Source organism: Williamsia sterculiae (assembly GCF_900156495.1).
Classification (GTDB): domain Bacteria; phylum Actinomycetota; class Actinomycetes; order Mycobacteriales; family Mycobacteriaceae; genus Williamsia_B; species Williamsia_B sterculiae.
In genome coordinates, this window is record NZ_FTNT01000009.1 from 1 (window position 1) to 57,671 (window position 57,671).

General features: G+C 67.9%; 52 protein-coding genes and 1 pseudogene (1 of these 53 running past the window's edge). 39 read left to right on the forward strand and 14 right to left on the reverse strand.

Annotated elements, in window-relative coordinates; all coding sequences use genetic code 11:
* From BW971_RS21525 to BW971_RS14440, 6 genes and pseudogenes are all read left to right on the forward strand, one after another.
* Nucleotides 1–779, forward strand: a pseudogene (locus tag BW971_RS21525) (mammalian cell entry protein); the annotation flags it as partial.
* A gap of 112 nt (nucleotides 780–891) precedes the next feature.
* The gene (locus BW971_RS14420; RefSeq protein WP_143690392.1) at nucleotides 892–1,842 is read left to right on the forward strand and encodes a hypothetical protein; all 951 of its coding nucleotides are present in this window, start codon (nucleotides 892–894) and stop codon (nucleotides 1,840–1,842) included.
* A gap of 284 nt (nucleotides 1,843–2,126) precedes the next feature.
* Nucleotides 2,127–2,951 carry a hypothetical protein gene (locus BW971_RS14425; RefSeq protein ID WP_076480802.1) on the forward strand — a complete coding sequence of 275 codons (825 nt, stop codon included), beginning with the start codon at nucleotides 2,127–2,129 and terminating at the stop codon, nucleotides 2,949–2,951.
* A gap of 424 nt (nucleotides 2,952–3,375) precedes the next feature.
* Complete coding sequence (gene rpoB / locus BW971_RS14430; protein WP_076481156.1) at nucleotides 3,376–6,864, forward strand: DNA-directed RNA polymerase subunit beta; 3,489 nt, start codon at nucleotides 3,376–3,378, stop codon at nucleotides 6,862–6,864.
* 79 nt (nucleotides 6,865–6,943) lie between these two features.
* A complete protein-coding gene (locus tag BW971_RS14435; RefSeq protein ID WP_076480804.1) occupies nucleotides 6,944–10,900 on the forward strand; it encodes a DNA-directed RNA polymerase subunit beta' in 3,957 nt (1,318 codons plus the stop codon).
* A gap of 196 nt (nucleotides 10,901–11,096) precedes the next feature.
* Nucleotides 11,097–12,095 carry an AurF N-oxygenase family protein gene (locus BW971_RS14440; RefSeq protein WP_076480807.1) on the forward strand — a complete coding sequence of 333 codons (999 nt, stop codon included), beginning with the start codon at nucleotides 11,097–11,099 and terminating at the stop codon, nucleotides 12,093–12,095.
* 77 nt (nucleotides 12,096–12,172) lie between these two features.
* On the opposite strand, the gene BW971_RS14445 is transcribed toward BW971_RS14440, so the two are convergent.
* Nucleotides 12,173–13,162 carry an alpha/beta hydrolase gene (locus BW971_RS14445; protein WP_076480809.1) on the reverse strand — a complete coding sequence of 330 codons (990 nt, stop codon included), beginning with the start codon at nucleotides 13,160–13,162 and terminating at the stop codon, nucleotides 12,173–12,175.
* 113 nt (nucleotides 13,163–13,275) lie between these two features.
* On the opposite strand from BW971_RS14445, the gene BW971_RS14450 reads away from it, so the two are divergent.
* Nucleotides 13,276–14,562, forward strand: a complete 1,287-nt coding sequence (locus BW971_RS14450) for an MFS transporter (protein ID WP_083710058.1) — start codon at nucleotides 13,276–13,278, stop codon at nucleotides 14,560–14,562.
* A 3-nt stretch (nucleotides 14,563–14,565) separates the two neighbouring features.
* On the opposite strand, the gene BW971_RS14455 is transcribed toward BW971_RS14450, so the two are convergent.
* Nucleotides 14,566–15,075 (reverse strand): phosphoribosyltransferase, encoded by a 510-nt coding sequence (locus BW971_RS14455; RefSeq protein ID WP_076481161.1) that lies wholly within the window; start codon nucleotides 15,073–15,075, stop codon nucleotides 14,566–14,568.
* Between the two features lie 120 nt (nucleotides 15,076–15,195).
* Between BW971_RS14455 and BW971_RS14460 the strand changes: the two genes are divergently transcribed.
* Nucleotides 15,196–16,437 carry an NAD(P)/FAD-dependent oxidoreductase gene (locus BW971_RS14460; RefSeq protein WP_234974412.1) on the forward strand — a complete coding sequence of 414 codons (1,242 nt, stop codon included), beginning with the start codon at nucleotides 15,196–15,198 and terminating at the stop codon, nucleotides 16,435–16,437.
* Nucleotides 16,438–16,535: 98 nt separating this feature from the next.
* Here the strand turns inward: BW971_RS14460 and BW971_RS14465 are convergent, their stop codons facing one another.
* Nucleotides 16,536–16,910, reverse strand: a complete 375-nt coding sequence (locus BW971_RS14465) for a VOC family protein (protein WP_076480813.1) — start codon at nucleotides 16,908–16,910, stop codon at nucleotides 16,536–16,538.
* 197 nt (nucleotides 16,911–17,107) lie between these two features.
* Here BW971_RS14465 and BW971_RS14470 point away from each other — a divergent pair, with 197 nt between their 5' ends.
* The gene (locus BW971_RS14470) at nucleotides 17,108–18,184 is read left to right on the forward strand and encodes a DNA polymerase IV (protein ID WP_076481163.1); all 1,077 of its coding nucleotides are present in this window, start codon (nucleotides 17,108–17,110) and stop codon (nucleotides 18,182–18,184) included.
* Between the two features lie 10 nt (nucleotides 18,185–18,194).
* On the opposite strand, the gene BW971_RS14475 is transcribed toward BW971_RS14470, so the two are convergent.
* Nucleotides 18,195–18,890 carry a type 1 glutamine amidotransferase gene (locus tag BW971_RS14475; protein WP_076480815.1) on the reverse strand — a complete coding sequence of 232 codons (696 nt, stop codon included), beginning with the start codon at nucleotides 18,888–18,890 and terminating at the stop codon, nucleotides 18,195–18,197.
* 74 nt (nucleotides 18,891–18,964) lie between these two features.
* Between BW971_RS14475 and BW971_RS14480 the strand changes: the two genes are divergently transcribed.
* Nucleotides 18,965–20,590 (forward strand): acyl-CoA dehydrogenase family protein, encoded by a 1,626-nt coding sequence (locus tag BW971_RS14480; RefSeq protein WP_076480818.1) that lies wholly within the window; start codon nucleotides 18,965–18,967, stop codon nucleotides 20,588–20,590.
* Between the two features lie 14 nt (nucleotides 20,591–20,604).
* Here BW971_RS14480 and BW971_RS14485 read toward each other — a convergent pair whose 3' ends face one another.
* Both BW971_RS14485 and BW971_RS14490 read right to left on the reverse strand, forming a co-directional pair.
* Nucleotides 20,605–21,099 carry a SixA phosphatase family protein gene (locus tag BW971_RS14485; RefSeq protein WP_076480820.1) on the reverse strand — a complete coding sequence of 165 codons (495 nt, stop codon included), beginning with the start codon at nucleotides 21,097–21,099 and terminating at the stop codon, nucleotides 20,605–20,607.
* A 3-nt stretch (nucleotides 21,100–21,102) separates the two neighbouring features.
* A complete protein-coding gene (locus BW971_RS14490; protein WP_143690393.1) occupies nucleotides 21,103–21,390 on the reverse strand; it encodes a hypothetical protein in 288 nt (95 codons plus the stop codon).
* Nucleotides 21,391–21,547: 157 nt separating this feature from the next.
* Here BW971_RS14490 and BW971_RS14495 point away from each other — a divergent pair, with 157 nt between their 5' ends.
* Nucleotides 21,548–22,411 (forward strand): DMT family transporter, encoded by an 864-nt coding sequence (locus tag BW971_RS14495; RefSeq protein ID WP_076480824.1) that lies wholly within the window; start codon nucleotides 21,548–21,550, stop codon nucleotides 22,409–22,411.
* A 6-nt stretch (nucleotides 22,412–22,417) separates the two neighbouring features.
* Complete coding sequence (locus BW971_RS14500; protein ID WP_076480827.1) at nucleotides 22,418–23,263, forward strand: DMT family transporter; 846 nt, start codon at nucleotides 22,418–22,420, stop codon at nucleotides 23,261–23,263.
* A 26-nt stretch (nucleotides 23,264–23,289) separates the two neighbouring features.
* Here BW971_RS14500 and BW971_RS14505 read toward each other — a convergent pair whose 3' ends face one another.
* From BW971_RS14505 to BW971_RS14515, 3 genes are read right to left on the reverse strand one after another with little or no spacing between them, the layout of a single operon-like run.
* Nucleotides 23,290–24,249, reverse strand: coding sequence for a DUF389 domain-containing protein (locus tag BW971_RS14505; RefSeq protein ID WP_076480830.1), 960 nt, complete (start codon nucleotides 24,247–24,249; stop codon nucleotides 23,290–23,292).
* 22 nt (nucleotides 24,250–24,271) lie between these two features.
* The gene (locus BW971_RS14510; RefSeq protein WP_076480833.1) at nucleotides 24,272–25,651 is read right to left on the reverse strand and encodes an FAD-binding oxidoreductase; all 1,380 of its coding nucleotides are present in this window, start codon (nucleotides 25,649–25,651) and stop codon (nucleotides 24,272–24,274) included.
* Between the two features lie 4 nt (nucleotides 25,652–25,655).
* Complete coding sequence (locus BW971_RS14515; RefSeq protein WP_076480835.1) at nucleotides 25,656–26,153, reverse strand: flavodoxin domain-containing protein; 498 nt, start codon at nucleotides 26,151–26,153, stop codon at nucleotides 25,656–25,658.
* A 157-nt stretch (nucleotides 26,154–26,310) separates the two neighbouring features.
* Here BW971_RS14515 and BW971_RS14520 point away from each other — a divergent pair, with 157 nt between their 5' ends.
* From BW971_RS14520 to mmsB, 3 genes are read left to right on the forward strand one after another with little or no spacing between them, the layout of a single operon-like run.
* Nucleotides 26,311–27,873, forward strand: coding sequence for a CoA-acylating methylmalonate-semialdehyde dehydrogenase (locus BW971_RS14520; RefSeq protein WP_076481165.1), 1,563 nt, complete (start codon nucleotides 26,311–26,313; stop codon nucleotides 27,871–27,873).
* 4 nt (nucleotides 27,874–27,877) lie between these two features.
* The gene (locus BW971_RS14525) at nucleotides 27,878–29,041 is read left to right on the forward strand and encodes an acyl-CoA dehydrogenase family protein (protein WP_234974413.1); all 1,164 of its coding nucleotides are present in this window, start codon (nucleotides 27,878–27,880) and stop codon (nucleotides 29,039–29,041) included.
* A 7-nt stretch (nucleotides 29,042–29,048) separates the two neighbouring features.
* The gene (gene mmsB / locus BW971_RS14530; protein ID WP_076480839.1) at nucleotides 29,049–29,918 is read left to right on the forward strand and encodes a 3-hydroxyisobutyrate dehydrogenase; all 870 of its coding nucleotides are present in this window, start codon (nucleotides 29,049–29,051) and stop codon (nucleotides 29,916–29,918) included.
* A gap of 36 nt (nucleotides 29,919–29,954) precedes the next feature.
* Here the strand turns inward: mmsB and BW971_RS14535 are convergent, their stop codons facing one another.
* From BW971_RS14535 to BW971_RS14545, 3 genes are read right to left on the reverse strand one after another with little or no spacing between them, the layout of a single operon-like run.
* Nucleotides 29,955–30,449 carry a MarR family winged helix-turn-helix transcriptional regulator gene (locus tag BW971_RS14535; protein ID WP_076480841.1) on the reverse strand — a complete coding sequence of 165 codons (495 nt, stop codon included), beginning with the start codon at nucleotides 30,447–30,449 and terminating at the stop codon, nucleotides 29,955–29,957.
* Nucleotides 30,446–31,165, reverse strand: coding sequence for a uracil-DNA glycosylase (locus BW971_RS14540; RefSeq protein WP_076480844.1), 720 nt, complete (start codon nucleotides 31,163–31,165; stop codon nucleotides 30,446–30,448). Before BW971_RS14540 ends, BW971_RS14535 begins: the two co-directional genes overlap by 4 nt.
* Nucleotides 31,166–31,192: 27 nt before the next feature.
* Nucleotides 31,193–32,359, reverse strand: coding sequence for an FAD-dependent oxidoreductase (locus BW971_RS14545; protein WP_076480846.1), 1,167 nt, complete (start codon nucleotides 32,357–32,359; stop codon nucleotides 31,193–31,195).
* A 124-nt stretch (nucleotides 32,360–32,483) separates the two neighbouring features.
* On the opposite strand from BW971_RS14545, the gene BW971_RS14550 reads away from it, so the two are divergent.
* The 5 genes from BW971_RS14550 (at nucleotide 32,484) to BW971_RS14570 (ending at nucleotide 34,979) form a co-directional block, all read left to right on the forward strand.
* The gene (locus BW971_RS14550) at nucleotides 32,484–33,143 is read left to right on the forward strand and encodes a TetR/AcrR family transcriptional regulator (RefSeq protein WP_076480849.1); all 660 of its coding nucleotides are present in this window, start codon (nucleotides 32,484–32,486) and stop codon (nucleotides 33,141–33,143) included.
* Between the two features lie 106 nt (nucleotides 33,144–33,249).
* Nucleotides 33,250–33,447 (forward strand): hypothetical protein, encoded by a 198-nt coding sequence (locus BW971_RS14555; RefSeq protein WP_076480852.1) that lies wholly within the window; start codon nucleotides 33,250–33,252, stop codon nucleotides 33,445–33,447.
* Nucleotides 33,448–33,457: 10 nt separating this feature from the next.
* Nucleotides 33,458–33,823, forward strand: coding sequence for an RNA-binding S4 domain-containing protein (locus tag BW971_RS22155; protein ID WP_076480855.1), 366 nt, complete (start codon nucleotides 33,458–33,460; stop codon nucleotides 33,821–33,823).
* A gap of 35 nt (nucleotides 33,824–33,858) precedes the next feature.
* Complete coding sequence (locus BW971_RS22160) at nucleotides 33,859–34,425, forward strand: DUF3558 domain-containing protein (RefSeq protein WP_159441869.1); 567 nt, start codon at nucleotides 33,859–33,861, stop codon at nucleotides 34,423–34,425.
* Nucleotides 34,422–34,979, forward strand: coding sequence for a DUF3558 domain-containing protein (locus BW971_RS14570; protein WP_076480857.1), 558 nt, complete (start codon nucleotides 34,422–34,424; stop codon nucleotides 34,977–34,979). The genes BW971_RS22160 and BW971_RS14570 overlap by 4 nt, the downstream gene beginning before the upstream one ends.
* Here the strand turns inward: BW971_RS14570 and BW971_RS14575 are convergent.
* Nucleotides 34,948–35,760: an acyl-[acyl-carrier-protein] thioesterase gene (locus BW971_RS14575; RefSeq protein WP_143690407.1), complete on the reverse strand. Its 813-nt coding sequence runs from the start codon at nucleotides 35,758–35,760 to the stop codon at nucleotides 34,948–34,950. The two genes, BW971_RS14570 and BW971_RS14575, sit on opposite strands and share 32 nt — an antisense overlap.
* A 219-nt stretch (nucleotides 35,761–35,979) precedes the next feature.
* Here BW971_RS14575 and BW971_RS14580 point away from each other — a divergent pair, with 219 nt between their 5' ends.
* The 3 genes from BW971_RS14580 to BW971_RS14590 are packed head-to-tail and all read left to right on the forward strand — an operon-like array spanning nucleotide 35,980 to nucleotide 39,015.
* A complete protein-coding gene (locus BW971_RS14580; RefSeq protein WP_076480860.1) occupies nucleotides 35,980–37,236 on the forward strand; it encodes a glycosyltransferase family 4 protein in 1,257 nt (418 codons plus the stop codon).
* Nucleotides 37,230–37,940 carry a class I SAM-dependent methyltransferase gene (locus tag BW971_RS14585; protein WP_076480862.1) on the forward strand — a complete coding sequence of 237 codons (711 nt, stop codon included), beginning with the start codon at nucleotides 37,230–37,232 and terminating at the stop codon, nucleotides 37,938–37,940. Before BW971_RS14580 ends, BW971_RS14585 begins: the two co-directional genes overlap by 7 nt.
* 4 nt (nucleotides 37,941–37,944) lie before the next feature.
* Nucleotides 37,945–39,015 (forward strand): prenyltransferase, encoded by a 1,071-nt coding sequence (locus tag BW971_RS14590; protein ID WP_076480863.1) that lies wholly within the window; start codon nucleotides 37,945–37,947, stop codon nucleotides 39,013–39,015.
* Here BW971_RS14590 and BW971_RS14595 read toward each other — a convergent pair.
* A complete protein-coding gene (locus BW971_RS14595) occupies nucleotides 38,987–39,694 on the reverse strand; it encodes a class I SAM-dependent methyltransferase (protein ID WP_076480865.1) in 708 nt (235 codons plus the stop codon). The genes BW971_RS14590 and BW971_RS14595 overlap by 29 nt on opposite strands.
* Before the next feature lie 41 nt (nucleotides 39,695–39,735).
* Here BW971_RS14595 and BW971_RS14600 point away from each other — a divergent pair, with 41 nt between their 5' ends.
* The 16 genes from BW971_RS14600 to BW971_RS14675 form a co-directional block, all read left to right on the forward strand.
* On the forward strand, nucleotides 39,736–40,704 hold the full coding sequence (locus BW971_RS14600) for an NADPH:quinone oxidoreductase family protein (protein WP_076480868.1): 969 nt from the start codon (nucleotides 39,736–39,738) through the stop codon (nucleotides 40,702–40,704).
* 23 nt (nucleotides 40,705–40,727) lie between these two features.
* Entirely contained in the window at nucleotides 40,728–41,000 is a 273-nt protein-coding gene (locus BW971_RS14605; protein WP_076480870.1) for a DUF2277 domain-containing protein, read from the forward strand.
* A gap of 51 nt (nucleotides 41,001–41,051) precedes the next feature.
* Nucleotides 41,052–42,632: a fatty-acid--CoA ligase FadD1 gene (fadD1, locus tag BW971_RS14610; RefSeq protein ID WP_076481171.1), complete on the forward strand. Its 1,581-nt coding sequence runs from the start codon at nucleotides 41,052–41,054 to the stop codon at nucleotides 42,630–42,632.
* Between the two features lie 59 nt (nucleotides 42,633–42,691).
* A complete protein-coding gene (locus tag BW971_RS14615) occupies nucleotides 42,692–43,495 on the forward strand; it encodes a TIGR03084 family metal-binding protein (protein WP_076480872.1) in 804 nt (267 codons plus the stop codon).
* Entirely contained in the window at nucleotides 43,492–45,207 is a 1,716-nt protein-coding gene (locus BW971_RS14620) for an acyclic terpene utilization AtuA family protein (protein ID WP_076480874.1), read from the forward strand. The genes BW971_RS14615 and BW971_RS14620 overlap by 4 nt, the downstream gene beginning before the upstream one ends.
* Nucleotides 45,207–46,358, forward strand: a complete 1,152-nt coding sequence (locus tag BW971_RS14625) for an acyl-CoA dehydrogenase family protein (protein ID WP_076480876.1) — start codon at nucleotides 45,207–45,209, stop codon at nucleotides 46,356–46,358. Before BW971_RS14620 ends, BW971_RS14625 begins: the two co-directional genes overlap by 1 nt.
* Nucleotides 46,355–47,953, forward strand: a complete 1,599-nt coding sequence (locus BW971_RS14630) for an acyl-CoA carboxylase subunit beta (RefSeq protein ID WP_076480878.1) — start codon at nucleotides 46,355–46,357, stop codon at nucleotides 47,951–47,953. Before BW971_RS14625 ends, BW971_RS14630 begins: the two co-directional genes overlap by 4 nt.
* A gap of 7 nt (nucleotides 47,954–47,960) precedes the next feature.
* Nucleotides 47,961–49,952: an ATP-binding protein gene (locus tag BW971_RS14635; RefSeq protein ID WP_076480880.1), complete on the forward strand. Its 1,992-nt coding sequence runs from the start codon at nucleotides 47,961–47,963 to the stop codon at nucleotides 49,950–49,952.
* Entirely contained in the window at nucleotides 49,949–51,127 is a 1,179-nt protein-coding gene (locus BW971_RS14640; RefSeq protein WP_076480882.1) for an acyl-CoA dehydrogenase family protein, read from the forward strand. Before BW971_RS14635 ends, BW971_RS14640 begins: the two co-directional genes overlap by 4 nt.
* 15 nt (nucleotides 51,128–51,142) lie before the next feature.
* Entirely contained in the window at nucleotides 51,143–51,928 is a 786-nt protein-coding gene (locus BW971_RS14645; protein ID WP_143690395.1) for an enoyl-CoA hydratase family protein, read from the forward strand.
* Nucleotides 51,913–52,521: a TetR/AcrR family transcriptional regulator gene (locus BW971_RS14650; protein ID WP_234974414.1), complete on the forward strand. Its 609-nt coding sequence runs from the start codon at nucleotides 51,913–51,915 to the stop codon at nucleotides 52,519–52,521. The genes BW971_RS14645 and BW971_RS14650 overlap by 16 nt, the downstream gene beginning before the upstream one ends.
* A gap of 413 nt (nucleotides 52,522–52,934) precedes the next feature.
* On the forward strand, nucleotides 52,935–53,309 hold the full coding sequence (rpsL, locus tag BW971_RS14655; protein ID WP_076480886.1) for a 30S ribosomal protein S12: 375 nt from the start codon (nucleotides 52,935–52,937) through the stop codon (nucleotides 53,307–53,309).
* Nucleotides 53,309–53,779: a 30S ribosomal protein S7 gene (gene rpsG, locus BW971_RS14660; RefSeq protein ID WP_076480888.1), complete on the forward strand. Its 471-nt coding sequence runs from the start codon at nucleotides 53,309–53,311 to the stop codon at nucleotides 53,777–53,779. The genes rpsL and rpsG overlap by 1 nt, the downstream gene beginning before the upstream one ends.
* A 139-nt stretch (nucleotides 53,780–53,918) precedes the next feature.
* The gene (fusA, locus tag BW971_RS14665; protein ID WP_407701227.1) at nucleotides 53,919–55,973 is read left to right on the forward strand and encodes an elongation factor G; all 2,055 of its coding nucleotides are present in this window, start codon (nucleotides 53,919–53,921) and stop codon (nucleotides 55,971–55,973) included.
* Between the two features lie 84 nt (nucleotides 55,974–56,057).
* A complete protein-coding gene (gene tuf / locus BW971_RS14670) occupies nucleotides 56,058–57,248 on the forward strand; it encodes an elongation factor Tu (RefSeq protein WP_076480892.1) in 1,191 nt (396 codons plus the stop codon).
* Nucleotides 57,249–57,329: 81 nt separating this feature from the next.
* Nucleotides 57,330–57,671, forward strand: the 5' portion of a protein-coding gene (locus BW971_RS14675) for a carboxylesterase/lipase family protein (protein WP_076480894.1). 1,128 nt of this gene lie beyond the right edge of the window; 342 of the gene's 1,470 nt are visible here — the first part of the coding sequence; the start codon lies at nucleotides 57,330–57,332; its stop codon lies off the right edge, out of view.

The following is a 57,671-nucleotide window of genomic DNA, read 5'->3' on the forward strand; positions in this document are numbered from 1 at the left end:
TGTCCACGGTGGTGACCGAGTTGGGCAAGGCGTTGAACGGTCAGGGGGAGAATCTTCGGAAGTTGTTGGATTCGTTGAGTGATTTGTCGAAGGCCGGGTTGGACAGTTTGCCGCAGACGGTGTCGTTGATCCAGAACAGTGATGTGGTGTTGGGGACGCAGGCGGATCAGTCCGATGAGATCCTGAGTTGGTCGAAGAACATCGACCTGGTGACGGCGCAGTTGCAGAGCAGTGATCCTGATATTCGGCGTTTGTTGACCACGGGGACGATGACGGCGACGCAGTTGTCGGCGTTGTTGCAGCGTTCGGGTGGGGATCTGACCACGGCGATCCGCAACGCGGCCTCCGACGTCCGGGAAATCGCCCCGACGTTCCCGGTCATCTCGCCGGCGCTCGCCATCCTCTCTGGTATGTCAGCCGGTGGTTACACGGTCGCTCCGGGTGACAGCAACGTCCACTTCGGTCTGGTGTTGGAGACCAACAACCCGCCGTCGTGTACCTACGGTTACGAGAGCACGCAGGCGATCATCGACAACGAGAAGAAGAAGAACCCCAACTTCGACATCAACTACGATGACTTCCCGTTCAACACCAACGCCAATTGCAACGTGGCGCAGGGCAATCCGACGGATGTCCGCGGCGCGAGTCGTGTGACGCTGTCCGATCCGAACATTCCGCAACCGTGGGACAACACGCCGAAGAAGGATCCGGACAAACTCAACCTGAACCCGATCGCGACCCAGCTCGCAGCACTGCTGGGAGTGCGACCGGTCAAGTGATCGGTCCGCGGACCGGCGGGATCGAGTCCCGCCGGTCCGCGGTTCTGTCATGTGCCGGGTTCATACCGAACGATGAAGGTTTTCACAGACTTGATGGATACAGTGGCGCGCGATGTCTGATGCGCGCGAAAATGTGACCCCGCCCACGGGTGACCTCGATGAGTTCACCCCGGTCGACCCCGACCACGACCCCACGCCGGGTACCGAGCCGGTCTCCAGCCCGCCCGCGAACGGTGATGACAGACCCGGGTCGGATGCGGCAGGTTCCTCGACGACGCCCAAGCGCCGCGTTTTTCGCCGCCGCCGTGCTGACGCCACCAGCGGTGCTGAGGCCACTGCGCCGACGCCGGGTCGCGAGCACTCGTCGGCCAAGGACATACAGCCCCAGGCGGCGAAGCGGGGTCGACGCCCGTCGGCGAAGGTGGCGGGGATCGTCGCAGCCGTGGCCATGGTGGCCGCGCTGGTCGTGGCGGGGTGGTTCCTGACCACCTACGTGATCGCTCTGATGGACGACCACGACGACAACAACACCGCCCAGATCCGCGACGACGCCCTGTCGGGTGCCGATCAGGCGATGCTCAACGTCACCAATGTCGATCCCGCCGACCTCAACGGGTTCAAGAAGCGCGCCGCGTCGACCTTCTACGGCAACGTGGAGCAGCAGTTGTCCGAGGGCGGTTTCGATGCGCTCGCGAAGGCCGGACCGAATGCGGGCAAGCTCACGTCGACGATCGCGCGCTCGTCGCTGGTGGAGTTGAACACGCAGGAGAGCACCGGCAAGGCACTGGTCTACGTCACCGTGACCGCCAAACGGCCGCAGCAGGCGTCGTCCAGTCAAACCCTCGGATTCCAGGTCGACATCCGCAAGGACGGGGACATCTGGAAAGCGCAGAACATCCAGGCTCTGGACGGCATCCAATCCGACGACACGGCCGCTGCGGCCACGACGGCTCCGGCCGCGCCCGCAACCACGACTCCGGCCGCTCCGGCGCCCGCCACGCCGGCGCCCGCCGCTCCGGCCGCGACAGCTCCGGCCGCCGCACCGACGACAGGGGGTAACTGATGGCAACGCCGCCGCGTAAACGTCCCGGCCCGCCGACTCGACGCACTCCCAAGGTGGCTGGGGCGTCGCGGTCGTCTACCGCGCGCGACACCGCCAGTCCCCAAGCCCCGAACCCACAGGCCCCGAACCCCCAGGCCCCGAACCCGAAGACCCGGACCCCCAGGAGTCAGAGGGCCCCGCAGGAGCCGTCGACCACGAAGGGCCGCGCCACGAGCGCCCCGGTCGATGACGGCACCGCCCGCGAGCAGACCCCGACGACGTCGCCGGGCGCTCCTGAGGGCTCGATGGCCACCGATGAGGCGACCCGAGCCGTCCCACCATCGGGGAGCGACGCACCGACCACCTCGGAGACGACGACCGATACGACCACCGCCCCCGACGGAGAGCGGACAGACGCGCTGACGCCGGAAGCACGGTCCGCACCGGACCGGGCCACGCAGGACGAGAGCGCAGACGACGACACCACCGCCGACTCGTCAGGCCGGTCGGGCGGCAGGCCCGCCGGCAAGCGGCGCCCGCCGGCCGCTCGGGTGTCGACCATCAAACCGGCTCCGCCCAGCACCACCACGGCGTCGCGACGTCCTGCCCGCACCAGGTCCAGGGCCCCGTTCTGGACCTGGCGCAAGGCAGCCGTCCTGGCACTGCTCGCCGCGGTGTTCGCGGTGGTCGCCGTGGTGTCGGCGTTCCAACCGGGTACCTCCGCGCCCGCCAACGTCGCTTTCGTCAACCTGCCGCTGACCAGTCAGATCAAGGCGCAGGCGTCGACGAGGATCTGTCAGGTCTTCAACATCGACTACACCAACCTCGACGGATGGCAGAAGGCGGGCGCCTCGGCGACCACCGGCAAGGCCTCGCAGAACTTCCAGAAATACGTCGACGGCGTCAAGCAGGCCCTGCAGCAGTCCAACGTGACCAGCGGCAGCTCCGACTGCAAGGTCGACGTGGTGGGGGTGAAGTCCGCCGACGACCAGAATGCCGTGTTGCTGACCAACCTCATCTTCAGCGACAACCGTAATGGCGTCATCCAGGGCAGCAACACGGTGCGCTATCAGGTGGACATGCACAACGTGAACGGCAACTGGTTGGTCGCGGATTTCAACGGGTTCTGATGCGGCCGGACTGGACACGACCCGCGTCGATACGACCCCGGTGGGCAAAATCTGTCAAAGTCGCGCGTTCCTCTTGACTACCGGGCCCCGCGGTTGCACGCTATTGACCAGCGACGGAACCGCAGGCAGCCACTTGCGCCGATCGTGAGGGATACCGCGGGTGATGGACGATCGCCCGCCTGACGCCCGGCCCGTCGAGGGTCGGCGGTCCGGGTGTTGTCCACCCCGTCATCTCTGTGCTACTGTAGGACGTTGCGCTGGCTGCCTCCTGTCCATTCCACGATCACCCACCTGGCCACGGCTCTGTGTTCTCACAGTTGTGTCCGATGTGTTGATCGCTGAACGATCCAGGTCGTAAGCAGCGAACCGGCACATCACGCCACACACCGCTAGGTAGACAAAGTTCGTGTTGGAAGGACGTCCCTTGGCAGTCACCCGCCAGTCCACCTCAACCATTCCGGGCGCGCCTCGTCGCGCCTCGTTCGCGAAGATCAGCGAGCCGCTCGAAGTTCCCAACCTCCTCGACCTCCAGCTGGAGTCGTTCGAGTGGTTGGTCGGAACCCCCGAGTGGCGCGAGCGCGCGCTCGCCCGCGGCGAGGAGAGCCCCCGCGGAGGACTCGAGGAGATCCTCGCTGAGTTGTCCCCGATCGAGGACTTCTCCGGCTCCATGTCGCTGTCGTTCTCGGACCCGCGCTTCGACGAGGTCAAGGCCTCGGTGGAGGAGTGCAAGGACAAGGACATGACGTACGCGGCGCCGCTGTTCGTCACCGCGGAGTTCATCAACAACAACACCGGCGAGATCAAGTCGCAGACCGTCTTCATGGGCGACTTCCCGATCATGACCGACAAGGGCAGCTTCATCATCAACGGCACCGAGCGTGTCGTGGTGAGCCAGCTGATCCGCAGCCCGGGTGTCTACTTCGATTCCACCATCGACAAGGCCACCGAGAAGACCCTGCACAGTGTGAAGGTCATCCCGGGTCGTGGTGCCTGGTTGGAGTTCGACATCGACAAGCGCGACACCGTGGGTGTGCGTATCGATCGCAAGCGTCGTCAGCCGGTCACCGTGCTGCTCAAGGCGCTGGGGATGACCAACGAGGAGATCGCCGACCGGTTCGGTTTCTCCGAGATCATGATGTCGACCCTGGAGAAGGACAACACCGCCGGGCAGGACGAGGCGCTGTTGGAGGTCTACCGGAAGCTGCGCCCGGGTGAGCCGCCGACCAAGGAGTCGGCGGAGAACCTGCTGGAGAACCTGTTCTTCAAGGAGAAGCGTTACGACCTCGCCCGGGTGGGTCGCTACAAGATCAACAAGAAGCTCGGTCTGACCGACAACCCGATGACCGGTGCGTCGGTGCTGACCCGTGAGGACATCATCGCCACGGTCGAGTACCTGGTGCGTCTGCACGAGGCCGATCCGCACACCACCACCGTCATGACGGTGCCGGAGGGTGTGGAGGTGCCGGTGGAGGTCGACGACATCGACCACTTCGGCAACCGCCGGTTGCGCACCGTGGGTGAGCTGATCCAGAACCAGATCCGGGTCGGCCTCTCCCGTATGGAGCGGGTGGTCCGTGAGCGGATGACCACACAGGACGTCGAGGCGATCACGCCGCAGACCCTGATCAACATCCGCCCCGTGGTCGCCGCGATCAAGGAGTTCTTCGGAACCTCCCAGCTGTCGCAGTTCATGGACCAGAACAACCCCCTCTCGGGTCTGACCCACAAGCGTCGTCTGTCGGCGCTGGGACCGGGTGGTCTGTCCCGTGAGCGTGCGGGCCTCGAGGTTCGTGACGTGCACCCGTCGCACTACGGCCGGATGTGCCCGATCGAGACGCCGGAGGGCCCGAACATCGGCCTGATCGGTTCGCTGTCGGTGTACGCCCGGGTCAACCCGTTCGGGTTCATCGAGACCCCGTACCGCCGGGTGGTCGACGGCACGGTCACCGACGACGTGCACTACCTGACCGCCGACGAGGAGGACCGGCACGTCATCGCGCAGGCCAACTCGCCGATGGACGCCAGCCACCAGCTCACCGAGGATCGGGTCCTGGTCCGCAAGAAGGGCGGCGAGGTCGAGTTCGTGAACTCCGACCAGGTCGACTACGTGGACGTGTCGCCGCGCCAGATGGTGTCGGTCGCGACGGCGATGATCCCGTTCCTCGAGCACGACGACGCGAACCGCGCCCTGATGGGTGCCAACATGCAGCGTCAGGCCGTACCGCTGGTGCGCAACGAGTCGCCGCTGGTGGGCACCGGCATGGAGTTGCGTGCCGCGGTCGACGCCGGCGACGTGATCGTCACCGACAAGGCGGGGGTCGTCGAGGAGGTGTCCGCCGACTACGTCACCGTGATGGCCGACGACGGCACCCGCGACACCTTCCGGATGCGCAAGTTCGCCCGCTCGAACCACGGCACCTGCGCCAACCAGCGTCCGATCGTGGACGAGGGGCAGCGCGTGGAGGTCGGCCAGGTGCTGGCCGACGGTCCGTGCACCGAGGACGGTGAGATGGCGCTCGGCAAGAACCTGCTGGTCGCGATCATGCCGTGGGAGGGCCACAACTACGAGGACGCGATCATCCTCAGCCAGCGGCTGGTCGAGGAGGACACCCTCACCTCCATCCACATCGAGGAGCACGAGATCGATGCCCGCGACACCAAGCTCGGTGCCGAGGAGATCACCCGTGACATCCCCAACGTCTCCGACGAGGTGCTCGCCGATCTCGACGAACGCGGCATCGTGCGTATCGGTGCCGAGGTCCGCGACGGCGATGTGCTGGTCGGCAAGGTCACCCCGAAGGGCGAGACCGAGCTGACCCCCGAGGAGCGGCTGCTGCGCGCGATCTTCGGTGAGAAGGCCCGCGAGGTACGCGACACCTCACTGAAGGTGCCGCACGGGGAGACCGGCAAGGTGATCGGCGTGCGCGTGTTCTCACGCGACGACGACGACGACCTGCCCCCGGGTGTCAACGAGTTGGTGCGCGTGTACGTGGCGCAGAAGCGCAAGATCCAGGACGGCGACAAGCTCGCCGGCCGGCACGGCAACAAGGGCGTCATCGGCAAGATCCTCCCGCAGGAGGACATGCCGTTCCTGCCCGACGGCACCCCCGTCGACATCATCCTCAACACCCACGGTGTCCCGCGTCGTATGAACATCGGCCAGATCCTGGAGACCCACCTCGGGTGGATCGCCAAGACCGGCTGGAACATCGACGTCGCCACCGGTGTGCCGGACTGGGCGTCGCAGCTGCCGGAGGACATGTACTCCGCCGGACCGGACACCCGGACCGCGACCCCCGTGTTCGACGGTGCGCGCGAGGAGGAGTTGACCGGTCTGCTCGGTTCGACCCTGCCCAACCGCGACGGTGAGGTGATGGTCAACGCCGACGGTAAGGCGGTGCTGTTCGACGGTCGTTCCGGCGAGCCGTTCCCGTACCCCGTGTCGGTCGGCTACATGTACATCATCAAGCTGCACCACCTGGTGGACGACAAGATCCACGCCCGGTCGACGGGTCCGTACTCGATGATCACCCAGCAGCCGCTCGGCGGTAAGGCCCAGTTCGGTGGCCAGCGCTTCGGTGAGATGGAGTGCTGGGCCATGCAGGCCTACGGCGCGGCGTACACGCTGCAGGAGTTGCTGACCATCAAGTCCGACGACGTGGTCGGTCGTGTGAAGGTCTACGAAGCCATCGTCAAGGGCGAGAACATCCCGGAACCGGGCATCCCCGAGTCGTTCAAGGTGCTGCTGAAGGAACTGCAGTCGCTGTGCCTGAACGTCGAGGTGCTCAGCTCCGACGGTGCCGCCATCGAGATGCGCGACGGTGACGACGAGGACCTCGAGCGCGCGGCAGCCAACCTGGGCATCAACCTCTCGCGGAACGAATCCGCGACGGTCGACGACCTGGCGAACTGATGCGGGACGCAAGCGCCCGCAGGGCGAACTGACACAGACCAGACCCTTTACTGACAATTGAGCTACTGAAAGGCCACTAGTGCTCGACGTCAACTTTTTCGATGAACTCAAGATCGGTCTGGCAACAGCCGACGACATTCACAACTGGAGCTTCGGCGAGGTCAAGAAGCCGGAGACCATCAACTACCGCACGCTGAAGCCGGAGAAGGACGGCCTGTTCTGCGAGAAGATCTTCGGACCGACTCGCGACTGGGAGTGCTACTGCGGCAAGTACAAGCGCGTGCGCTTCAAGGGCATCATCTGCGAGCGGTGCGGCGTCGAGGTGACCCGCGCCAAGGTGCGTCGTGAGCGGATGGGTCACATCGAGCTGGCCGCACCGGTCACCCACATCTGGTACTTCAAGGGTGTGCCGAGCCGGCTGGGCTACCTGCTCGACCTGGCGCCGAAGGATCTCGAGAAGATCATCTACTTCGCCGCGTATGTCATCACCTCGGTGGACGAGGAGCTCCGGCACAACGAGCTCTCGACCCTCGAGGCCGAGATGGCCGTGGAGAAGAAGGCCGTCGCCGATCAGCGCGACATCGACCTCGCCGAGCGTCAGCAGAAGCTCGAGGAGGACCTCGCGGCCCTGGAGGCCGAGGGCGCCAAGTCCGACGCCAAGCGCAAGGTCAAGGACGGTGCCGACCGGGAGATGCGTCGCATGCGCGACGCCGCGCAGCGTGAGCTCGACGATCTCGAGGAGATCTGGGACAAGTTCACCAAGCTGGCTCCCAAGGACATGATCATCGACGAGAAGCTCTACCGGGAGCTGCAGGATCGCTACGGTGAGTACTTCACCGGTGCCATGGGTGCCGAGGCGATCAAGAAGCTGCTGGGGACCTTCGACATCGACGCCGAGGCGGAGTCGCTGCGCGACACCATCCGCAACGGCAAGGGGCAGAAGAAGCTGCGCGCGCTCAAGCGGCTCAAGGTCGTCGCGGCGTTCCAGCAGTCCGGCAACTCGCCGCTGGGCATGATACTCGACGCCGTCCCGGTGATCCCGCCGGAGCTGCGTCCGATGGTGCAGCTCGACGGTGGCCGCTTCGCCACCTCGGACCTCAACGACCTGTACCGACGGGTGATCAACCGCAACAACCGCCTCAAGCGACTGATCGACCTCGGCGCGCCCGAGATCATCGTCAACAACGAGAAGCGGATGCTGCAGGAGTCGGTGGACGCGTTGTTCGACAACGGTCGTCGTGGTCGCCCGGTCACCGGTCCGGGTAACCGCCCGCTGAAGTCGTTGAGCGATCTGCTCAAGGGCAAGCAGGGTCGTTTCCGTCAGAACCTGCTCGGCAAGCGCGTCGACTACTCGGGCCGTTCGGTGATCGTGGTCGGCCCGCAGCTCAAACTGCACCAGTGCGGTCTTCCCAAGCTGATGGCGCTGGAGCTGTTCAAGCCGTTCGTGATGAAGCGACTCGTCGACCTGAACCAGGCGCAGAACATCAAGTCCGCCAAGCGGATGGTCGAGCGTCAGCGCCCGGCCGTGTGGGACGTCCTCGAAGAGGTCATCGCCGAGCACCCGGTGCTGCTGAACCGTGCTCCGACGCTGCACCGGTTGGGCATCCAGGCCTTCGAGCCGCAGCTGGTGGAGGGTAAGGCCATCCAGCTGCACCCGTTGGTGTGTGAGGCGTTCAACGCCGACTTCGACGGTGACCAGATGGCCGTGCACCTGCCGCTGAGCGCGGAGGCGCAGGCCGAGGCGCGCATCCTGATGCTGTCGTCCAACAACATCCTGTCCCCGGCGTCGGGTCGCCCGTTGGCGATGCCGCGTCTGGACATGGTGACCGGTCTGTACTTCCTCACCGCGTCGAAGGACGGCGCGTTGGGTTCGTACCAGGCGGCCACCGACGACGACGTGGAGCGCGGTGTCTACTCGACCCCGGCCGAGGCCATCATGGCCGTCGACCGCGGGGTCCTGAGTGTGCAGGCGCCGATCAAGGTGCGGCTGACCGATCAGCGTCCGCCCGCCGACATCGAGGCCGAACACTTCCCGGACGGGTGGACCTACGGTCAGCCGTGGGACATCCACTCGACCCTGGGTCGCGTGCTGTTCAACGAGCTGCTGCCCGCGGACTACCCGTTCGTCGACGAGCAGATGCCCAAGAAGCGGCAGGCGGTGATCATCAACGATCTCGCCGAGCGGTACCCGATGATCGTGGTCGCGCAGACCGTGGACAAGCTCAAGGACGCCGGTTTCCACTGGGCCACCCGCTCGGGTGTCACCGTGGCGATGTCCGACGTGCTGGTCCCGCCGGCCAAGGCGGAGATCCTCGACAAGTACGAGGCTCGCGCCGACGGGCTGGAGCGCAAGTTCCAGCGCGGTGCCCTGACCCCGGACGAGCGGCGCGACGCGTTGGTCGAGATCTGGAAGCAGGCCACCGAAGAGGTCGGTAAGGCCATGGAGGAGTACTACCCCGAGGACAACCCGATCACGATGATCCCGAAGTCGGGTGCGACGGGCAACATGACCCAGGTCCGCAACCTGTCGGGCATGAAGGGTCTGGTGACCAACCCGAAGGGTGAGTTCATCCCGCGTCCGATCAAGTCCTCGTTCCGCGAGGGCCTGACGGTGGCGGAGTACTTCATCAACACCCACGGTGCCCGTAAGGGTCTGGCCGACACCGCGCTGCGCACCGCCGACTCGGGTTACCTGACCCGTCGTCTGGTGGACGTCAGCCAGGACGTCATCGTCCGGGAGACCGACTGCGGTACCGAACGCGGCATCATCACCACGCTGGCCGAGAAGCTGCCCGACGGCACGCTGATCCGCGACCCGCACGTGGAGACGTCGTCGTACGCCCGCACGCTGGCCGCCGACGCGGTCGACACCGACGGCAACGTCGTGGTCGAGCGCGGTCACGACCTGGGCGACCCGGCGATCGAGGCCCTGTTGGCCGCGGGTATCACCGAGGTCAAGGTCCGTTCGGTGCTGACCTGCACCACCGGCACCGGCGTCTGCGCCACCTGCTACGGCCGCTCGATGGCGACCGGGCAGCTGGTGGACATCGGCGAGGCCGTCGGCATCATCGCGGCCCAGTCGATCGGTGAGCCCGGCACCCAGCTGACCATGCGTACGTTCCACCAGGGTGGCGTCGGTGACGACATCACCGGTGGTCTGCCGCGTGTGCAGGAGCTGTTCGAGGCCCGCGTGCCCAAGGGCAAGGCGCCGATCGCCGAGGTGTCCGGACGGATTCGCCTGGAGGACGACGACCGCTTCTACAAGATCACGATCATCCCCGATGACGGATCCGAAGAGGTGGTCTACGACAAGATCTCCAAGCGTCAGCGTCTGCGCGTGTTCAAGCACGACGACGGCAGCGAGCGTCTGCTCGCCGACGGCGACCACGTGGAGGTCGGTCAGCAGCTGATGGAAGGTGCTGCCGATCCGCACGAGGTGCTGCGCGTGATGGGTCCCCGTCAGGTACAGGTGCACCTGGTCAACGAGGTCCAGGAGGTCTACCGCAGCCAGGGTGTGTCGATCCACGACAAGCACATCGAGACGATCGTCCGTCAGATGCTGCGTCGGGTGACGATCATCGACTCCGGTGCCACCGAGTTCCTGCCCGGTTCGCTCACCGAGCGTGCCGAGTTCGAGGCGGCCAACCGTCGGGTCGTGGGCGAGGGCGGCGAACCCGCCGCCGGACGTCCGGTGCTCATGGGTATCACCAAGGCGTCGCTGGCCACCGAGTCGTGGCTGTCGGCGGCCTCCTTCCAGGAGACCACCCGCGTGCTGACCGATGCGGCCATCAACAGCCGTAGCGACAAGCTGGTGGGCCTGAAGGAGAACGTGATCATCGGCAAGTTGATCCCGGCTGGTACCGGCATCAACCGGTACCGCAACATCCAGGTGGAGCCCACCGAGGAGGCGCGCGCCGCCGCCTATGCCATGCCGTCCTACGACGACACCTACTACACCCCGGACGGCACCTTCGGTGCCCCCGCCGGTGCCGCGGTGCCGCTGGACGACTACGGATTCAGCTCCGACTACCGATAAGCGGTGACGGACCGACGAACCCCCGACCGGATGGTCGGGGGTTCGTCGTCGTTCGGGGGATCCGGATCGCAGGTGACACCGCATTCACCGTGACAACGCGCGTTGACGTGACAATGAGCATTGACGTATCGACTTGGTGTTACGTACGGTTACGTGATCTGGCGCACTTTCCCGCGCTGTCGAAAGGTGGTTTGTCATGACGAACTCGATCACATACGCACCGGGAGCCGCGGTCACGGAACAGCAGGACTACGGTCGGATCCTCGATGATCTGTCGGCTGCATCCGTGCATCGCAGCTACGACCCGTACATCGACATCGCGTGGGACGATCCGCACATGGCCGTCGTCGCCGACGACGACCGTTGGGTGTTGTCGGGGGAGGTCGATCCGATCGGTCGGCACCCCTGGTACCAGCAGCGGCCACGGCATGAACAGATTCGCATCGGGATGTGGCGTCAGGCCAACATCGCCAAGGTCGGCTTGCAGTTCGAGTCGATCCTGATCCGCGGATTGATGCAGTACAGCTTCAAGCTCCCCAACGGCGCCAGGGAATTCCGATACGGCACGCACGAGGCGAAAGAGGAGTGCAACCACACCCTGATGTTCCAGGAGCTGGTCAACCGGATCGGCGTGGACGTACCGGGAGCTCGTCGCTCATTCAAACGGTTGTCGCCCGTGGTGCCGTTGGCATCGACGGTGTTCCCGATGATCTTCTTCTTCGGAGTGCTGGCCGGTGAGGAACCCATCGACCACCTGCAGAAGGACTTGCTGCGGGACGGGACCACCGCTCATCCGACGATGTCGGCGGTGTTCCAGCTCCACGTCGCGGAGGAGGCGCGGCACATCTCGTTCGCGCACACCCTCCTGCGCGAGAAGATCCCGGCGATGGGGCGCCTACACCGGTTCCTGCTGTCGCTCATGTTCCCGATCGCGATGCGATGGTTGTGCGGCGTGATCATGGTGCCACCGCGGGAGTTCCGCCGTGAGTTCGATGTGCCACGATCGGTGATGCGTGACATGTTCTGGCGGTCCCCGGAGTCGGCCGCCTTCCTGCGTGATGTGTTCGGTGACGTGCGGATGCTCGGGGATCAGTGCGGGTTGATGAACCCGGTCTCCCGTCGTGTGTGGCGCGTCCTTCGCATCGATGGCCGCTCATCTCGATACCGCAGCGAACCCACGTACTCGGCCGCCTGAACGGGGCACGAGCCTGAACAACACCGCAGCCGCGACGAAAACCGGTCGCGGCTGCGGTGTTGTTCAGCTGTGGAGGATCAGCCGTTGAAGAACCAACCGCTGTTGGAGATGTTCCAGATCTCGTCCTGCCAGTAGCCCCAGGAGTGGATGCCCACCGCGGGGAAGTCGGCGCGGACCTTGGCGCCCGCGATCTGAGCGGCGAGGGCGAAGGTTCGCGACTGCTCCATCGACAGCACCTCGATCGCCGAGCCGTCGAGGCCGGTGCCGATGTTGTCGACCCAGGTGCGCCCGACCGGGTTGCGACCACCCCAGGCGCCGGTACCCGCGTACAGCAGGAAGTGCTTGCCGGCCATCCGCGGCAGATTCAGCGTGGGGTCGCGGGTGAAGGCGCTGATGTTCGGGAAGATCCCGTACATGTTGTTCAGGTCGAATCGGCCCGCGTCGAAGGCCGCCGCGCGCAGCATGGTCTGCATACCCGGCGCGGTCAGGTGCATGAAGCCCGACATCGACACGGCGCGCTTGTAGAGCTGGGGGTAGTCGGTGGCCATCATGACCGCCGAACTCGCGGCCATCGACAAGCCGACCAGGGTGCGGTTACCGGAGAACCCGATCGAGTTCAGGTAGGCGGGGAGGCTCTTGGTGAGCACGCTGCGCCAACGGTACGGAGCCCGCTGACCGGCGGTGGGGCTCGCCGCGTTCCAATCCTCGTAGAACGACGACTGGCCACCCACCGGCATCACCACGTTGTAACCGTGGCGGCTCAGGTACGCGACGTTGGTCTCCTTCTCCCACCCGTTGACGTCATTGGTGGCCCGCAGTCCGTCGAGGAAGATCACGGTCGGAGCGGTCTTGGGGTTGCTGGTCTGCGAGGCCCAGGTGCGAACCCGGGTCTTGACGTCCATCCCGTAGCCGTTGATGGTCGCGTCCCTGAACCCCTTGGTCCCGGGTGGTCCCCAGGCCGATGCTGTGCCCGCACCGACGGTCAGCAGCGACAAGGAGACGAGCAGGGCGACGGCGAGGGCCGACAGAGCGGTGACGCTCCGCAGCGAGCGCTGTACCAATGGCATGTGTGCACCGGATTCATGTGAAGGATTCGGGGTCGGGATGACGATACCCAATTCGTTATCGTTTGGTGACATCAGTGGCGTTACTCATACCGTGGTGCGGCAGAATCCCGGCTGTGCGGGTGTGGACGGTCTGGGCGGTCGGCGTCTGCGCATACATCGCCGGCGTGCTGCAGCGCACCACCTTCGGTGTGGTCGGAGTGGATGCGGCGCACCGATTCGGTGTGAACCCCGGCGTGCTCGCCACCTTCGTCGTGCTGCAGGTCCTGGTGTACGCCGCGATGCAACTCCCGGCCGGAGTACTGCTCGACCGGTTCGGATCCCGGGCGATGATCGCCACCGGGGCGGTGCTGATGGGGTGCGGGCAGTTCCTGATGGCCACCACCGACGTGCTGGTCCCGGCGCTGATCGCGCGCGTGGTCCTGGGCGTGGGGGACGGGCTGACGTTCATCGCGGTACTGCGGTTGGTGCCGCGGTGGTTCCCGGTCCGACGAGTGCCGATGATGACCCAGCTCACCGGCATCCTCGGCCAGGGCGGTCAGGTGCTCTCGGCGGTGCCGTTCCTGGCCATCATGAATGCGGCGGGCTGGTCCACCGCGTTCACCTCGGCCGGAGCGCTCGGCCTGCTGATGGCCGTGCTGGTGATCGCTGTGGTCCGTGACCATCCTCCCGGCACCCCCGACGCGACGCACATCAGCACTTTCCGCGACACCATCGCCCAGGTGCCCACCGTCTGGCGACGCACCGGCACCAAGCTGGGGTTCTTCACCCACATGGGCACCCCGTTCCCGATCACCGTGTTCGCACTGCTCTGGGGTGTGCCGTATCTGACCACCGCGCAGGGGATGTCCCGCGCCGCGGCCGGGTCGATGCTCACCATCTCGGTGGCGGCGATCATCGCGGCCGGACTGGTGATCGGTGCGCTGACCGGCCGGTACCCGCTGCGACGGTCGGTGCTGGTGCTGGGCATCATCGGCGGGATCGCAACGGCGTGGACGGTGTTGCTGCTGGTTCCCGGACGTGCGCCGATCTGGTTGCTGGTGCTGGTGGTGGTGATCAGTTCGGTGGGTGCGCCCGGGTCGACCATCGGGTTCGACTACGCCCGTACCCACAATCCGCGGGCGAACCTGGGCACCGCGCAGGGGATCGTCAACGTGGGCGGCTTCCTGGCCGCGTTGCTGGTGATGCTCGGGATGGGGCTGGTGCTCACCGCGGCGGGCGGGTTCACCGCGACCGGCTTCCGGATCGCGTGGTCGCTGCAGTACGTCATCTGGTTGATCGCGGTGGTGGGGATCCTGCGTATGCGCGGTCGCGCGCGGCGCGAACTGGTCGCCGAGGGCGGCGTGCTGCCCCGACCGCTGATCGGAAGGGTCGCCGAGATCAGCGGGTTGCGACCGCGGTGATCCTCACGAGTCGACGACACCCCCGCCGACCAGCGGCGGTTCCGTCGACCACGGGAAGTTGATCCACTTGTCGGTCCGCCGCCACACATAGCTGGCGTGGATGGTCGACTGGGGCTTCTGGTAGAGCACCGCGTGACGGACCTCGGCCACCTTGCCCTGATCCCGACAGAAGGCGTCGATGAGCGTGAGAGTCTTGCCGGAATCGGCCACGTCGTCGACCACCAGTACCCGCGCGTCGTGCAGATCCCCGGCGTCGAGCAACGACGGCAGCATCACCGGCTCGGCCAGGGTCTCCCCGACGCCGGTGTAGAACTCCACGTTGATCGACAGCAGGTTCTTGCAGTTCAGCGCGTACGCCAACGACCCGGCCGGGATGAGCCCGCCGCGGGCGATACCGAGCACCACGTCGGGCCGGAAACCGCTGTCGGCTACCTGGCGCGCGAGTTCGCGGCCTGCCTGCCCGTACAACTCCCAGGTCAGGACCTCGCGCTCGTCCGCGGGCTGCTCGCTCATCGTGACAGCCTCGCACACCTCGACGTCCACGCGGCGTCACGACGACCGTCCGCGGGCCCGGTCGTCGGGCGGTTACGTTGGAGAGCAGACGCCGGAAACCCGGCGTGGAGGCAACCGGAGGTGACTGTGGCACAGGAGAGCAGGGCACAGGAGAGCAGGGCACAGGAGAGCAGGGCACAGGGGAACGGAACCCGGACGGTAGGGCCGGACGCCGGGTTGGTGGTCGTGGGCAGCGGGCCGGGCGGACTGGGCGCGGCGACCACCTACCGTGACCTCCGACCGTCCTCACCGGTCACCATCCTCACCGCCGACGACCGGCTGCCCTACGATCGGCCGCCGCTGAGCAAGGACTTCCTCCGTCGGGAGACATCGGCCGACGACATCGCACTGCAGGATGAGGGCTGGTACGGCGAACACCGCATCACGGTGCGCACCGGTGTCGATGTCGAATCCATCGACCCGCGGGCGCACACGGTGACGCTGGCCGGCGGTGAGACCGTCGGGTACGCCTCGCTGGTCCTGGCCACCGGTGCCGAGCCCGTGGTCCCACCGATCACCGGGGTGGGCGATCACGCATTCTTCCTGCGCAACCTCGACGATGCGACCGACCTGCGCGACAAAGCCGCCGACGCCGACTCCGCCGTGGTCATCGGGTCGGGATTCATCGGTTGCGAAGTTGCCGCGTCGCTGGCGTCGATCGGTGTCGCGACCACCATCGTCGCGCCCGAGGAGGTGCCGCAGCAGGCGCGCCTGGGCCGAGAGGCCGGGGAACGCATCCTGGGTTTTCTACAGCAGGCGGGCGTCAGCTACACCGGCGGCGTGACGGTCGAGGCCGTCGAGTCCGGCGTGGTGAGGTTGGGCGGCGGGGTCGCCATCGATACCGACCTGGTGGTCGCGGCCACCGGGATACGGTCGTCGAGCGGGTTGGCCAAGGCGGCGGGCATCACCCTCGCCGACGGTCGGGTGGCCGTGGACGAGTTCATGCGTACGGATGTCGCCGATGTGTACGCCGCCGGTGACGTGGCATCCCCGGTCAACGCCACCGCCGGTCGTCGCATCCCCACCGAGCACTGGGACGACTCGTCGGCGCAGGGCGAGATCGCGGGTGCTGCCGCGGCCGGACAACAGCGGGCGTGGGACGCGGTCCCGACGTTCTGGAGCGACATCGGTTCCGCGTCGATCCAGTACGGCGGGTGGGGTGACGGATACGACGACGACCACCTCGTCGACCGCGGTGACGGTGCCCTCGCCGTCTGGTACCGCACCGGTGACGTGACCGTCGGGGCGCTCACCGTCTCCGACGACGAGGACTACCAGATCGCGCTCAAGCTGATCGCGGAGAAGCGGCCGCCGGCGGGCTGAGTGCGCGTTGTTCGCACCAGTTTCCGTGATCTGCGCCGACTGCAGTGGATGCGCATCGCGGAAACTGGTGCGAACGTCGCAGCACCCACGCCCCGGTGTCAGTCGTTCGTGTGTCGGTGAGGCAGATACTGCACGTTCCACCGGTTGCCGTCGGGATCGCTGAAGTAGACGAAGTGTCCCCACGGCTGCACGTCGACCTCGCTCACGTCGAAGCCGGCGTCGAGCAGGTGCTGCCGTGCCGCGGTGATGTCGTCCGCGCAGAGCATCAGATGGGCTCCGCCGGGCACGACTTCGGTGATGCCCTCACCGAATGCGATGGAACAGCCCGATCCCGGTGGGGTCATCTGCACGAACCGCAGGCCCTCGTGGACGACGCTGTCGTGGTCCGGATTGAACCCGGCGCGGGTGTAGAAGTCCTTGGACACGTCGACGTCGCTGACGCCGAGGAAGGCGACTTCGAGGGTCTGGTTCATGGGATGCCTCCGGTGGATCGTCGGTGGATGTTGTCGCTCGTGAGTCTGCATCCGATTGCGGACAGTTTTGGTCCTCAATCGGGAGACGGCCTCGCCGAACCGACCAGATCCGCACCAGTTTCCGCAAGCCGCGGCGCGGGCATCGGGTGCGAAGGTCGGAAACTGGTGCGGAAACGGCGAACAATGGCAAGGTGCCCATCACCCCGACCACCGAGACGCGGCCGCGGTGGATCCTGCACGTCGACCTCGACCAGTTCCAGGTATCGGTGGAACGGTTGCGTAGCCCGGAACTGGCCGCCGTGCCGGTGATCGTCGGCGGCAACGGTGACCCCACCGAGGCGCGCAAGGTGGTGACCTGCGCGTCGTACGAGGCGCGCGACGTCGGCGTGCGGGCGGGGATGCCGTTACGCGCGGCCTACCGCAAGCTGCCCGACGCGGTGTACCTGCCCACCGACCACGTCACCTACGACGTCGCCTCCGAGGAGGTGATGGACACGTTGCGCAGCTTCGGGCATCCGGTGGAGGTGTGGGGCTGGGACGAGGCCTACGTGGGCGCCGACGTCGACGACCCGGAGGCCCTGGCCGCGCAGATCCGCGGGCGGGTGGCCGAGCGCACCGGGTTGGCGTCGTCCATCGGGATCAGCGACAACAAGCAGCGCGCGAAGATGGCGACCGGCTTCGCCAAACAGGGCACCCCGGGTGGTGACGACCGGGTGTTCACCCTCACCGGGGACAACTGGATGGCGCTGATGGGCCACCGGCCGACCCGCGACCTGTGGAGCGTCGGACCCAAGACCGCGGACAAGCTGACGGCACTCGGCGTCGACACCGTCGCCGACCTGGTGGGCACCGATCGCGACGCCCTGATCGAGCGGTTCGGGCCGCATCAGGGCAACTGGCTCTACGTCCTCAGCCGCGGCGGCGGTGACGCGACCATCGCGGTCGAACCGTATGTGGCGCGGTCGCATTCGAAGGTCGAGACGTTCCCGCGGGACCTGACCAGCCGCGACGAGATGGCCGCCGCGCTGTCGCGGTTGACGCGGGATCTGCTCGACCAGGTGGTCGCCGAGGGTCGCGTCGTGTTCCGGGTCGCGTTGACCGTGCGCACCACCACGTTCTTCACCAGGACCAAGTCGAAGAAGCTGCCGCACCCGACCACCGAGTTCACCGAGCTCGAAGCGGCGCTGCTCACCCTGTTGGACCGCTTCGAACTCGACCGCCCGGTGCGGCTGCTCGGCCCGCGCCTGGATCTGGTGCTGCCGCCGGACGCCTGAGGCGTACGTCTCAGACGTGCTCGCGCAGCCCGACGAACGCGTCGAACAACCGACCGCACCGGGCGGCGTTCTCGTCGGCGGTGTCGACGATCTGCCGTCGCAGCGCCGCGATGTCCACACCCAGGTCGGACTCCAGTGAGGCCGCCTTCGCGTCGGACCAGTCCGCCGTCCACGAATCGAACACGGCGGGCGAGATCTCCGGGTGGAACTGCACCCCCAAGTGTGGCCCGTGGACAAAGGCTTGGGCGGCGGCCGGGTTGCGGGCCACGGTCGTCGCACCGGGTGGGGTGGTGAACCGGTCCCAGTGCATCTGCATCCACGGCCCGCTGTCGACGAGGTCGGCGCGGTCGGACCGTACGGTGACGAATCCGACCTCCGGTGCGGGCGCCGGGCCGACGGTGCCACCGAGTACGCGGCTCAACTGCTGGCCGCCGAAGCAGATCCCGAGGATCGGGGTGTCGGCGGCCAAGGCCGATCGCAGGTAGGCCACCTCGGCGCCCGACCACGACACCGACTCGTCATAGGCCGCCAACGCCGACCCGAGCACGATCACCGAGTGCAGGCTCCCGACGTCGGGCAGGTCGTCGGACGGGTGGGCGATGACCACCTCATGACCCGACGCGGCCACGTGGTCGGCCAACGACCCGGCGTTCGCGCGGCCGCGATCTCGGTCGTCCTCGTGGGCCAGGAACAGCACGGTCGACATACAGCCCAGGGTAGGCCCGCGATCGTGGCAACGACCGGGTGCTGACACCGCCCCCACGGTGAGACACTGGACACATGGTCGACACCCACGAGGTCCTCAATCAGGTTCCGCCGCTGCGCGGGTACAACGCTGCCGACAACCCGTCGCTGGCCGAGGCGGTGGTCGCCGAGGGCGGCGGGTGGGGACTCGACGAGATCACCGAACTGGGTGCCGTCGCCGCGACCGATCGCGCGCAACGCTGGGGTGAGCTCGCCGACCGGCATGAACCGGTGCTACGCACCCACGACCGATATGGCCACCGGGTGGACGAGGTGGAGTACGACCCCGCCTATCACGAGCTGATGCGCACCGCCGTGGAGCACGGACTGCACGGCGCCCCGTGGGCCGACACCCGGCCCGGGTCGCACGTGGTGCGCGCGGCCAAACTGAGCGTCTGGACCGTCGAACCCGGCCACGTCTGTCCGATCTCGATGACCTACGCGGTGGTGCCCGCGCTACGCCACGCGCCCGACCTCGCGGCGGTCTACGAGCCTCTGCTGACCAGCCGGGTCTACGACCCCACCCTCGCGGCCCCGACAGGCAAGGCCGGGATCATCGCCGGGATGTCGATGACCGAGAAGCAGGGCGGCTCGGACGTCCGCGCCAACCGCACGCGAGCGACCCCCACCGGCGACGGCAGCTACCGGATCGTCGGGCACAAGTGGTTCACCTCGGCGCCGATGTCGGACTTCTTCCTGGTACTCGCGCAGGCGCCGGGTGGGTTGAGCTGCTTCTTCCTGCCGCGGGTCCTGCCCGACGGCACACGTAACCGGATGCGTCTGCAACGGCTGAAGGACAAGCTCGGCAACCGCGGCAACGCGTCGTCGGAGGTGGAGTACGACGACGCGACCGCCTGGTTGGTCGGCGAGGAGGGCCGCGGTGTCCGCACCATCATCGAGATGGTCAACCTGACGCGGCTGGACTGTGCGCTGGCCAGCGCGACCAACATGCGCCACGGGCTGACCCAGGCGGTGCATCACGCCACCCATCGGATGGTCTTCGGTGCGCACCTCATCGACCAGCCGCTGATGCGCAACGTGCTCGCCGACCTGGCGATCGAGGCCGAGGCGGCCACCGCGGTCGCCTTCCGGATGGCCGGGGCCACCGACGCCGCCGAACGCGGCGACGAACGCGAAGGACTCATCCGCCGGTTGGCGTTGCCCGCGGTGAAGTACTGGACCTGCAAACGCGCGCCCGCTCATGTCGGCGAGGCGATGGAGTGTTTCGGCGGCAACGGCTACGTCGAGGAGTCGGGGATGCCGCGGCTGTACCGCGAGGCGCCGCTGTACGGCATCTGGGAGGGCAGCGGCAACGTCTCGGCGCTGGACATGCTCCGCGCCATGCTCACCGCCCCGAAGTCGGTGGACGCGGTCTTCGACGAGTTGGAGGCCGCGACCGGTCTCGACGACCGCTACGACGCCAAGCTCGGCGAGTTGAAGCGGCTCCTCGCGGACCACGAGCAGTTGCAGGTGAACGCCCGAATGGTCGCCGAGACGTTGTGCATCACGTTGCAGGGGTCGTCACTGCTGCGCCGCGGTGACCCGGCGGTCGCCGAGGGGTTCGCCGCCTCCCGGCTCGCGGGTCGGCACGGCGGCGCCTACGGCACCCTCCCGCAGGGTCTGGACGTCGGGAAGATACTCGACCGCGTAGCGGTCGGCTGAGGTCTGACCGACAGTCAGGACTCGTCGGGGCGCGGCACCCGCATGCCGATCAGCGTCGACGTGTCGTCGGGCGACAGACCCAGCCGTTCCCACGGCGCCTGCACCCGCAGCACCGCGTACGCGGACGTGGGGAAGTGGTCGATATCGGCAGACGGGTCCAACTCCTGCGCCGTCTGCGGCATCCCCGGTTCGTGTCCCACCACCAGCACGGTCTCGGCGTCGTCGGGGGCGTGTCGCCGGATCGCGGCGAGCACCTCGTCTGCCGTTCCGCCGTAGATGGCGTCGAGGTACTCGGTGGGTGCGTCGACACCGGTACGCTCCAGGGTCTGCCGGGTACGGGTCGCGGTGGAGCACAGCGCGGCGTCCACCTCGAGACCCTCCTCGGCGAACCACTCACCCGCGATCGTCGCCTCGCGACGACCCCGCTGCGCCAACGGGCGGTCGTGGTCGGTGACCCCGGCCGGATAACCGGATTTGCCGTGCCGCATCAGGATGAGCGTGCGGTTCATCGCTCAGGCCACGCCGGAGGTGCGGTCGCTCACACCGTGACGCAGCGCGAGGTGCAGGGTCAGCAGCCGCGCCGTCTCGCGCCAGGCCGCCGCCTCCTGCTCGTGGTGCCGAGCGGTCTCCTCGTCGTCCCGGTCGGCGGCGAGGTCGGCGAGTTCGCAGAGTTCGATCTGCTCGTCACGGCTGTGTTCCACGAGGGCGATGACGTCGGCATCCGGGCCGTCGATCGCGCGGAGTTGCGCGCGGGTCAGCGTCATCAGCCGTTCCAGGTCGGCGACAACGGTCTGGGGCATGAGTCCACGGTAGGCCACCGCGCGCGAGTAGCGGTGTCGTCGGTCGAGCGTGTCGACACCGGTGGGCGTCCGGCAGTTCGGCCGATCGAATCGACCCCGGAGGAACGGGCACAGAGGAAATGGGCACACGTGGCGACCGGCCGGTAGCCTCTGCCTGGTGCATGTCCTTCTCCCCATAGTGCTGGCCTTGGTGTCGGCTCTGTTGGTGGCGATCGGCACGCTCGTCCGGCAACGCTCCTCCACGTCGTCGGGTGGGATCACCAAGCGTTGGTGGATCGGCGTCGGCATCGCCGCGCTGGGCTTCGTCGTGCAGGCGGTCGCACTGGGTCTCGGCACCCTGCTGCTGGTGCAGCCGCTGATCGTCCTGTCGGTGTTGTTCGCGCTACCGATGGAGGCATATCTCGACCATCGGCGTCTGAGCTTCCACGAGTGGAAGTGGGGAATCATCCTCACCGTCTGCGTGGCGGCGTTCGTCGCGCTGGCCTTGCCCACCGGCAACAAGAACCTGGCTTCCGGACCCACCGTGGCGTACAGCACCGTCGTGGTGATCGCCATCCTGGTCGCGCTGGTGGTCGGTGCGAAGTTCGCGTCCCCGCACTACCGGGCCCTGCTGTTCGGATCGGCGTCCGGTCTGCTCACGGGGGTGCAGTCGTTCCTGGTGAAGATCGTCACCGGGCAGTTCTCCGACGGCATGGCGACACCGTTCCTGCACCCTGAGCTGTACCTGATCATCGTGGTGGCGCTGGGGTCGGTGGTGACCCAGCAGTTGGCGTTCGCCGCCCACGACCTGCAGACGTCGTTCCCGGCGATGACGGTCATCGAACCGGTCAGCGCGATGGCGTTGGGGGTCGCCCTGCTCGGCGAACGCACCCAGACCGGTCTGATCGGTGCGCTGGCCGCGTCCGTGGTGTTCCTGGTGATGCTGTGGGCGGTGGTGGTGCTGGCCAAACACGCCGCCGAACGCGAAGGGGAGTACGAGACCCCACATGTCGCGGTCGAACACGATCGACACGCGGCCTGACGCGCCATGCACACCTGGCTCCCCGCGTTGCTGGCTGTCTGCTCGGCCTTCGTCATCGCCCTCGGTACGGTGCTGCGGCAGCGCTGCTCCACCCGCGAGGGGGCGCCCACCGCCGGCTGGTGGTTCGGCGCCGGGATCGCGGTGGCGGGGTTCGGCCTGATGGTGGCGGCTCTGGCCCTCGGGTCGGTGCTGCTGGTGCAGCCCCTCGTGGTGCTTGCGGTGCTGTTCGCCATGCCAATGGAGGCCTGGCTCGACCACCGTCGCCCCCGCCGGATCGAGTGGATCTGGGGTGGTGTGCTGGTGGCCGCCGTCGCGGTGTTCCTGGTCATCGCCGACCCCGAGTCGTCGGATCGTCGACCCGACCACGTCGTGATAGGCGGCTCGATCGGTGGGGTGTTCCTGCTGGTGGTGTTGTTGGTCATCGCGGCCGAGCGGTCGTCCACGCACTATCGGGCCCTCTGTTACGGGCTGGGTGCAGGCGTGCTGTTCGGGGCGTCGGCGATCGTGGTCAAGGCAGCTGCGTACCAGGTGTTGCACCGTGGCATCGGCGTCTTCGCGCATCCGGAGATCTACCTGTTCGCCGTGGCCGCGACCGGTGCGGTGGTGGCGCAGCAACGCGCGTTCGGCGCGGGGGAGTTGCAGACGTCGTTCCCCGCGATGTCGGTCACCGAACCCGCGACCGCGATGCTGCTCGGCGTCTTGCTGCTCGGTGAGGTGGTCGACGCCGGTTGGTGGCGCGCGATCATCATGGTCGTCATGCTTCTGCTGATCATGCGGTCGGTGGTGCAGTTGGCCAAGGCGTCCGCGATGCGCGAGACGGGTCAGGACAACGACGACCCGGTCCGGGTCTGACCTGGGCGGGGTCGACGGCGCCGCGGTCAGTCGTGCCGGATCCGCCCCAGCAGACGCACCCGGTACGCCGCGACGCGAACCCACACCTGACGCTGCACGGCGAGGGTCGCCGCCCCGGCGAGCGCCATCCCCACCAGGTTGAGCAACAGCTGCGCGGTGCTGCCGACGATCGCTTCACGCACCCCGAAGACGATGCCGAGCGCGATGTTGCCCGCGGCGGGGATGGTGGTCACCGAGATGAACACACCGGACAGGCCACCGAGACGCGCCGAGGTCAGCGACAACACCCCGGCCGCCCCGGCGATCACCGCGACCAGGAACGACCACTTGTCGGGGGTGTAGATGAAGTGCGTACCCGGGCGCGGTCCGGTCACGTCGTCGACGACCACCCACCCCAGCGTCCGGGCGATCAGTGCACACACGATGCAGAACACTATGGCGACGGTGAATCCGCCGATCAGCGCGGTGATGGCCCGCCGCAGCAGGGTCCACCGCTTGCGGACCAGTGCGACACCCAGGGCGGCCACCGCCCCGAATTCCGGACCGAGCACCATCGCCCCGATCAACAGGATCGTCGAATCCAACACGATGGCGATGGTGGTCAGCACGGTGGCGAGACACATGAAGGTGGCGAAGATCCAGTTGAACTCGGAGTCGTCGTACGCCTGCTGGGTGACCTGACTCCACACCACCGCGTCGGCACCCGCGCCCGGAGTCCGCTCGTCGGCCTGGAAACCACGACTCGAGATCCAGGTGGGGATGGTGGTGACGTGGATGCTGCCCTCGTGTTGGATCCCCCAGTCGCGGAGACGATCGATCACCGCGTCGGCACCTTCGCGCGACACGTCGGCCTCGACCACGTCACCGGGCGGGTCGACAGCGGCACCACGCACCATCGTGACCGTGCTGACCGCGGGATCGGTGGTGAGCAGTTCGACGAGGTCGCCGCTGCGGCACGCGGGTGCGACGATCCGCAGGTGCAGCATCAGCGCAGGATACGACGACTCGTCAGAGCATCACGCCGGGATTGAACAGCCCGTCCGGGTCGAGGGCGTTCTTGATGACCGCGGTCAGCTCCATCACGTCCGGCCCCACCTGGTCTGGCAGCCACGCCTTCTTGAGTCGACCCACCCCGTGCTCGCCGGTGATGGTGCCGCCGAGCCCGATGGCCAGGTCCATCACCGCACCGAAGGCCACCTCGGCGCGTTGGTGCTCGTCCGCGTCCTCGGGGTCGAAGACGATCAGCGGGTGGGTGTTGCCGTCACCGGCGTGCGCGATGACGGAGATCGTGACCCGTTGCCGATCGGCGATGGCCGCGATCCCGTCGATGAGGGTCGGCAGCGCGGGCAACGGCACGCCCACGTCCTCGAGCAGCAGCGACCCGGTGCGCTCGAGAGCCGGGATGGCCATCCGGCGGGCCGCGGTGAAGGCTTCCCCCTCGGCGGCGTCGTCGGTGGCGAACACCTCGGCAGCCCCGTGCGCGGTGAAGGCGCGGGTGATGATCTCCACCTCGGCGGCCGCCGCGGGCCCCACGGCATCGGACTGGGCGACGAGCATGGCGCCCGCGGTACGGTCGAGCCCCATCCGCAGGTGGTCCTCGACGGCGTTGATGGCCACGCCGTCCATGAACTCCAGCATGGCCGGGCGCATCTCGGCGGTGACGGCCAGCACCGCGGCACATGCGGCGTCCACGTCGGCGAAGCCGGCGACCACCGTGGCGGCGGGCGGTTGCGGGGGCAACAGCCGCAGGGTGACCTCGGTGATGATGCCCAGTACCCCTTCGCTACCCACGAACAGTTTGGTCAGCGACAGTCCTGCGGAGTCCTTGAGCCGGTTGCCGCCGAGCGCCACGGCGCGGCCGTCGGCCAGCACCACCTCCAGGGCGAGCACGTAGTCGGTGGTCACGCCGTACTTGACACAGCACAGGCCGCCGGCGTTGGTGGCCACGTTGCCGCCGATCGAGCAGATCTCGAACGACGACGGGTCGGGCGGATACCAGAGCCCGGCCGCCGCGGCCGCGGCCTTGACCTCGGAGTTGAACAACCCGGGCTGCACCACCGCGGTTCTGGTCGCGGTGTCGATGCGGAGCTCACGCATCTTCTCGGTGCAGATCATCACGGCGCCGTCGACGGCGGTCGACCCGCCGGACAGGCTGGTCCCCGCGCCGCGGGTGATCACCGGGACCCGGTGGGTCGCACACCACCGGACCACCGTCTGCACCTGGTCGGTGGTGTGCGGGCGGATGAGGGCCAGCGGGGTACCCGCCTGCGGGTCGAAGGCCCGGTCCTGCCGGTACCCGCCGACGATGTCGGGGTCGGTGACCACCATGCCGGGTGGGAGCGACGACGCCAGCGCCGTGACGGTGGGTGTGGCTGTGACGTGGGTCATGTCGTCAGCGTAACGGCGTGACGACGGGGACGGATCGGCCCGCGGTCACCGAATGCCGGGTGATCAGTGGGGAGATCGTCGCGGCCCACTCCGCGCCCTGACGGGCCGGCCGTATCGCCGAGGAGTTGTCGTGACGGGCGTGTTCACCCACCTGGGTCGCGCCGAGATCGCCGAGTGTCTCGGCGATCAGTTCGCCACCGCGGTTGAAGGTGTCCTCGTAGATGATGTCGCCGAGTCCGAACACCGCAAAGGTCAGATGCGTCAGGTCGGGTCGTTCGTCGGTGAGCGCCTCGATGAACGGCTCGGCGCCGCTGGGCACCTCCCCTTCGCCGTAGGTCGAGCAGACGGTGACGAGGAACCCCACGTCCTCGAGGTCGCCGATGTCGAAGTCGGACATGTCGTAGACCGACGGCGCGTGGTCGCGGGACAAGACGTCGGCGATGGCGTCGGCGACGAGTTCGGCGGTACCGGTCTCGGTGCCGTAGAGGACGAGTAGGGACATCGGAGCTCCCGTCGGTACGAAGCGGTGGGTCTGGCCGAGAATAGAGGAAAGGCTTGCCTAACAGAAATGTCCGCAGATATTTACTAGGATATGCAAGTATACTGTGGTGTGGAACACGCAGCCCGAGACGGACCCACAACAACCCCCGGAGGTGACGATGACCGTGCAGATCCCCCACCTGGTCAACGGTGAACGGACCATGAGCCCGGCAGGTGACACGACGCCGCGCACCGCTGAGGTGCTCAATCCCAGTACCGGGGCGGTGCGGGGGCAGGTGGCGATGGCGACCGCCGCCGATGTCGACGCGGCGGTCGCCTCCGCGGCGGTTGCGCAGCGCGCCTGGGCGGCCTGGAATCCGCAGCGTCGGGCGCGGGTGATGATGCGGTTCGTCGACCTGGTCAACCAGAACGCCGACGAGTTGGCCGAGTTGCTCTCCGTCGAACACGGCAAGACCGTGGCCGATGCCCGCGGCGACATCCAGCGCGGCGTCGAGGTGATCGAATTCGCCATCGGCGCACCGCACCTGCTCAAGGGCGAGTACACCGTGGGGGCGGGTGCGGGAATCGACGTCTACTCGGTGCGCCAACCGCTGGGCGTGGTCGCGGGCATCACCCCGTTCAACTTCCCGGCGATGATCCCGCTGTGGAAGGCGGGCCCGGCGCTGGCGTGTGGCAACGCGTTCATCCTGAAACCCAGCGAGCGGGATCCGTCGGTGCCGCTGCGGTTGGCGGAACTGTTCGTCGAGGCGGGTCTGCCCGCCGGGGCGTTCCAGGTGATCCAGGGCGACAAGGAGGCCGTCGACGCGTTGCTGGCCAACCCGGACGTCGCGGCCATCGGCTTCGTCGGCAGCTCCGACATCGCGCAGTACATCTACGCCACCGCGACGGCGAACGGCAAACGTGCCCAGTGTTTCGGTGGCGCGAAGAACCACATGATCGTGATGCCCGACGCCGATCTCGACCAGGCCGTGGATGCGTTGATCGGCGCCGGGTACGGCAGCGCGGGTGAGCGGTGCATGGCCATCAGTGTGGCGGTACCGGTGGGTGAGGAGACCGCGGACCGGTTGCGGGAGCGGCTGGTCGACAAGATCGCCGGGTTACGGGTGGGGCACAGTCTCGATCCCAAGGCCGATTACGGCCCGCTGATCACGCCTGCGGCGCTGGAGCGGGTGCGCGGTTACCTCGCCGCCGGTGTCGAGGCCGGGGCCGAGATGGTGGTCGACGGACGCGAACGGGCCAGCGACGACCTGCAGTTCGGTGACGACAGCCTCGCCGGCGGCAACTTCATCGGGCCCACCCTGTTCGACCACGTCACCCCCGACATGTCGATCTACACCGATGAGATCTTCGGCCCGGTGCTGTGCATCGTGCGCGCGGCCGACTACGAGGAGGCGTTGGCGCTACCGTCGGAACACGAATACGGAAACGGCGTGGCGATCTTCACCCGCGACGGCGACGCCGCCCGCGACTTCACCGAACGGGTGCAGGTGGGCATGGTCGGGGTGAACGTGCCGATCCCGGTCCCGGTGGCGTACCACACCTTCGGCGGCTGGAAACGGTCCGGCTTCGGCGATCTCAACCAGCACGGACCGGCGTCGTTCCAGTTCTACACCAAGGTCAAGACCATCACCTCACGCTGGCCGTCGGGCATCAAGGACGGGGCGAGCGGAGCGACGGGGTATGACGGCAGCGCTGAGTTCTCCATCCCGACGATGGAGTGACGGGGTGTTCGAACTCGATGACGACGAACGGGTGATCACCGAGACCGCGGCGGCGTTCGCGGCGAAACGGTGGGCGCCGTTCGCCCTCGACTGGGACGCCGCCGCGCATTTCCCGGTGCGGGAGTTGCGCGAGGCGGCCGACTTGGGCATGGGGGCGATCTACTGTCGCGAGGACGCCGGGGGCAGCGGGTTGCGCCGACTCGACGGGGTGCGGATCTTCACCGAGTTGGCCGCGGCCGATCCGGCGGTCGCGGCCTTCCTGTCGATCCACAACATGTGCGCCTGGATGATCGACAGCTACGGGACCGGCGAACAACGCACGACCTGGGTGCCGCGTCTCGCCTCGATGGACACCATCGCCAGCTACTGCCTGACCGAACCGTCGGCGGGGTCGGATGCCGCGGCGCTGCGTACCCGGGCGGTCCGCGACGGTGACCACTATGTGCTCGACGGGGTCAAGCAGTTCATCTCCGGTGCCGGGGTGTCGGACGTGTACGTGGTGATGGCCCGCACCGGGGGCGACGGATCCAGGGGCATCTCCGCCTTCGTCGTCGACAAGGACACCCCCGGAATGAGTTTCGGTGCGCAGGAACGCAAGATGGGCTGGCATGCGCAACCCACCGCCCAGGTGGTCCTCGAGGGCGTGCGGGTGCGCGCGGACCGGTTGCTCGGTGGGGTGGAGGGCGCCGGTTTCGGTATCGCGATGAACGGTCTCAACGGCGGGCGGATCAACATCGCCGCCTGTTCGCTGGGTGGTGCACGCACCGCCTACGAGAAGGCCGCGGCCTACCTGGCCGACCGGGAGGCGTTCGGCGGCAGCCTCATCGACGAGCCGACCATCCGGTTCACGTTGGCCGACATGGCCACCGCCCTGGAGAGCTCACGACTGCTGCTGTGGCGGGCCGCCTCCGCCCTCGACGCGGGCGATCCCGACGCGGTGATGCTCTGCGCGATGGCCAAGCGACACGTCACCGACAGCTGTTTCACCGTCGCCGATCAGGCACTGCAACTGCACGGCGGTTACGGCTATCTCGAGGAGTACGGCATCGAGAAAATCGTCCGGGATCTGCGGGTTCATCGCATCCTGGAGGGGACCAACGAGATCATGCGGGTGGTGATCGGACGCGCCGAGGCGAGTCGGGTCAGACGCGCAGCCGGAAGGAACTGACAACGCCATGAGCACCATCGCATTTCTCGGACTCGGCAACATGGGCGGCCCGATGGCCGCGAACCTGGTGGCTGCCGGACACACCGTGCACGGGTACGACCCGGTCCCCGCCGCCGCGGAGCGCGCCGCGGCGACCGGGGTCACCGTGTTCCCGGCCGGGCTGGAGGCGGTGATGGACGCCGCGGTGGTGATCACCATGCTGCCCAGCGGTGAACTGGTCCGCCGGTGCTACGACGAGATCCTGCCCGGGGCGCAGACGGGCGCGCTGTTCATCGACAGTTCCACCATCTCCGTCGACGACGCCCGCACGGTTCACCAGATCGCAGGCGATGCGGGCCACGCCCAGCTCGACGCACCGGTCTCGGGTGGGGTCAAGGGGGCCACCGCGGGCACCCTGGCGTTCATGGTCGGCGGCACCGAGGCGGCGGTCACCGCCGCCCGCCCGATCCTGGAACCGATGGCGGGCAAGGTGATCCACTGCGGCGCGACCGGGAGCGGGCAGGCGGCCAAGGTGTGCAACAACATGGTGCTGGCCGTGCAGCAGATCGTGGTCGGCGAGGCCTTCGTCCTCGCCGACAAACTGGGCTTGTCCGCCCAGTCGCTGTTCGACGTCATCACCGGGGCCACCGGGAACTGTTGGGCGGTGCACACCAACTGCCCGGTGCCCGGTCCGGTGCCCACCTCACCGGCCAACCACGACTTCCGGCCCGGTTTCGCCACCGCGCTGATGCACAAGGACCTCGGTCTGGCCATGGATGCGGTGCGATCGACCGCATCGGTGGCGCCACTGGGTACCCACGCGGCGGAGATCTACGCGGCGTTCGTCGTCGACCACGGTGGGGAGGACTTCAGCGCGATCATCGAGACCCTGCGCTGAGCACTGCGGCGCGGTCGGTTCGGACGAGGTGAGGGTTCAGAAGTCGCCTTCGTCGCGACGTAACGTCTCGATCGCCGACGCCAGCGCCCGTGACTCCTCGGGGGAGAGTCCGGTGTCGGCGAACACCTCGTCGTTGAGGGTGATCGTCGCCTCCTCCACGGTGGACCGCCCGATCGGGGTGATGCGGACCAGGGTGGTACGACCGTCGGTGGGGTGGGGGATGCGCTCCACGAGACCGTTGGCCTCCAGCCGCCGGATGGCGTGGGTGACGCTGGTGACGTGCACCTGCAGTCGGTCGGATGCCTTGGTGATCGGAAGTGCCCCGGTGCGGGTGAAGGCCAGCAACCGCAGCAGCTCGAAGCGGGAGAAGCTGAGGTCGTACGGGCGTAATGCGTTCTCCACCCGTGCCAACAGGATCTGGTGGGCACGCATCACCGAGGTCACCGACACCATGCCATCGGCCACCGCACCCCAGCCGGCGCGTTCCCAGTTCTGCCGGGCCAGCGCGATGGGGTCGACCTCGCTGCTCATCGCCGACCACCCCCGGTGATGCCCGCCGCGGTCTTCGCCTGCGCCAGCACCTCTTCGAGCATGGACGGGGTCAGCCGTCCGGTGAACGTGTTCTGTTGGCTCACGTGGTAGCTGCCGATGAGGGTGACCGGCGGTACGTGATCGCCGTACAGCACCACCTGCGCTCCGTGGCCGAACCTCGGTTGCGGGCGCGGGATCCGCCAACCGTGATCGCGGAGCACCCGCAACGCCGCCGCCCAGCCGAAACCGCCCAGGGTCATCACCACCCGCATCGTCGGGGCCAGTAGGTCCAGCTCGGCGTGCAGCCAATCCGCGCAGGTGTCGCGCTCCTCGACGGTCGGCTTGTTGTCCGGCGGCGCGCAGTGCACCGGCGCGGTGATGCGGGTGTGGTAGAGCTGCAGGCCGTCGTCGTGCGCGGTGGACGTGGGCTGGTTGGTCAGGCCGACCGCGTACAGCGCGGCGAACAGGACGTCGCCGCTGCGGTCACCGGTGAACATCCGGCCGGTGCGGTTACCGCCGTGTGCCGCAGGGGCTAGGCCGAGGATGAGGAGTTCGGCGTCGGCCGGACCGATACCGGGAACCGGTAGCCCCCAATATGTCTCGTCCCGATACGCCGCACGCTTGGTGTTCGCGACCTCCTCGCGCCAGGCCACCAGGCGAGTGCAGGCCCGGCACTGCACCAGAGCGGAATCCATGGCGGCGAGGTCGGTGTACATCGTCCGGCCAGTCTAGCGATCACCGCGTCAGCCGATCGGCGCCGCGTCCACCGGGTCGGGTCCGATGAGCTCCATCAGACCGTACGGCGCGGTCTCGCCCAGGCACAGGTCGAGCACGTGCCGGGCCTGCACCGCGAACGAGGCGCTGCGGGCGAACATCGTCTCCTCGTAGGCGGCGAGGGCGGCGTCCGTGTCATCGGGGTGCTCGACGATGGCCATGGCCAGTTCGGCGCCGTCGAGCATGGCCAGGTTGGCACCGTCTCCCGACGGTGGCATCAGGTGGGCGGCGTCGCCGAGCAGGGTCACACCCGGTACCCGAGCCCACCGGTGGTCGTCGGGCAACGAGTAGATCTTGCGGGGGACCGGCGCGGTGTCGGTTGCGGTGACCAGTGCGGTGAGCTCGGGCGCCCATCCGTCGAACTCGGCCGCGACGCGGGCGGTGGCGGCCGCGGGATCGGTGAAGTCGATGCCGTCGACCCAGTCGGAAGGGCGCTGCAACTGGGCGTAGGCGTGCAGTATGTCGCCGCTCTCGCGGTGGGCGGTGATGCCCTGTCCGGGGGTCAGTGCGAACATGCCGCCCTCGCCGACCATCGTCGCGATGGCCGGATGACTGTGCTCCACGTCGTGCAGGTAGGTCTCGATGAACACCGCTCCGGCGTAATCCGGGGTGGCGTCGGACAGCAGCGGACGCACCCTCGACCACGCGCCGTCGGCACCGACCAGCAATTCGGCGACCGCGGTCGACCCGTCGGCGAACGTCAGCTCGTGACCTGCATCGGGCAGGGGACGGATGGCCGTCACCTTGTGACCCCAGCGGACGGTGCCGTCGGGAAGCGAGTCGAGCAGGATGCGGCGCAGGTCGCCCCGCAGCACCTCCGGACGTCGGCCCGAACCGTCGTCCGGCTCGTCGAGCAGCAGGGTGGCGTTCGCGTCGACGAAGCGGGTGGCCTCCGCGCCCTCGTCGATGATGGCCCGGAACTCGGCGGTGAGTTCGGCGGCCGCCAACGCGGCCTGACCGTCCTCGATGTGGATGTCCAACCGTCCGCCCTGGGTACGGGACTCGGGTGACGGGTCGGCCTCGTAGACGGTGACGGGGATGCCGTGCACGTGCAGCACGCGGGCTGCGACGAGTCCGCCGAGTCCGGCGCCCACGATGGCGATGGATGGTGTGGGGGTTGCGTCTCCGACAGTCATGGTCGTTCCTCTCTTCACATTCACGAGTCGTTCTCAGGGAGTCGAGCGTCGGGACCGAACACCTCTGGAACGACGTTCCAGGAGAGAGTTTGGAACGGCGTTCCAGAAATGTCAAGATGGAGTGATGAGTACCGGTCGACGCACGGAGTCGCTGTCCAAGGACCGCATCGTGGCCGCGGCCATCGAGATCCTCGATGCCGAGGGCGAACGGGCGCTGACCTTCCGCGCCCTGACGGCGCGGTTGCGGACGGGGGCGGGCGCGCTCTACTGGCACGTCGCCGACAAGGGGGATCTGCTCGCCGCCGCGGCCGACGAGATGGTCGCGCGGGTGACGGACGCCGCGCCGGGAGCGGCGGCACCGGACGAGGCGATCCGGGTGCTGGCGCTGGGGATCTTCGACGCCATCGATGACCACCCGTGGGTGGGTACCCAGTTGTCGAGCGCACCGCGTCAGCCCGGCATGCTGAGGATCTTCGAGGCCGTCGGCAGCCGGGTGCAGGCACTCGGTGTGCCCTCAGCCGCACAGTTCGACTGCGCCTCGGCGTTGGTGAACTACGTGCTGGGTGTCGCCGGTCAGAACGCGGCGAACAGTCGTGCCGCGACGGCCCGCGAACTCGGACGGACGGCATTCCTGCAGACGATCGCCGACGACTGGGCCGGTCTCGACCCGCAGGAGTACCCGTTCGTCACCCAGGTGGCCGACCGGGTCCGCGACCACGACGACCGTGAACAGTTCCTCGCGGGCATCGACCTCATCCTCGCGGGCATCGCCGCCTCCCACTGACCCGTCGAGCGGGCCGACATCCCCGCCGAGCGGGCCGACAGCCCCGCCGAGCGGGCCGAGAGTCCGGGTCGCACCCGGTGCCGCGCCGCATCCGTACCCTGGACCCATGGCACGTGAGATCGATCCCGCGCGACGTCGAGCGAACCGCGACGTGGTCCGTCAGAACCCCGGCATGGTGGCGTTCGCCGTATCGCCGGCAATTCTGGTGTTCGCGGGCGTCTGGTGGGCGCTGGGCTTCTGGATCGCGGTGATCGCGGCAGTGGCGGTGGGCGGCGCGACCGCCTACTACTTCCTGCGCAGATGAGTGCGGTCGGATGAGCACGGTCCGGGTCGACAGCTGGATCTGGGCGGTCCGTCTGACCAAGACGCGGTCCCAGGCCGCGAGCGCCTGCCGAGCCGGACATGTACGGATCAACGGCGTCACAGCGAAGCCCGCCGCGCAGGTCGCCATCGGTGACGAGATCCGGTTGCGGGCGGCAGGACGGGAGCGGATCGTCGAGGTCACCCGGCTGATCGGCAAGCGCGTCGGTGCGCCGGTGGCCGCCGAATGCCTCATCGACCGCAGCCCGCCACCGCCACCGCCCGAGATCCGGGCGACCCTCCCCGTGCGCGACCGCGGGGCCGGACGACCGACCAAACGCGAACGGCGCGATACCGACCGCCTCCGTGGTCGAGTCTGACCGTGCCCCCGTCGGTGCGCACTACACTTGCGCAGGTGTTCGGCTGGACTCGAGGCAATCCCCGACGATCGGTGGCGCTGCTGGCGCTGGCCGTCGCGCTGACGACACCGCTGGCCGCCTGTTCGGACGACTCGGGCGACTCCGCACCCGCGACCGCCGCGAGCCCGACCGCCCAGGCTGGATCGGGGCCGTTCTTCGGTCATTGCGGCAACATCACCTCTCAGGAGGTGACCACCATCTCCGGGCTGCCCGGACTCACCAACACCGTCAACAACTCGTCCGGGTGCGAGTGGACCTCCGGCGATGTCACCGGCCCGCATCTGTCGTTCAACTGGTACCGCGGCAGCCCCATCGGACGCGAACGCTCCACCGAACAGCTCTCCCGCCCGACGGTCAAGGACATCTCCGTCGGCGGCGCACCCGGATTCCTCGCCTCCGACCTGGGCATCTGCGAGATCGGGATCGACTTCGGCGCCGACTTCGTCGAATGGTCGCTGTCGACCGGTACCACCAGCGGGCAACAGCCCTTGCGGACCACCGACCAACTCTGTGACTCGGCGACCCAGCTGTCCACGCTGACCGTGCAACGAGGTCAGAGATGAGGCGCCGTACCGTCGCGACCGCGCTCACGCTGCTGGCGTTGTTGGCCCTCGCGCTGACGGGCTGCACGCGCACCGTCGACGGTGACCCGGTCGCGGTCGGCGGTTCCGGCGGCGGACAGGCCCAGGGCAACGTCGACACCGACCAGTTCGACCGCTTGTTGCTCGAGTGTTCGCTGGTCAAACCCGAGCAGATCGCGCAGATCGTCGGCGGCAGCGGTGCCGAGTCCACCTTCAACGGTGCCATCTGCCGCTGGCTGGTCGCCGGTGCTGTCACCGCCGACGTCACGTTCAACTGGTTCGAGAACGGCACCATGCAGGTGGAGAAGGACACCGCCAAGCGGCTCGGCTACACCACCGAGAACGTCCGGGTGGCCAGCCAGGCCGCGTTCACCCAGCGCGACCCGAACCGCCCGGCCGCCTGTGCGGTCACCGCCAAGTCGCCGGACCGCGGGATCTACACGTGGTGGGTCGAACCGCGCACCACCGCGGCCACCGGTGACCCGTGTGAGGCGCCGACCAAGCTCATGGAGTTGGTGCTGCGCGGAGGTCAGTGATACTGACCGTCGCGGCCACCTGCTGGCCGCCCTCGTTGTCGCCGATGAGCATCCAGATCAGCAGTCGGTGGGCTTCCCGACGCCTGCGCAGGATGATCCGCACCCCCGGCACGATCGGCCGTAGGTACTCGATGACCGCACGGTGTGGACCGGCGACGAGATCGGCGTGGCTCTGCAGTTCGTCTTCCACCGCCGCCCAGTAGGCGGCGTTGTTCAGATGTTTGAACGCGTCGAAATCCGTACTGCGCAGGATGTGTTCGCGATCCTCGGGTGCCAGGTCGGACAGTTCACCCGCTTCCGGCAGCGGATCCGGGTGCATCGTCTTCCACTTCAGACGATGTTCGTGGGTCATCTCCGCGAGTAGGTCGAAACCCTCGTCACTCAGCCGGGTGGGCATACCCTTCTCGTTGACCAGGATCCAGAAGGCCTCGGTCTCGATGCGACCCGCAGGCCGTGGTTCGGGATTGAACCGATTCGTCTCGTGGTCCGCGCGGATGGACACCCGCATGTTCGTCCACCGGGTCGACAGTCCACCGCACCATCGCTGCAGGGTGACGTTCCCCGGCCAACCGATCGGCTCGATCACGTCGATCACGGTTCGCCGGACGATCCAGAACGGGTCGGTGTCGTGGAACGGCGTCGCCTCGAGGTTGTCGTTCGCGATGTCCTGCAGGTAGCGGGCCACCGTGTCCAGGCGTACCCGCATCTCCTGATCCACGTCACCGGTGCGGATGCGGTAGGTCGCCTCGTAGAAGCGCGACCCCGGCAGACGTTCGCTCATCGTGCTGGCGACCTCGGGCTGGGCTGTGTCATGGGGCACGCGGTCTACAGTAAGCGCACACCGGACCCGTGCAGGTTCGCTCCGCACCATTCGCCACGGCGCGGACGAGCGACGTCGGGCTCCGCACGTGAAGATGGACCCCAGCGCGTGCCGCCGCTTTCGACGCGTGAAGATGAACGGGGTCCCCGGCGTGTCGGGTACTCGGACGAGAGGGGTTACGTGCGCATCGCTCTGCTCTCATATCGCAGCAAGCCGCATTCCGGGGGGCAGGGCGTCTACGTTCGACACCTGAGTCGTGAGCTGGTGCGGCTGGGACACGAGGTGGAGGTGTTCTCCGGCCAGCCCTATCCCGACCTCGACCCCGGGGTGCGGTTGACCCAGGTGCCGAGCCTCGACCTCTACGGACCGCCGAAGCCGTTCCGCACGCCCCGACCGCGCGAGATCCGGGACTGGATCGACGTGCTCGAGGTGCTGACCATGTGGACCGCAGGCTTCCCCGAGCCGCTGACGTTCAGCCTGCGCGTGGCCCGCCTCCTGAAGCACCGCGTGCGCGACTTCGACGTGGTCCACGACAACCAGTGCCTCGGCTACGGACTGCTGCGGATCCAGCGATTCGGGATGCCGCTGATCGCCACCATCCACCACCCGATCCACCGCGACCGCACGCTCGCGGTGAAGGCGGCCAGGGGATGGCGCAAACTGACCGCGATGCGCTGGCACGGCTTCCTGCGGATGCAGACCAGGGTGTCGCGGCGACTGCCCGAGATCCTGACCGTCTCGCGCAGCAGCGAGGTCGACATCCGCAAGTCCTTCGGCGTGCCCGCCGCGCGCATCACCACCATCCCGCTCGGCGTGGACACCGAACTGTTCCTGCCCGCGGAGACCCGGACCCCCGGGAGGGTCGTCAGCATCGCGTCGGCCGACGCACCGCTCAAAGGGGTCGCGTACCTCGTCGAGGCCATCGCGAAGGTCGCCGTCGAACATCCCGAGGTGGAACTGCACCTGGTCTCCCCGCTGTCGCCCGACGGACCCACCGCGCGACGGATCCGTGAACTCGGCATCGCCGACCGGGTGCGGGTCCGGGCCGGACTGGACGACGCGGAGATCGCCGCACTGTTGGCCTCGGCGTCGATCGCCTGCGTGCCGTCGCTGTACGAGGGGTTCTCACTACCCGCGGTGGAGGCCATGAGTTGCGGCACCCCGCTGGTCGCGACCACCGCCGGGGCGATACCCGAGGTCGTCGGGGACCGTGAGGAAGCCGCGGTCCTGGTCGCACCCCGCGATTCCGGGGCGCTGGCCGCGGCGATCTCCCGGTTGCTCGACGACCCGGCATCGCGGGCCCGCCTCGGGGCCGGCGGACTGGCCCGGGTGGCCGAGCGCTACAGCTGGTCGGCGGTGGCCGCGCGGACCGCCGACGAATACCGTCGCGTCATCGACGCGGGATCGCGCGAACAGGAAGGGACCGTGCAGTGCTGACCGTTGACTTCGACCGACTCGGTGTCGGGCCGGACACCAGGGCCATCGACATCGGGGCGGGTCAGGGACGCCACTCGTTCGAGATGTTCCGGCGCGGTGCCGACGTGATCGCCTTCGACCAGTCGGAGTCGGATATGGCCGCAGTGGCCGAGATGTTCGACGCGATGATCGCCGAGGGTGAGGTGCCCGCGTGGGCCAAGGCGCGTGCCGAGGTCGGCGACGCACTGCATCTCCCGTACGCGGACAACAGCTTCGATCTGGTGTTGATGTCGGAGATCCTCGAACACGTCCCCGCCGACACCGCCGCGATCGCCGAGATGGTCCGTGTGCTGGCCCCGGGCGGCCATGCCGCGGTCACCGTGCCCCGCTACTGGCCGGAGAAGGTCTGCTGGCAACTGTCGGATGCGTACCACCAGGTGGAGGGCGGCCACGTACGCATCTACAAGGCCGACGAACTCGCGTCGTCGCTGACCGCGGCCGGACTGGAGGTGGTGGGCAGGTCCCATGCGCACGCCCTGCACAGTCCGTACTGGTGGATCAAATGTGCTGTGGGCGTGGACAACGACACCAATCCGCTGGTCAAGGCCTACCACAGGATGCTGGTCTGGGACATGCTCGCGGCGCCGCGGGTGACCAGGACGGCGGAGCGGTTGCTCGACCCGGTGCTCGGCAAGAGCGTCGTGCTGTATCTGCGGAAGCGCTGACCGCGTGCGTGTTCCCGCCCTCGACGAGGTCCTGACCGCCGCGGAGTGTCTGGCCACCGGGCGGGCCATCGCGGCGATGCAGGAGGACACGGGGGCGTTGCCGTGGTTCCCAGGCGGGCAGACCGATCCGTGGGACCACGTGGAATCGGCGATGGCGCTGTCGGTGACCGGTCGATTCGCGGAGGCCGAGGGTGCCTACGAGTGGTCGCGCCGGACCCAGCGCGAGGACGGATCGTGGCCCATCCGCACCGAACTCGGTGTGGTCACCGACGCGAACACCGACAGCAACTTCTGCGCCTACGTCGCGGTGGGGGTGTGGCACCATTTCCTGATCACCGGGGATCATCGCTTCCTGCAACGGATGTGGCCGACGGTGCGTGGGGCGATCGAGCTGGTGTTGGCCTTTCAGGCCGACAGCGGTGAATTCTACTGGGCGGCAGAGCATCCGCTGCCCCCTCAATCCGCACCTCACACCGGGATGCTCCGGTCTGCCCTCATCACCGGTAACGCCAGCATCCATCAGTCGCTGGGGTGCGCGGTCGAGGTCGCCGAGGAACTCGGCCGACCGCAGGAGACGTGGCTGACCGCGCAGCGACGGCTGGGACACGCGCTGCGCAGCCATCCGGAGCTCTTCGCACCCAAGTCGGAGTACTCGATGGATTGGTACTACCCGGTGCTCGGTGGTGCGGTCCGCGGCAGGCGGGGTCAGGAACTCATCGCCGAACGCTGGCACGACTTCGTGGTCACCGATCTGGGGATCCGCTGCGTCGATCACCGGCCGTGGGTCACCGGCGCCGAGACGTGCGAACTGGCGCTGGCGCTGGATGCGTTGGGCGACACCGCCGACGCGGCGGCGCTCCTGGCCGACATGCAACACCTGCGCGACCCGGACGGTGCCTACTGGACCGGGCTGGTGTTCGCCGACGGCAAACGCTGGCCGGTGGAGAAGAGCTGTTGGACGTCGGCGGCGGTTGTCCTCGCCGCCGACGCGATCAGCCGCACCACTCCCGCCAACGGAATCTTCCGGGACGCCGAGTCCGACGAGGTCAGGGTCGGGTACTGCTGCTCGGCCTGACGCGCTGGAGCACGCGCAGCGACCCCTCGACGCCGACCTCGGTGAACTCCCCGGTCGACAGGGCACGTTGGTAGATCTCGAAGGGTGGCCGACCACCGTCGGCGGGATCGGGGAACACGTCGTGGATGAGCAACGCGCCACCGACCCGCACCCACGGCGACCACCCCGCCAGGTCGGTCTGCGCCGCCTGACTGCTGTGACCACCGTCGATGAAGACGAGGTCGACGGGCCTACCCCAGACGCGAGCGGCCGACGCCGAGGTGCCGATCAACGCGAGTACCGAATCCTCCAAACCCGCGTCCCACATGGTCCGGCGGAACCGCGCCGACGTGTCCAGGGTCCCGGTGTGGGGGTCCACCAACGCGGTGTCGTGGTAGTCCCAGCCCGGTTGGTGCTCCTCGGAGCCGCGATGATGATCGACGGTCACCACCAGCGCCCCCGCCGACTCCGCGGCGGTACCGAGGAACACCGTCGACTTGCCGCAGTAGGTGCCGATCTCCACACCGAGACCCACCGAGTCGTCGCGCGACAGGTAATCCGCGGCAATGCGATAGAGGGTGAGGGCCTCCTCGAAGGGCATGAATCCGGGTACGTCGTCGGCCACCTGTAGCCGATGCGGGGAAGGGCGGTCCGTCGCGCCGGGAGGTCCTGTCTGCGTGCCGGGAGATCCTGCTGTCATGACAGCGAACCCTACCGGCGGCCGGGCGTAGGGTTGCCCGCATGAAGGCCCAGATACTCAGTGCAGAGACCGGTCCCGACGCCCTCGAGCTCCGCGACGTCCCTGATCCGCAGCCCGCCGGCGACCAGGTGCTGGTGGACGTACAGGCCTGCGGGATCTGTTTCCCGGACCTGCTGATGAGCCAGGGCAAATACCAGTTGCGGGTGCCGACTCCGTTCACCCCCGGTACCGAGGTGGCCGGCGTGGTGTCGTGGGTACCGGAGGGGTCGCCGGTGCAGCTCGGAGACCGGGTGCTGGTGGCTTCCATCGTCGGTGGTTTCGCCGAGAAGGTCGCCGCGTCACCGCAGCAACTGTTGCCGCTGCCGGAGGGTCTTGACTTCACACAGGGGGCCGCACTGGGCATCAACTTCCAGACGGCCCTGTTCGCGTTGAGTACTCGGGCCGCGGTGCAACCGGGGGAGACGGTCGCCGTTCTCGGTGCTGCGGGTGGGGTCGGCGTCGCGACCATCTCGGTGGCCAAGGCTCTGGGCGCGCGCGTGATCGCGGTGGTCCACCGCACGGGTGCGGCCGACATGCTCACCCGTCTCGGCGCCGACGAGGTCGTGCAGCTCGAGGACGGGTGGGGTGATCGGATCAAGGAGCTGACCGGGGCCGGCGTGGACGTGTTGGTCGACCCGTCGGGCGGTGAGGTGTTCGACGAGGCGTTGCGGCAGGTCGCACCCGACGGTCGCTACGTGGTGGTCGGGTTCGCGGCGGGTGGCATCCCCTCGGTCAAGCTGAACCGGGTGCTGTTCCGCAACATCTCGATCGTCGGCGCCGCCTGGGGTGAATACGTGCGCACCCACCCCGACCTACCCGCCCGGCTGCACGACGAACTGACCGCGATGATCGCCGCCGGCCTGCGACCCCCGGTGAACGTCACCTACCCGCTGGCGGATCTGCCCTCGGCGTTGACCGACCTCGCCGAGGGGCGGATCCTGGGTAAGGCAGTGGTCACCACCGCCGACTGATCGGCCGAACAGGAGTTCACATCATGTGCCGGAACATCACCGAACTGCGCGGGTTGGCCCCGCCCGCGACCGACACCGAGATCGAGGCCGCCGCACGTCAGTACGTGCGCAAGGTCAGCGGGATCACCAAGACCTCGTCGAACAACGAGGCCGCCTTCGAACGGGCCGTCGCCGCGGTCACCGCCGCGACTCACGAGTTGCTCGCCGAGCTGCCTCAGCGTCGGCAGCCGCCGAAGAGCGTGCCGCCGCTGCGTCGTCCGGAGGTACAGGCGCGAATCGCCGCCCGCGGCGCCTGAGGCCGTCATACCCTGTCTCCCGGGAGGGAGGCGAGCCGGTTGCCGGAGACCATGCAGCAGCTGTTGAGGACGCGGGCGAGCGAGGAGACCGTCGCGGTCCGCGTCGCCGATCGTGCGCAGAGCTGGCGCGAGCACATCCGCGAGGCCGAACAGATCGCGTCCGCCATCCTCGCCATGGCCGACACGAGCCGACCGATGCACGTGGGAACCCTGCTCGGCAACACCCCGGCGATGCTCGGTGCGCTGGCGGCCGGTGGACTGGGCGGTTTCACGCTGTGCGGCATCAACACCAGCCGACGCGGTGCCGGGCTGATCCGCGACATCCGCATCGCCGACGTCCAGATCTTGTTGGTCGACGACCGTCATCTACCTCTGCTGACGGGCCTGCCCATCGGCGACGTGCGGGTGGTGAACGTCGACAGTGGCGAATGGCACCGGCTGGTGGACCGGGCGGGGCCGTTGCGGCCGTACCGAGAGACCACCGCGACCGACGTCTTCATGCTGATCTTCACCTCGGGTACCAGTGGGGATCCCAAGGCCGTACAGGTGTCGGAGATGATGGTGGCGATCGGGGGCACCATGTTGGCCGATCGCCTCGCCTTGAGCGGCCGCGACGTGTGCTATCTGCCGATGCCGCTGTTCCATTCGGCAGCGGTGATCGCGGGGTGGGCGACCGCTGTGGGCGCGGGCGCGACGATGGTGCCCGCCCAGTTCTCCGCGTCGGGATTCCTCGCCGACGTCAGGCGCTACTCGGTGACCTACCTGCACTACGTGGGCACGGCGCTCGCCTACATCCTCACCACCCCGGAGCGCGACGACGACGCCGACAACCCTCTCCGAACCGCCTTCGGAAACGAGGCGTCGGACCGCGATATCGCCGACTTCGGGCGGCGCTTCGGTGTCGACGTGACCGACGGTTTCGGGTCGACCGAGAACGGTGTCATCGTGACCCGGGTCCCGGGTACGCCGCCCGGTTCGATCGGGCAGGGTCTGCCTGGCGTCGCGGTGTTCGACTCGGCGACGGTGACCGAATGCGCCGCAGCGGAATTCGATGCCGACGGAATCCTGGTGAACCCGGAGCACGCGGTCGGTGAACTGGTCAACACGACCGGCAGGGGGTTCTTCACCGGTTACTACAACGATCCCGCCGCCGAGGCCGACCGCATGCGGCACGGCATGTATTGGTCGGGCGACCTGGCTTATCGGGACGCCGGGGGCTGGATCTATCTGGCCGGGCGCACGGCGGACTGGATGCGGGTGAACGGGGAGAACCTGGCCGCCGCGCCGATCGAGCGGATATTGCGTCGTCACCCCGCGATCAGTCAGTTGGCGGTCTATGCGGTACCCGACCCGCATATCGGTGACCAGGTGATGGTCGCCCTGGTGTTGCGACCCGGTGAGGGCATCACCACCCGGGCGTTCACCGACTTCCTTGCCGCACAGTCGGATCTGTCGCCGAACGCGTGGCCGCGGTGGGTTCGGTTCCCTCGGGAGCTGCCGGCGACGGCGACCAACAAGATCATCAAGCGTCAGCTGATCGGCGAGAGGGTCACCGTCGGCGGCGAGATGTTGTGGCAGCGTGCGGAGCGCGGCACCTCGTATGCCGACGTGGCTGGGAGGACGCCGGTGTGACCGCATGAAAACAATCATGCTTGCTTGCTTTTTTGCGTGCGCTGTGTGAACCTCGTCGCATGAGTGTGCTGTCCGCATTGGTGGACGATCTGGTCGCCGAATCCGCCTCGCTCGACGATCTGGTCGCCGACCTCGACGAGAACGCGTGGCGGACCCCGACCCCGGCCGCGGGGTGGACCATCGCCCACCAGATCGGCCATCTCTCCTGGACCGACCGCATGTCGGTCATCGCGGCCACCGACACCGAGGGATTCACCCGAGTGCTGGAACAGGCGTTCGGCAACCCAGGAGGATTCGTCGACGAGGGCGCCGAGGTGGAAGCCGCACAGGCCTCCGACGTCATCCTGACCCGGTGGCGGGAGGCGCGCGGCCAACTCGCCGCCGCGCTGCTCGGGGCGGGAGAGGGCGTCAAACTCCCGTGGTTCGGGCCGCCGATGTCACCGGCCTCGATGGCGACCGCGCGGATCATGGAGACCTGGGCACACGGACAGGACGTGGCGGATGCGCTCGGGGTCGGCGTCGAGCCGACCGATCGGCTGCGCGCGGTCGCTCACATCGGCGTCCGCACCCGCGACTTCGCCTATCAGGTGAACAACAAGCCGGTGCCCGCCGCGCCCTTCCGCGTGGAACTCACCGCGCCCGGCGGCGACCTCTGGACCTGGGGTCCGCACGACGCGGACAACCGCATCACCGGCCCGGCCCTGGACTTCTGCCGCCTGGTCACCCAGCGCCGCGCCGTCGCCGATCTCGCACTGGACATCGTCGGCGACGATGCGCGTGAGTGGTCCACCATCGCACAGTGTTTCGCGGGCCCGCCGGGATCCGGTCGCGAACCCCTGACCGCTCGAGGAGCTGAGGAATGAGTATTCGGATCGGCAACGCATCGGGGTTCTACGGCGACCGGTTCGCCGCCGCTCGCGAGATGCTCGACGGTGGCGACCTCGATTACCTGACCGGTGACTACCTGGCCGAGCTGACCATGCTGATCCTCGGCCGGGACCGGATGAAGGACCCCACCCGCGGATACGCCAAGACCTTCCTGCGGCAGATGGAGGACTCCCTCGGGCTCGCCGTCGACAAGGGGGTGAAGATCGTGGTCAACGCCGGTGGTCTCAACCCCACCGGTCTGGCCACGGCGTTGCGCGAGCTGGCCGATCGGGTGGGTGTCACCGCGGCGATCGGGCAGGTCGACGGTGACGACCTGATGGACCGGGCCGCTGACCTCGGTCTCGGTACCCCGCTGACCGCGAACGCCTATCTCGGCGCGTTCGGTATCGCCGCCGCGCTCGACGCCGGTGCCGATGTGGTGGTCACCGGGCGGGTCACCGACGCATCCCTCACCGTGGGGCCCGCGGCCAGCGCATTCGGTTGGGGTGCCACCGATCTGGACCAGCTGGCCGGCGCGGTGGTCGCCGGGCACATCATCGAGTGCGGGGCGCAGGCGACCGGTGGCAACTACAGCTTCTTCACCGAGCTGCCGAACCTGGGACGCATCGGTTTCCCCATCGCCGAGGTCGCCGCCGACGGGTCGTCGGTGATCACCAAGCACGACGGCACCGGTGGCGCGGTCACCGTCGGCACCGTCACCGCCCAACTGCTTTACGAGATCGGCGGTCCGCGCTATCTCGGACCCGATGTGACCACCCGGCTCGACACGGTCGCCCTGACCCAGCTCGGCCCCGACCGGGTACAGGTGTCCGGGGTACGCGGTGAGGTGCCGCCGGTGGACCTCAAGGTGTCCACCAACCATCTCGCCGGTTTCCGCAACGAGATGACCCTGGTGCTCACCGGACTCGACATCGACACCAAGGCCCGTTGGGTGCAGCAGCAGGTGGAGGAGGCCCTGTCGCCGCGGCCCGCCGACCTGCGGTGGGAGCTGGCCCGCCTCGACCAGCCCGACGCCGACACCGAGGAGCGGGCCAGCGCGTTGTTGCGCTGCGTGGTGAAGGACAACGATCCGAACACTGTCGGCCGGGCGTTCTCGTCGGTGCTCGTCGAACTGGCCCTGGCCAGCTACCCGGGATTCACCATGACCGCCCCGCCCGGCAACGGCACCCCGTTCGGGGTGTTCGAACCCCGCTACGTACCCGCCGACGAGGTGCATCACCGAGTGACCGCACCGGACGGCACCACCAGTGAGATACCGCCGAGCCCGGTGCGTGGCGACGTGCCCGCCGACGAGCCGGTCGACGCCCCGGCGTCGCCGTCGGACTGGGGCCCGACCACCGAGGCACCGCTCGGCACCGTGGTGGGCGCGCGCAGCGGTGACAAGGGCGGCGACGCGAACATCGGTGTGTGGGTGCGCGATCCGGACCAGTTCGAGTGGCTCGACGCGACCCTGTCGGTGGCCGCACTCCGACGACTGTTGCCCGAGATCGCCGACCTCGAGGTGCGTCGCCACCGGCTGCCGAACCTGTCGGCGCTGAACTTCGTGATCTCCGGCGTCCTCGGCCGCGGGGTGGCCGACAACGTCCGCTTCGATCCGCAGGCCAAGGGGCTCGGCGAGTGGCTGCGGTCACGCGTCGTCGAGATCCCCGAGAATTTTCTGTCCGACACGAGAGGTGCCCACACCTGATGCCTGATCAGTGGTCCACACCGGAGCGGGTCGCGTTGCGCGAGACCGTCCGGTCCTTCACCGAGCGGCACGTGCTGCCGTACCAGAACGACTGGGAACGGGACGGACTGATCCCGCGTGAACTCCATCTCGAGGCGGGCAAACTCGGGCTGTTGGGCATCAACATGCCCGAGCAGGTCGGGGGCGCAGGTGGCGACGCGATCGACGCCTGCATCCTGGCCGAGGAGTTCCACGTCGCAGGCGGTGCGGGCGGCGTGTTCGCCTCCCTGTTCACCTGCGGCATCGCGCTGCCGCATCTGATCGCCGCCGGTGATCGGGACCAGATCGACCGCTGGGTGCGCCCCACCCTGGCCGGGGAGAAGATCGGCAGCCTCGCCATCACCGAGCCCGGTGGGGGATCCGACGTGGGTCACCTGACCACCCGTGCCGACCGCGACGGTGACCACTACGTGGTCAACGGTGCCAAGACCTACATCACCTCGGCGGTCCGCGCCGACTTCGTCGTCACCGCCGTGCGCACCGGCGGCCCCGGGGCCGCCGGCGTGTCGCTGTTGGTGATCGACAAGGACACGCCCGGTTTCACCGTGTCCCGCAAATTGGACAAGATGGGCTGGCGGGCCTCGGACACCGCGGAGCTGTCGTTCGTCGACGTCCGCGTCCCCGTGGAGAACCTCGTCGGTGTGGAGAACACCGGGTTCACCCAGATCGCGGCCGCCTTCGTCAGCGAGCGGGTGGGACTGGCCGTGCAGGCGTACGCGGGCGCCCAGCGCTGCCTCGACCTGACGCTGGCGTGGGTACGCGACCGCGAGACCTTCGGCAAACCGCTCATCAGGCGGCAGGCCGTGCAGGACAGCGTCACCGAGATGGCCCGCAAGATCGACGTGGCCCGGGTCTACACACGCGCGGTCGTCGACCGCAACGTCACCACCGGTGACGACCTGATCGCCGAGGTCTGCTTCGCCAAGAACACCGCCGTCGAGACCGGGGAGTGGGTGGCGAACAAGGCCGTTCAGCTGTTCGGCGGTCTCGGTTACATGGCCGAGTCCGAGGTGGAACGCCAGTACCGCGACATCCGCATCCTCGGCATCGGCGGTGGCACCACCGAGATCCTCACCGGTCTCGCGGCAAAACGATTGGGGTACCAGGCATGACCGCACTGCGATCCACACTCGACCCCACCGGGGAGGGCTACGCGGCCGCCGCCACCTCGATGGAGGCCAAGCTCATCGAGCTGCAGGTGGAGTTCGACAAGGCGTTGGCGGGCGGCGGCGAGAAGAAGGTGCAGCGGCACCACTCCCGCGGCAAGATGCTGGCCCGCGAACGCATCGAGCTGCTCGTCGACCCCGACACCGCCTTCCTGGAACTGTGCCCGTTGGCCGGGTACGGCTCGGACTTCCAGGTCGGCGCCTCGCTGGTCGTCGGGATCGGGGTGGTCGAGGGGGTGGAATGCATGATCGTCGCCAACGACCCGACCGTGCGGGGCGGTACCTCCAACCCGTGGACCCTCAAGAAGGGGTTCCGCGCCAACGAGATCGCACTGCAGAACCGGTTGCCTTGCATCTCCCTGGTGGAGTCGGGCGGGGCCGACCTGCCCACCCAGAAAGAGGTTTTCATCCCCGGTGGGCGCATGTTCCGCGACATCACCCAGCTGTCCGCGGCCGGGATCCCCACCATCGCACTGGTCTTCGGCAACTCGACCGCCGGTGGCGCCTACATCCCCGGGATGAGCGATCACACGGTGATGATCGAGAATCGGTCCAAGGTGTTCCTGGGTGGTCCACCGCTGGTGAAGATGGCCACCGGTGAGGAGAGCGACGACGAGTCGTTGGGCGGAGCCCAGATGCACGCCCGCCAGTCGGGTCTGGCCGACTACTACGCCCAGGACGAACAGGACGCGGTGCGCATCGGCCGACGGATCGTCGCCCGGCTGAACTGGCACAAGAAGGGCCCCGGCCCGATTGCCCCGTCCGTCGAGCCGCGCTACGACCCCGAGGAACTGCTCGGCATCGTCCCGGCGGATCTCAAGATCCCGTTCGACCCCCGCGACGTGATCGCCCGGGTGGTCGACGACTCCGACTTCGACGAGTTCAAGTCCGAGTACGGGTCGTCGCTGGTCACCGGATGGGCGCGGATCCACGGGTACCCGGTGGGCATCCTGGCCAACGCCCAGGGCGTGCTGTTCAGCCAGGAGGCGCAGAAGGCGACCCAGTTCATCCAGCTGGCCAACCGCAGCGACACCCCACTGTTGTTCCTGCACAACACCACCGGCTACATGGTCGGCAAGGAGTACGAGCAGAACGGCATCATCAAGCACGGCTCGATGATGATCAACGCGGTCTCCAACTCCACCGTGCCACACATCTCGCTGCTGGTGGGCGCGAGTTACGGTGCCGGTCACTACGGCATGTGCGGGCGCGCCTACGACCCCCGCTTCCTGTTCGCCTGGCCCAGCGCGAAGTCGGCGGTCATGGGGGCCGCGCAGTTGGCCGGGGTGATCTCGCTGGTGTCGCGGGCGGCCACCGAGGCCCGCGGCGGCACCGTCGACGAGGCCGCCGACGCGGGGATGAAACAGATGATCGAGGCGCAGATCGAGAAGGAGTCGGTCCCGGCGTTCCTGTCCGGGATGCTCTACGACGACGGCATCATCGATCCCCGCGACACCAGGACCGTGCTGGGGCTGTGCCTGTCGACCATCGACAACACGCCGGTCGAGGGGACGTCCAACTTCGGCGTCTTCCGGATGTGAGGAACCCATGACCACCACAGACATCACCTCGGTACTCGTCGCCAACCGCGGCGAGATCGCGCGACGGGTCTTCCACACCTGCCGCGAACTCGGCATCGGCACGGTCGCGGTGTTCTCCGACCCCGACGCCGACGCGCCGCACGTCCGGGAGGCCGACGTCGCGGTGCGGCTGCCGGGTTCCACCTCCGCCGAGACCTATCTGCAGCCGACGGCGCTGATCGCCGCGGCACGGTCCGCCGGTGCCGACGCGATCCATCCGGGCTATGGATTCCTGTCGGAGAACGCCGGCTTCGCACAGCAGGTGATCGACGCCGGGTTGGTCTGGATCGGACCGACCCCCAAGGCGATCGACGCGATGGGCTCCAAGGTCAACGCCAAACAGATCATGGGCGCCGCCGGGGTGCCGCTGCTCGGTGACCTCGACCCGGAGACGGTGACCGAGGCCGACCTGCCGGTGCTGATCAAGGCCTCGGCGGGTGGCGGGGGACGCGGTATGCGCATCGTTCGCGACCTCGCAGAATTGCCCGACCAACTCGAGGGTGCACGTCGCGAGGCCCAGTCGGCCTTCGGCGACGCGACGGTGTTCTGCGAGCCGTACGTCGAACGCGGCCACCACATCGAGGTGCAGGTGCTCGCGGACACCGCGGGCACGGTGTGGGCGGTGGGCGAGCGGGAATGCTCCATCCAACGTCGTCATCAGAAGGTGGTGGAGGAGGCGCCGGCACCGCTGGTGGAACGCATCGGGGGTGAGCTGCGGACGTCGCTGTACTCCGCCGCCCGAGCGGCGGCCGAGGCCATCGGCTACCAGGGTGCGGGCACGGTGGAATTCCTGGCCGACGATGCCGGCCGGTTCTGGTTCCTGGAGATGAACACCCGGCTGCAGGTGGAACACCCGGTCACCGAGGCGACCACCGGCCTCGACCTGGTGCAGTGGCAGCTGCGGGTCGCCGCCGGTGAATCGTTGGTCGGCGAGCCGCCACACGCGACCGGTCATGCCATCGAGGTCCGGCTCTACGCCGAGGACCCGGCCGCCGACTGGCAACCGCAGTCGGGGACCGTGACCCGTTTCGAGATCGAGTCCGACAGTCGGTTCGGGCCGTTGTCGCGGGCAGGCATCCGGGTCGACAGCGGGGTGCGCGACGGCAGCGAGATCTCTACCTTCTACGACCCGATGCTGGCCAAGGTCATCAGCTGGGCGCCCACCCGGCGGCAGGCGGCCGCCCGGCTGGCCACCGCGCTGCAACGGGCGCGGTTGCACGGACTCACCACCAACCGCGACATGCTGATCAACACCCTGCGCAACCCGCTGTTCCTGGCCGGTGACACCGACACCGGGTTCATCGACACCGTCGGTCTGGGGGTGTTGTCCGCCCCGCTGGCCGACGCCGACGAGACCCGACGCGCGACCATCGCCGCGACGCTGGCGACGGCCGCGGCGCACCGCAGCACGGCAGGTGTACAGCGCGACCTGCCCGCGGGGTGGCGCAACCTGTTCTCCGCGCCCGCTCGGCGCCGGTTCCTGCTCGGTGACGACGAGGTGGAGGTGGCGTACCGGTTCACCCGCACCGGCGTCACCCTGCCCGACGACCCGGGTGTCGAGGTGGTCGCCGCGACCCCGGATCAGGTGGTGATCGACGTCGACGGACTGCGTCGGCACTACGACGTGGCGATCGTCGGTGACCGTATCGATGTCGACGGGGTGTCCGGGTCGGTGACCCTGACCGAGGTGCCGCGATTCGTCGACCCGAACGCGGTGGAACGACCCGGATCGCTGTTGGCGCCGATGCCCGGCGCGGTGATCAGGGTCGCGGTCGAGCAGGGTGATCACGTCACCGCGGGACAACCGCTGCTGTGGATGGAGGCGATGAAGATGGAGCACACCATCGCCGCGCCGGCCGACGGGGTGGTCACCGTGCTGTCGGCGCAACCAGGACAACAACTCGCGGTGGGGGACGTGCTCGCCGTCATCACCGGACACGACGAGGAAGAGAACGCATGAACGCAGTGACCGAGACCAACCCGTTCGCCGAGACCGAGGAGCGGGCCGCGCTGCGCGCATCCGTTGCGGGCCTGGCCAAGCGCTACGGCCAGGAGTACTTCCTGGCCTGCGCCCGGGAGGGTCGTAAGACCGACGAGATGTGGAACGAGGCAGGCAAGCTCGGCTTCATCGGCGTCAACCTGCCCGAGGAGTACGGCGGCGGCGGGGCGGGAATGTACGAACTCGCCATCGTCATGGAGGAGATCGCGGCGGCGGGCACCGGTCTGCTGATGCTGGTGGTCTCGCCGGCGATCTGCGGCAACATCATCGCCCGCTTCGGCACCGACGACCAGAAGCAGCGTTGGCTGCCGGGTCTGGCCGACGGCAGCATCACCATGGCGTTCAGCATCACCGAACCCGACGCCGGATCGAACTCGCACAAGATCACCACCACCGCCAAGCGGGACGGCGACGAGTGGTTGCTCACCGGGCGCAAGATCTACTGTTCGGGTGTCGACCAGGCCGACGCGGTGCTGGTGGTCTCGCGGACCGAGGACGCCAAGACCGGCAATCTCAAACCGGTGTTGTTCATCGTCCCCACCGACGCACCGAACTTCGAGTACAAGCAGATCGACATGGATCTGGTGAACCCGGAGAAGCAGTTCCTGCTGTTCCTCGACGACGTGCGGCTGCCCGCGGATGCCCTGGTGGGATCCGAGGACGCCGCGATCGGCCAGCTGTTCGCCGGGCTGAACCCGGAACGGATCATGGCGGCCGCCTCGGCGATCGGGATGGCCCGGTTCGCCCTCGACAAGGCGGTCCGCTACGTCAACGATCGCACGGTGTGGAAGCAGCCCATCGGCGCGCACCAGGCCATCGCGCACCCGCTGGCGCAGGGCAAGATCGAGCTGGAGATGGCCAAGCTGATGATGCAGAAGGCCGCGACGCTGTACGACGCGGGCGACGACTGGGGTGCCGCGGAACCGGCGAACATGGCCAAGTACGCGGCCGCCGAGGCCGCGGTGAAGATCGTCGACCACGCCGTGCACTCGATGGGTGGCAACGGGCTGAGCAGCGAGTACGGGATGGCGCCGTTGCTCTCGCTGGCGCGGATCGCCCGGGTGGCCCCGGTCAGCCGCGAGATGATCCTCAACTTCGTCGCGCAGACCAGCCTCGGCCTGCCCAAGTCGTACTGAGTCGTGGGTGATCCGGTGACCGACCTGGTGACCTACACAGTCGAGGGCGGGGTGGCGACGGTGACGCTGGACTCGCCGGCGAACCGCAACGCGCTGAGCATGTCGCTGACCGAACAGCTCACCGAGCGCTTGGCGCGGGCCGCGGCGGACGAGGCGGTGCGCGCGGTGGTGCTGACCCACACCGGCACCTCGTTCTGTGCGGGCGGTGACCTGTCCGAGGCGACCAGTCGGGGACTGTCGATCGAGGAGGCGTCCGCGGCGGGCACCCGGGCCATGCTGGCGTTGATGCGGCAGATACTGGAACTGCCGAAGCCCGTGGTGGCCAGGCTGAACGGGCACGCCCGGGCCGGCGGCCTGGGGCTGCTGGGTGCGTGCGACGTCGTGATCGCGGGGGAGCGCAGCACCTTCGCGCTCACCGAGGTCCGACTCGGCTTGGCGCCGGCGATGATCACCCTGACCCTGCGGCCCCGGGTGGCGCCGCGGGCGCTGAACCGCTACTACCTGACCGGTGAGAAGTTCGACGCGGCCACCGCGGAACAGATCGGGCTGATCACCGAGGCCGTGGCATCGGACGACGAGCTGGAGGCGACCGTGACGGCGATCCTCGGCGACCTGCGCAAGGGATCGCCGCAGGGACTACGGGAGAGCAAGCGACTCGTGACGGCGCCAGTGCTGGCCCACTTCGACACCGAGGGGGAGTCGCTCGCGGCGTTGTCGGGGTCGCTGTTCGCCTCGGACGAGGCGCGAGAGGGCATGATGGCGTTCCTGCAGAAGACCACCCCGCGGTGGGCAGAGACCTGACCGCGGTCCGGGAACCGAAGCAGGACCGCTCACGGGCGACTCGTGAGCGGTTGCTCTCGTCGACCATCGAACTGCTGGCGCGCCGCGGCTGGGACGCGTCGACGGTGTCGACGGTGGCCGCGGCGGCGGGCGTCTCGCGGGGCGCCGCGCAGCACCACTTCCCGACCAGGGAGGCATTGATCACCGCCGCGCTGGAGCAGGTGTTCGAGGAGATGACCCAGCGGATCCGCGAGGTCAGCCAGACCCTGCCCGACGGACCGGCCCACATCCACGCGGTGGTGGAACGGGCCGTCGACATCTACACCGGCATGGAGTTCAAGGCCGCTCTGCAGGTCTGGGCCGCGGCCGCATCCGACTCGGCGTTGCGCGACCTCATCCTGCCGTTGGAGGGCAAGTTCGCCCGGGCCGCGCACCGGTACACGATGGTCGCGCTCGGCGTGGATCCCGACGACGTCCAGGCGCACCGTCTGGTGCAGGCCACCCTCGACCTCGCGCGCGGGCTGGGTCTGGCCGACACCCTCTCCGACGACTCGGCCCGTCGGGCCCAGGTGATCGACACCTGGTCGCGGCAACTGGCGCTGGCGCTGGCCTGAGCGCACGGCTCGGGAACACCGCCGTGGCCCCGGTCGTTGTCACATCGAGGCGTTCCGTCACTCCTACAGCGCCCTCGCGTCACCCGTCATTCATCCGGCCATTTCGCTCACCCGGCGTTTTTTGACCAGCGCGAAGGCGGTCGGTAGAGTTGATCGCTGTGCCTGGCAACCGCTGGGCCAGTCCGCATGCCTGCGATCGAATGGTCGTCGGGGATGTCCCGGATTGACGTGCGACACCGGTCCGACGTGCGATGACACGCCCGACTCAGGGGTGGCAATCAATAGTTTGACCAGCGCAGACGTGCTGGTGGGGCGAGTTGCGGAAGTCGGCGAACCGCGAGGTTCTCGACTTGCCCGGAGCACCAACCGCGATGCCGAGCAGAATCACGCCGAACGGAAAGAAGAAGTACTCAGTGCCAACGATCAATCAGCTGGTCCGCAAGGGCCGTCACGACAAGACCGCCAAGAAGAAGACGGCGGCCCTGAAGGGCAGCCCGCAGCGCCGTGGCGTGTGCACCCGCGTGTACACCACCACCCCCAAGAAGCCGAACTCCGCGCTGCGAAAGGTCGCCCGTGTGCGCCTGACCAGTGGCGTCGAGGTCACCGCCTACATCCCCGGTGAGGGTCACAACCTGCAGGAGCACTCGATGGTGCTCGTCCGCGGTGGTCGTGTGAAGGACCTCCCGGGTGTGCGGTACCGCATCATCCGTGGCTCGCTGGACACCCAGGGCGTCAAGGGTCGCAAGCAGGCCCGTAGCCGCTACGGCGCGAAGAAGGAGAAGGGCTGATGCCACGTAAGGGACCCGCTCCGAAGCGGCCGCTGATCAACGATCCCGTCTACGGTTCGCCGCTGGTCACCCAGTTGGTCAACAAGATCCTGCTGGACGGCAAGAAGTCGACCGCCGAACGCATCGTCTACCAGGCCATGGAACAGGCCCGGGAGAAGACGGGCACCGATCCGGTCATCACCCTCAAGCGCGCGCTGGACAACGTCAAGCCCGCCCTCGAGGTGAAGAGCCGTCGTGTCGGTGGTGCCACCTACCAGGTGCCGATCGAGGTCAAGCCCGGTCGCGCCAACACCCTGGCCCTGCGCTGGCTGGTGACCTTCTCCCGGCAGCGCCGCGAGAAGACCATGGTCGAGCGCCTGGCCAACGAACTGCTCGACGCCAGCAATGGTCTCGGCGCGTCGGTGAAGCGCCGTGAGGACACCCACAAGATGGCCGAGGCCAACCGGGCGTTCGCGCACTACCGCTGGTGACAACGAATCGGGGGGCCGGCGGCGCCCGCCGTCGGCCACCACCGGTTCACCCCATGAACATCCTCAACGCAACAGAGCGAGGCAGATAGTGGCACAGGAAGTGCTCAAGGACCTCAACAAGGTTCGCAACATCGGCATCATGGCCCACATCGATGCCGGTAAGACCACCACCACCGAGCGCATCCTCTTCTACACCGGTATCACCTACAAGATCGGTGAGGTCCATGACGGCGCGGCCACCATGGACTGGATGGAGCAGGAGCAGGAACGCGGCATCACGATCACGTCGGCCGCGACCACCTGCTACTGGGACGATCACCAGATCAACCTGATCGACACCCCGGGACACGTCGACTTCACCGTCGAGGTGGAGCGCAACCTACGGGTGCTCGACGGTGCGGTCGCGGTGTTCGACGGCAAGGAGGGGGTGGAGCCCCAGTCGGAGCAGGTCTGGCGTCAGGCCGACCGCTACGACGTGCCGCGTATCTGCTTCGTCAACAAGATGGACAAGCTCGGTGCCGACTTCTACTTCACCGTGCAGACCATCAAGGACCGCCTCGGTGCCAAGCCATTGGTGATCCAGCTGCCGATCGGCGCGGAGAACGACTTCGAGGGCATCATCGACCTGGTCGAGATGAACGCGAAGGTCTGGTCGGCCGAGGCCAAGCTGGGTGAGCGCTACGAGGTCGTCGAGATCCCCGACCACCTCAAGGAGCGCGCCGAGGAATACCGGCAGGAACTGCTGGAGACGGTCGCCGAGTCCGACGAGGAGCTCCTGGAGAAGTTCTTCGGTGGCGAGGAGCTCACCAAGGACGAGATCAAGGGCGCCATCCGCAAGATGACCGTCAACTCCGAGCTGTACCCGGTGCTGTGCGGTTCCGCCTTCAAGAACAAGGGCGTGCAGCCGTTGCTGGACGCCGTGGTCGACTACCTGCCGACCCCGTTGGACGACGGTGGCACCGACGGTCACGTCCCCGGCCACGAGGACGAGATCATCCACCGTGACGCCGATGTCGACGCGCCGTTCTCGGCGCTGGCGTTCAAGATCGCGACGCACCCGTTCTTCGGCAAGTTGACCTACATCCGCGTGTACTCCGGTCGCGTGGAGTCCGGTTCGCAGGTCGTGAACTCGGTCAAGGGCAAGAAGGAGCGGCTGGGCAAGCTGTTCCAGATGCACTCCAACAAGGAGAACCCGGTCCCCGAGGCCCGTGCGGGTCACATCTACGCGGTCATCGGTCTGAAGGACACCACCACCGGCGAGACGCTGTGTGACCCCAACGACCAGATCGTGCTGGAGTCGATGACCTTCCCGGATCCGGTCATCCAGGTCTCCATCGAGCCGAAGACCAAATCGGACCAGGAGAAGCTGGGCACCGCGATCCAGAAGCTGGCCGAGGAGGATCCCACCTTCTCCGTGCAGCTCGACGAGGAGACCGGCCAGACCGTCATCGGTGGCATGGGTGAGCTGCACCTCGACATCCTGGTCGACCGGATGAAGCGGGAGTTCAAGGTGGAGGCGAACGTGGGCAAGCCCCAGGTCGCCTACCGCGAGACCATCCGCAAGACGGTCGAGAAGCACGAGTACACGCACAAGAAGCAGACCGGTGGCAGCGGCCAGTTCGCGAAGGTCGTCGTCAAGCTCGAGCCGTTGGTCGACGCCGAGGACGGTGCGACCTACGAGTTCGCCAACGCCGTCACCGGTGGCCGCGTCCCCCGCGAGTACATCCCGTCGGTGGACGCCGGTGCGCAGGACGCCATGCAGTACGGCGTGCTGGCCGGCTTCCCGCTGGTCAACCTGAAGTTCACCCTGCTCGACGGTCAGTACCACGACGTCGACTCCTCGGAGATGGCGTTCAAGATCGCCGGTTCGGCCGCGATGAAGGAAGCCGCCAGGATGGCGGGTCCGGTCATCCTGGAGCCGATGATGGCGGTCGAGGTGATCACCCCCGAGGACTACATGGGTGACGTCATCGGCGACCTGAACTCGCGTCGTGGCCAGATCCAGGCCATGGAGGAGCGCAGCGGTGCCCGCGTCGTCAAGGCGTTGGTCCCGTTGTCGGAGATGTTCGGCTACATCGGAGACCTGCGGTCGAAGACCCAGGGCCGGGCCAACTACTCGATGGTGTTCGATTCGTACGCCGAGGTCCCGGCGAACGTGTCGAAGGAGATCATCGCCAAGGCGACGGGCGAATAGCCGCTTCTCGCGGCAACCAGTACATTTTCAAACCCTTGTATCTGAGAAGTACTCAGACGCAACAACAGTCCAGGAGGACATCAAGTGGGTAAGGCGAAGTTCGAGCGGAACAAGCCGCACGTCAACATCGGCACCATCGGTCACGTCGACCACGGCAAGACCACGCTGACCGCGGCCATCACCAAGGTTCTGCACGACAAGTACCCGGACCTGAACAAGAGCTTTGCGTTCGACCAGATCGACAAGGCTCCTGAGGAGAAGGCTCGTGGTATCACGATCAACATCTCCCACGTGGAGTACGAGACCGAGAAGCGCCACTACGCGCACGTCGACGCCCCGGGCCACGCCGACTACATCAAGAACATGATTACCGGTGCCGCCCAGATGGACGGCGCGATCCTGGTCGTGGCCGCCACCGACGGCCCGATGCCGCAGACCCGTGAGCACGTGCTGCTCGCGCGTCAGGTCGGTGTGCCCTACATCCTGGTCGCCCTGAACAAGGCCGACATGGTCGACGACGAGGAGATCCTCGAGCTCGTCGAGATGGAGGTCCGTGAGCTGCTGGCGGCCCAGGACTTCGACGAGGACGCCCCGGTGGTCAAGGTCTCCGCGCTCAAGGCGCTCGAGGGTGACGCCGAATGGGTCAAGTCCGTCGAGGAACTGATGGATGCCGTCGACGAGAGCATCCCGGATCCGGTCCGCGAGACCGACCGCCCGTTCCTGATGCCGGTCGAGGACGTCTTCACCATCACCGGTCGTGGCACCGTGGTCACCGGTCGCGTGGAGCGGGGCGAGGTCAACGTGAACGCCGAGGTCGAGATCGTCGGTATCCGCGAGAAGTCCACCAAGACCACCGTCACCGGTATCGAGATGTTCCACAAGCTGCTGGACTCGGCACAGGCGGGCGACAACGCCGGTCTGCTGCTGCGCGGTCTCAAGCGTGAGGACGTCGAGCGTGGGCAGGTAGTCGTGAAGCCGGGCACCACCACCCCGCACACCGACTTCGAGGGTCAGGCCTACATCCTGTCCAAGGACGAGGGTGGTCGCCACACGCCGTTCTTCAACAACTACCGTCCGCAGTTCTACTTCCGCACCACGGACGTGACCGGCGTCGTGACCCTTCCCGAGGGCACCGAGATGGTCATGCCGGGCGACAACACCGAGATGAGCGTCAAGCTCATCCAGCCGGTCGCCATGGACGACGGCCTGCGGTTCGCGATCCGCGAGGGTGGCCGCACCGTCGGCGCCGGTCGTGTCACCAAGATCGTCAAGTGACGCGCTGATCGCCTGATCGACACACGAGGCGCCCGATCCCGACAGGGGTCGGGCGCCTTCGTGTCGGGGCATGGCACGCTGATGACCATGGCCGACGATGCGGTGACAGCCGGGGCGACAGTGGCGATCGACAGCGGGGTGGTCCGCGGACGGCAGGTCACGACCACCGCGGGTCGGATCCACGCGTTCCTGAACGTGCCGTTCGCCGCACCGCTGACCGGGGCGACACGATTCGCGGCACCGCAGCCGGTGCAGCCGTGGTCGGGGGAGCGCGATGCGACCGAGCCGGGGCCCACCGCGCCGCAGACCCCGTATCTGCCGCCCACGTCGTCGTTGCTGCCCGACTCGATAGTGCCGGGGGACGAGTTCCTCAACCTGTCGGTGTGGACGCCCGACCCCGCTGCGCCCGGACTACCGGTGATG

Coding starts and splice junctions, on each gene's coding strand:
- BW971_RS14420 (WP_143690392.1), top strand. CDS start 892: ATGTCTGATGCGCGCGAAAATGTGACCCCGCCCACGGGTGACCTCGAT.
- BW971_RS14425 (WP_076480802.1), top strand. CDS start 2,127: ATGGCCACCGATGAGGCGACCCGAGCCGTCCCACCATCGGGGAGCGAC.
- BW971_RS14440 (WP_076480807.1), top strand. CDS start 11,097: ATGACGAACTCGATCACATACGCACCGGGAGCCGCGGTCACGGAACAG.
- BW971_RS14445 (WP_076480809.1), bottom strand. CDS start 13,162: ATGCCATTGGTACAGCGCTCGCTGCGGAGCGTCACCGCTCTGTCGGCC.
- BW971_RS14455 (WP_076481161.1), bottom strand. CDS start 15,075: ATGAGCGAGCAGCCCGCGGACGAGCGCGAGGTCCTGACCTGGGAGTTG.
- BW971_RS14465 (WP_076480813.1), bottom strand. CDS start 16,910: ATGAACCAGACCCTCGAAGTCGCCTTCCTCGGCGTCAGCGACGTCGAC.
- BW971_RS14475 (WP_076480815.1), bottom strand. CDS start 18,890: ATGTCGACCGTGCTGTTCCTGGCCCACGAGGACGACCGAGATCGCGGC.
- BW971_RS14480 (WP_076480818.1), top strand. CDS start 18,965: ATGGTCGACACCCACGAGGTCCTCAATCAGGTTCCGCCGCTGCGCGGG.
- BW971_RS14485 (WP_076480820.1), bottom strand. CDS start 21,099: ATGAACCGCACGCTCATCCTGATGCGGCACGGCAAATCCGGTTATCCG.
- BW971_RS14490 (WP_143690393.1), bottom strand. CDS start 21,390: ATGCCCCAGACCGTTGTCGCCGACCTGGAACGGCTGATGACGCTGACC.
- BW971_RS14500 (WP_076480827.1), top strand. CDS start 22,418: ATGCACACCTGGCTCCCCGCGTTGCTGGCTGTCTGCTCGGCCTTCGTC.
- BW971_RS14505 (WP_076480830.1), bottom strand. CDS start 24,249: ATGCTGCACCTGCGGATCGTCGCACCCGCGTGCCGCAGCGGCGACCTC.
- BW971_RS14510 (WP_076480833.1), bottom strand. CDS start 25,651: ATGACCCACGTCACAGCCACACCCACCGTCACGGCGCTGGCGTCGTCG.
- BW971_RS14515 (WP_076480835.1), bottom strand. CDS start 26,153: ATGTCCCTACTCGTCCTCTACGGCACCGAGACCGGTACCGCCGAACTC.
- BW971_RS14520 (WP_076481165.1), top strand. CDS start 26,311: ATGACCGTGCAGATCCCCCACCTGGTCAACGGTGAACGGACCATGAGC.
- mmsB (WP_076480839.1), top strand. CDS start 29,049: ATGAGCACCATCGCATTTCTCGGACTCGGCAACATGGGCGGCCCGATG.
- BW971_RS14535 (WP_076480841.1), bottom strand. CDS start 30,449: ATGAGCAGCGAGGTCGACCCCATCGCGCTGGCCCGGCAGAACTGGGAA.
- BW971_RS14540 (WP_076480844.1), bottom strand. CDS start 31,165: ATGTACACCGACCTCGCCGCCATGGATTCCGCTCTGGTGCAGTGCCGG.
- BW971_RS14545 (WP_076480846.1), bottom strand. CDS start 32,359: ATGACTGTCGGAGACGCAACCCCCACACCATCCATCGCCATCGTGGGC.
- BW971_RS14550 (WP_076480849.1), top strand. CDS start 32,484: ATGAGTACCGGTCGACGCACGGAGTCGCTGTCCAAGGACCGCATCGTG.
- BW971_RS14555 (WP_076480852.1), top strand. CDS start 33,250: ATGGCACGTGAGATCGATCCCGCGCGACGTCGAGCGAACCGCGACGTG.
- BW971_RS22155 (WP_076480855.1), top strand. CDS start 33,458: ATGAGCACGGTCCGGGTCGACAGCTGGATCTGGGCGGTCCGTCTGACC.
- BW971_RS14570 (WP_076480857.1), top strand. CDS start 34,422: ATGAGGCGCCGTACCGTCGCGACCGCGCTCACGCTGCTGGCGTTGTTG.
- BW971_RS14575 (WP_143690407.1), bottom strand. CDS start 35,760: ATGAGCGAACGTCTGCCGGGGTCGCGCTTCTACGAGGCGACCTACCGC.
- BW971_RS14595 (WP_076480865.1), bottom strand. CDS start 39,694: ATGACAGCAGGATCTCCCGGCACGCAGACAGGACCTCCCGGCGCGACG.
- BW971_RS14600 (WP_076480868.1), top strand. CDS start 39,736: ATGAAGGCCCAGATACTCAGTGCAGAGACCGGTCCCGACGCCCTCGAG.
- BW971_RS14605 (WP_076480870.1), top strand. CDS start 40,728: ATGTGCCGGAACATCACCGAACTGCGCGGGTTGGCCCCGCCCGCGACC.
- fadD1 (WP_076481171.1), top strand. CDS start 41,052: ATGCAGCAGCTGTTGAGGACGCGGGCGAGCGAGGAGACCGTCGCGGTC.
- BW971_RS14615 (WP_076480872.1), top strand. CDS start 42,692: ATGAGTGTGCTGTCCGCATTGGTGGACGATCTGGTCGCCGAATCCGCC.
- BW971_RS14620 (WP_076480874.1), top strand. CDS start 43,492: ATGAGTATTCGGATCGGCAACGCATCGGGGTTCTACGGCGACCGGTTC.
- BW971_RS14625 (WP_076480876.1), top strand. CDS start 45,207: ATGCCTGATCAGTGGTCCACACCGGAGCGGGTCGCGTTGCGCGAGACC.
- BW971_RS14630 (WP_076480878.1), top strand. CDS start 46,355: ATGACCGCACTGCGATCCACACTCGACCCCACCGGGGAGGGCTACGCG.
- BW971_RS14635 (WP_076480880.1), top strand. CDS start 47,961: ATGACCACCACAGACATCACCTCGGTACTCGTCGCCAACCGCGGCGAG.
- BW971_RS14640 (WP_076480882.1), top strand. CDS start 49,949: ATGAACGCAGTGACCGAGACCAACCCGTTCGCCGAGACCGAGGAGCGG.
- rpsG (WP_076480888.1), top strand. CDS start 53,309: ATGCCACGTAAGGGACCCGCTCCGAAGCGGCCGCTGATCAACGATCCC.
- fusA (WP_407701227.1), top strand. CDS start 53,919: ATGGCCCACATCGATGCCGGTAAGACCACCACCACCGAGCGCATCCTC.